The sequence below is a fragment of the Streptomyces sp. NPDC048417 genome (assembly GCF_040651615.1).
Lineage (GTDB): Bacteria > Actinomycetota > Actinomycetes > Streptomycetales > Streptomycetaceae > Streptomyces.
In genome coordinates, this window is the sequence record NZ_JBEZKI010000052.1 from 1 (window position 1) to 48,993 (window position 48,993).

The 48,993-nt window shown below is 68.7% G+C and carries 41 protein-coding genes and 1 pseudogene; 18 read left to right on the plus strand and 24 right to left on the minus strand.

The features are described 5' to 3' along the window. The first annotated feature begins 366 nt into the window (after positions 1-366). Genes AB0D59_RS48120 through AB0D59_RS48130 form a run of 3 tightly spaced genes read left to right on the plus strand, consistent with a single transcriptional unit; the run spans position 367 to position 4,929 of the window. Positions 367-1,767 carry a hypothetical protein gene (locus AB0D59_RS48120; RefSeq protein ID WP_362578560.1) on the plus strand — a complete coding sequence of 467 codons (1,401 nt, stop codon included), beginning with the start codon at positions 367-369 and terminating at the stop codon, positions 1,765-1,767. Beyond that, positions 1,764-2,216, plus strand: a complete 453-nt coding sequence (locus AB0D59_RS48125; protein WP_362578563.1) for a hypothetical protein — start codon at positions 1,764-1,766, stop codon at positions 2,214-2,216. The genes AB0D59_RS48120 and AB0D59_RS48125 overlap by 4 nt, the downstream gene beginning before the upstream one ends. Then, a complete protein-coding gene (locus tag AB0D59_RS48130) occupies positions 2,209-4,929 on the plus strand; it encodes a Helicase associated domain protein (RefSeq protein WP_362578566.1) in 2,721 nt (906 codons plus the stop codon). Before AB0D59_RS48125 ends, AB0D59_RS48130 begins: the two co-directional genes overlap by 8 nt. A gap of 90 nt (positions 4,930-5,019) precedes the next feature. On the opposite strand, the gene AB0D59_RS48135 is transcribed toward AB0D59_RS48130, so the two are convergent. Next, a complete protein-coding gene (locus AB0D59_RS48135; protein WP_362578568.1) occupies positions 5,020-6,996 on the minus strand; it encodes an AAA family ATPase in 1,977 nt (658 codons plus the stop codon). Positions 6,997-7,525: 529 nt separating this feature from the next. On the opposite strand from AB0D59_RS48135, the gene AB0D59_RS48140 reads away from it, so the two are divergent. The 5 genes from AB0D59_RS48140 to AB0D59_RS48160 all read left to right on the plus strand — a co-directional run bounded on the left by AB0D59_RS48140 (position 7,526) and on the right by AB0D59_RS48160 (position 12,349). Then, positions 7,526-8,089 (plus strand): sigma-70 family RNA polymerase sigma factor, encoded by a 564-nt coding sequence (locus AB0D59_RS48140; RefSeq protein ID WP_362578571.1) that lies wholly within the window; start codon positions 7,526-7,528, stop codon positions 8,087-8,089. Continuing rightward, positions 8,082-8,786 (plus strand): hypothetical protein, encoded by a 705-nt coding sequence (locus AB0D59_RS48145; protein WP_362578574.1) that lies wholly within the window; start codon positions 8,082-8,084, stop codon positions 8,784-8,786. The genes AB0D59_RS48140 and AB0D59_RS48145 overlap by 8 nt, the downstream gene beginning before the upstream one ends. A 318-nt stretch (positions 8,787-9,104) precedes the next feature. Next, the gene (locus AB0D59_RS48150) at positions 9,105-9,365 is read left to right on the plus strand and encodes a hypothetical protein (protein ID WP_362578577.1); all 261 of its coding nucleotides are present in this window, start codon (positions 9,105-9,107) and stop codon (positions 9,363-9,365) included. Between the two features lie 311 nt (positions 9,366-9,676). Beyond that, entirely contained in the window at positions 9,677-11,005 is a 1,329-nt protein-coding gene (locus AB0D59_RS48155) for an ATP-binding protein (protein WP_362578580.1), read from the plus strand. A gap of 441 nt (positions 11,006-11,446) precedes the next feature. Then, on the plus strand, positions 11,447-12,349 hold the full coding sequence (locus AB0D59_RS48160) for a replication-relaxation family protein (RefSeq protein ID WP_362578583.1): 903 nt from the start codon (positions 11,447-11,449) through the stop codon (positions 12,347-12,349). Positions 12,350-12,429: 80 nt separating this feature from the next. Here the strand turns inward: AB0D59_RS48160 and AB0D59_RS48165 are convergent, their stop codons facing one another. Beyond that, entirely contained in the window at positions 12,430-13,263 is an 834-nt protein-coding gene (locus tag AB0D59_RS48165; RefSeq protein ID WP_362578586.1) for a hypothetical protein, read from the minus strand. Positions 13,264-13,714: 451 nt separating this feature from the next. Continuing rightward, positions 13,715-14,722 carry a hypothetical protein gene (locus AB0D59_RS48170; protein ID WP_362578589.1) on the minus strand — a complete coding sequence of 336 codons (1,008 nt, stop codon included), beginning with the start codon at positions 14,720-14,722 and terminating at the stop codon, positions 13,715-13,717. 134 nt (positions 14,723-14,856) lie between these two features. On the opposite strand from AB0D59_RS48170, the gene AB0D59_RS48175 reads away from it, so the two are divergent. Together AB0D59_RS48175 and AB0D59_RS48180 are read left to right on the plus strand one after the other, a co-directional pair. Next, on the plus strand, positions 14,857-15,150 hold the full coding sequence (locus AB0D59_RS48175) for a DUF6233 domain-containing protein (RefSeq protein WP_362578592.1): 294 nt from the start codon (positions 14,857-14,859) through the stop codon (positions 15,148-15,150). 195 nt (positions 15,151-15,345) lie between these two features. Beyond that, a complete protein-coding gene (locus AB0D59_RS48180; RefSeq protein WP_362578595.1) occupies positions 15,346-15,555 on the plus strand; it encodes a DUF6207 family protein in 210 nt (69 codons plus the stop codon). An 85-nt stretch (positions 15,556-15,640) separates the two neighbouring features. Here AB0D59_RS48180 and AB0D59_RS48185 read toward each other — a convergent pair whose 3' ends face one another. The 5 genes from AB0D59_RS48185 to AB0D59_RS48205 all read right to left on the minus strand — a co-directional run bounded on the left by AB0D59_RS48185 (position 15,641) and on the right by AB0D59_RS48205 (position 21,951). Further along, a complete protein-coding gene (locus AB0D59_RS48185) occupies positions 15,641-16,555 on the minus strand; it encodes a Ku protein (protein ID WP_362578598.1) in 915 nt (304 codons plus the stop codon). 163 nt (positions 16,556-16,718) lie between these two features. After that, positions 16,719-17,555 (minus strand): hypothetical protein, encoded by an 837-nt coding sequence (locus AB0D59_RS48190; RefSeq protein WP_362578601.1) that lies wholly within the window; start codon positions 17,553-17,555, stop codon positions 16,719-16,721. Between the two features lie 33 nt (positions 17,556-17,588). Beyond that, positions 17,589-19,421: an ABC transporter ATP-binding protein gene (locus tag AB0D59_RS48195; protein ID WP_362578603.1), complete on the minus strand. Its 1,833-nt coding sequence runs from the start codon at positions 19,419-19,421 to the stop codon at positions 17,589-17,591. A 149-nt stretch (positions 19,422-19,570) separates the two neighbouring features. Further along, entirely contained in the window at positions 19,571-20,299 is a 729-nt protein-coding gene (locus AB0D59_RS48200) for a lasso peptide biosynthesis B2 protein (RefSeq protein ID WP_362578606.1), read from the minus strand. Then, positions 20,299-21,951, minus strand: coding sequence for an asparagine synthase-related protein (locus AB0D59_RS48205; RefSeq protein ID WP_362578609.1), 1,653 nt, complete (start codon positions 21,949-21,951; stop codon positions 20,299-20,301). Before AB0D59_RS48205 ends, AB0D59_RS48200 begins: the two co-directional genes overlap by 1 nt. 687 nt (positions 21,952-22,638) lie before the next feature. On the opposite strand from AB0D59_RS48205, the gene AB0D59_RS48210 reads away from it, so the two are divergent. Continuing rightward, positions 22,639-23,955, plus strand: coding sequence for an XRE family transcriptional regulator (locus AB0D59_RS48210; RefSeq protein ID WP_362578612.1), 1,317 nt, complete (start codon positions 22,639-22,641; stop codon positions 23,953-23,955). Positions 23,956-24,129: 174 nt separating this feature from the next. Here AB0D59_RS48210 and AB0D59_RS48215 read toward each other — a convergent pair whose 3' ends face one another. The 9 genes from AB0D59_RS48215 to AB0D59_RS48255 all read right to left on the minus strand — a co-directional run bounded on the left by AB0D59_RS48215 (position 24,130) and on the right by AB0D59_RS48255 (position 34,750). Then, on the minus strand, positions 24,130-24,396 hold the full coding sequence (locus AB0D59_RS48215) for a hypothetical protein (RefSeq protein WP_362578615.1): 267 nt from the start codon (positions 24,394-24,396) through the stop codon (positions 24,130-24,132). 248 nt (positions 24,397-24,644) lie between these two features. Next, positions 24,645-24,893, minus strand: a complete 249-nt coding sequence (locus tag AB0D59_RS48220) for a hypothetical protein (RefSeq protein WP_362578617.1) — start codon at positions 24,891-24,893, stop codon at positions 24,645-24,647. 257 nt (positions 24,894-25,150) lie between these two features. After that, a complete protein-coding gene (locus tag AB0D59_RS48225) occupies positions 25,151-26,596 on the minus strand; it encodes an NF041680 family putative transposase (RefSeq protein ID WP_362578620.1) in 1,446 nt (481 codons plus the stop codon). 222 nt (positions 26,597-26,818) lie between these two features. Further along, positions 26,819-28,006, minus strand: coding sequence for a serine hydrolase domain-containing protein (locus AB0D59_RS48230; RefSeq protein ID WP_362578623.1), 1,188 nt, complete (start codon positions 28,004-28,006; stop codon positions 26,819-26,821). 162 nt (positions 28,007-28,168) lie between these two features. Next, the gene (locus tag AB0D59_RS48235; protein ID WP_362578625.1) at positions 28,169-28,423 is read right to left on the minus strand and encodes a hypothetical protein; all 255 of its coding nucleotides are present in this window, start codon (positions 28,421-28,423) and stop codon (positions 28,169-28,171) included. A 230-nt stretch (positions 28,424-28,653) separates the two neighbouring features. Continuing rightward, complete coding sequence (locus AB0D59_RS48240; protein ID WP_362578628.1) at positions 28,654-29,709, minus strand: replication-relaxation family protein; 1,056 nt, start codon at positions 29,707-29,709, stop codon at positions 28,654-28,656. Positions 29,710-30,851: 1,142 nt separating this feature from the next. Then, positions 30,852-32,378 carry a carboxylesterase family protein gene (locus AB0D59_RS48245; protein WP_362578631.1) on the minus strand — a complete coding sequence of 509 codons (1,527 nt, stop codon included), beginning with the start codon at positions 32,376-32,378 and terminating at the stop codon, positions 30,852-30,854. 328 nt (positions 32,379-32,706) lie between these two features. Next, positions 32,707-33,360: a hypothetical protein gene (locus AB0D59_RS48250; protein WP_362578634.1), complete on the minus strand. Its 654-nt coding sequence runs from the start codon at positions 33,358-33,360 to the stop codon at positions 32,707-32,709. Positions 33,361-34,282: 922 nt separating this feature from the next. Next, positions 34,283-34,750: a hypothetical protein gene (locus tag AB0D59_RS48255; RefSeq protein WP_362578636.1), complete on the minus strand. Its 468-nt coding sequence runs from the start codon at positions 34,748-34,750 to the stop codon at positions 34,283-34,285. A gap of 259 nt (positions 34,751-35,009) precedes the next feature. On the opposite strand from AB0D59_RS48255, the gene AB0D59_RS48260 reads away from it, so the two are divergent. Continuing rightward, on the plus strand, positions 35,010-35,471 hold the full coding sequence (locus AB0D59_RS48260; RefSeq protein ID WP_362578639.1) for a hypothetical protein: 462 nt from the start codon (positions 35,010-35,012) through the stop codon (positions 35,469-35,471). Between the two features lie 468 nt (positions 35,472-35,939). Here the strand turns inward: AB0D59_RS48260 and AB0D59_RS48265 are convergent, their stop codons facing one another. Further along, positions 35,940-36,260: a hypothetical protein gene (locus AB0D59_RS48265; protein WP_362578642.1), complete on the minus strand. Its 321-nt coding sequence runs from the start codon at positions 36,258-36,260 to the stop codon at positions 35,940-35,942. Then, the gene (gene mobF, locus AB0D59_RS48270; protein WP_362578672.1) at positions 36,257-38,032 is read right to left on the minus strand and encodes a MobF family relaxase; all 1,776 of its coding nucleotides are present in this window, start codon (positions 38,030-38,032) and stop codon (positions 36,257-36,259) included. Before mobF ends, AB0D59_RS48265 begins: the two co-directional genes overlap by 4 nt. A gap of 216 nt (positions 38,033-38,248) precedes the next feature. Between mobF and AB0D59_RS48275 the strand changes: the two genes are divergently transcribed. Further along, positions 38,249-38,449 carry a hypothetical protein gene (locus tag AB0D59_RS48275; RefSeq protein ID WP_362578645.1) on the plus strand — a complete coding sequence of 67 codons (201 nt, stop codon included), beginning with the start codon at positions 38,249-38,251 and terminating at the stop codon, positions 38,447-38,449. 88 nt (positions 38,450-38,537) lie between these two features. On the opposite strand, the gene AB0D59_RS48280 is transcribed toward AB0D59_RS48275, so the two are convergent. Both AB0D59_RS48280 and AB0D59_RS48285 read right to left on the minus strand, forming a co-directional pair. Continuing rightward, positions 38,538-39,677 (minus strand): ParB/RepB/Spo0J family partition protein, encoded by a 1,140-nt coding sequence (locus AB0D59_RS48280; protein ID WP_362578648.1) that lies wholly within the window; start codon positions 39,675-39,677, stop codon positions 38,538-38,540. Next, on the minus strand, positions 39,674-40,936 hold the full coding sequence (locus tag AB0D59_RS48285) for a ParA family protein (protein ID WP_362578651.1): 1,263 nt from the start codon (positions 40,934-40,936) through the stop codon (positions 39,674-39,676). The genes AB0D59_RS48280 and AB0D59_RS48285 overlap by 4 nt, the downstream gene beginning before the upstream one ends. Positions 40,937-41,162: 226 nt before the next feature. Between AB0D59_RS48285 and AB0D59_RS48290 the strand changes: the two genes are divergently transcribed. Continuing rightward, entirely contained in the window at positions 41,163-41,336 is a 174-nt protein-coding gene (locus tag AB0D59_RS48290) for a hypothetical protein (protein ID WP_362578654.1), read from the plus strand. Positions 41,337-41,437: 101 nt separating this feature from the next. Continuing rightward, positions 41,438-42,232 (plus strand): hypothetical protein, encoded by a 795-nt coding sequence (locus AB0D59_RS48295; protein WP_362578657.1) that lies wholly within the window; start codon positions 41,438-41,440, stop codon positions 42,230-42,232. A gap of 379 nt (positions 42,233-42,611) precedes the next feature. Here the strand turns inward: AB0D59_RS48295 and AB0D59_RS48300 are convergent. Further along, positions 42,612-42,734: pseudogene (locus tag AB0D59_RS48300) on the minus strand (HNH endonuclease); the annotation flags it as partial. Between the two features lie 395 nt (positions 42,735-43,129). Between AB0D59_RS48300 and AB0D59_RS48305 the strand changes: the two are divergent. The 3 genes from AB0D59_RS48305 (at position 43,130) to AB0D59_RS48315 (ending at position 45,475) form a co-directional block, all read left to right on the plus strand. Further along, entirely contained in the window at positions 43,130-43,645 is a 516-nt protein-coding gene (locus AB0D59_RS48305) for a hypothetical protein (RefSeq protein ID WP_362577905.1), read from the plus strand. Positions 43,646-44,014: 369 nt separating this feature from the next. Then, positions 44,015-44,677, plus strand: coding sequence for a hypothetical protein (locus tag AB0D59_RS48310; RefSeq protein WP_362578660.1), 663 nt, complete (start codon positions 44,015-44,017; stop codon positions 44,675-44,677). 525 nt (positions 44,678-45,202) lie between these two features. Next, positions 45,203-45,475 carry a hypothetical protein gene (locus AB0D59_RS48315; protein WP_362578663.1) on the plus strand — a complete coding sequence of 91 codons (273 nt, stop codon included), beginning with the start codon at positions 45,203-45,205 and terminating at the stop codon, positions 45,473-45,475. Positions 45,476-46,011: 536 nt separating this feature from the next. Here the strand turns inward: AB0D59_RS48315 and AB0D59_RS48320 are convergent. Together AB0D59_RS48320 and AB0D59_RS48325 are read right to left on the minus strand one after the other, a co-directional pair. Then, the gene (locus AB0D59_RS48320; RefSeq protein WP_362578666.1) at positions 46,012-48,006 is read right to left on the minus strand and encodes a peptidoglycan recognition protein; all 1,995 of its coding nucleotides are present in this window, start codon (positions 48,004-48,006) and stop codon (positions 46,012-46,014) included. A 506-nt stretch (positions 48,007-48,512) separates the two neighbouring features. Then, positions 48,513-48,993: RHS repeat-associated core domain-containing protein (locus AB0D59_RS48325; RefSeq protein WP_362578669.1), on the minus strand; the 481-nt coding region annotated here is incomplete at its 5' end.

A 48,993-nucleotide genomic window follows, 5' to 3' on the forward strand; every position in this document is an offset into this window, starting at 1 on the left:
CCCTTCGGGCTGCGCCCGAAGAAAGCGGGCGGGCCGCGTTGCGGCCCGTGCCCGTGCGGTGCACGGGCGGATCCCTCCGCTGCGCTCCAGGATCCTGGTGAAGCCGGCCGCTGCGCGTCCGGCGCAGCGCGCGATGCGCGGCCGCTGGGTTGACGGCGTGTCACGTGCGGCTAGTGGGACTTTTTGTAGGGGAGTTGGGGAGTGCTTCGCACTCCTGGGGGCGGGTCCGCTGCGCTCCCCCGCCTGACGGTCCGTCCGGCTTCGCCTCCCGAACCTTGGGGCCCGCTGTCGCGGGCCGGGCTGGTTGTGAGGGTGGGGGTGTCCCTCGTTCGTGTCGGGTTTCAGGATAGCAGGTGCATCAGGTTGATGCACCATGTACCGTTGGCGGAAACACCAGACACCCCCCAACCACCCGGACGGGACGCGAGAAGCGAGGACTCGTTGAATTCGCTGGGCTTCGAAAAGCGCTTTGAGGCGCGGAAGGAAATTCACCGTGAGGTTACCGGAATGACGGTGGGGCAGATTCACGAGCTCTGGGTGGCTGCTGGCGGCCTGGAGAATCGGGAGGATCAGACCCAGCCGTTCAGCACGGAGGACCGGCTGACAGCGGTCCGGCGCAACGAGCTGAAGCGCATCTGGACCCTCATGACCGAGGACGGATGGCCGTCCTACTCCCCTGACGACGACCCGGACATACAGCGCTGGCTACAGGCGCAGCAGGAACGTGAGGCGCGGGCGAGCGGCGTGGTCCCGGACCCGGGGCTGATTCGCTACCGGATCGTGGCGCAGCGGACCGATCCAGAGCACCCGGGTGCTGTCCGGCTGACGAACTACGCCTACGGGCGGTCGGTGGAGGAGGCCCTCGCGAAGGTGCGGAAGGCGCTGGAGAAGCCGGACGGTCTGTACGGGGACCAGGGCATGTACCGCGTGGTGGAGGTGGTGGAGGAGAGCCCGGAGAGCGAGGTGCGGCAGCAGGAGGAAGCCCGCCGGCGGTACCTGACCACCATCCTGGAGAACGCCACCGCCACCGTGCGCGGCCGTGAGCCGGAGGCCCCGGACGCGGACCTGGTCCGCCGCCTGGACGACTTCTTCACCCGCGCCGTCACCTTCCCCAACCCCCATACCCCCGGCGTACACCCGAGGCCCCACCAGGCCACGTTCGGCTGGACCAGCGAACAGCCCTACATCGAGCACGCCAGCGACCCCGGCCGCGCCCTGGCCCTGTTCCTCCTGGCCTACCTGGATCACTACGGCCTGGAGCTGGTGACGGCAGTCCGCACCGGTGACCGGTCCGTTCCGTCGCCGGTGGGCGAGGGCCGGCCTTCAGCCCGCGGAGCAGAGGGGGGCGAGGCGGCGCCGGAGATTGTCGAGCGCGTCATGGACATCTGCGGACAGCACTACGCGGCCGTGACCGGTACCAGCCCCGAGCAGTGGGACCAGGAGTCGTCCCGGGAGGTCGTGAGCATCGCTCTGCGAACCGTGCGCATTGCGGAGCGGAACGCCTACCCGCAGGCGCTGGAAACGTACCTGAACGAGCGCCGGGCGCGGCTGGAGCGGCTGTGGCAGCGCTACGGGCCGGACGGCATGTTCGCGGGCGAGGTCGTGCTGATCGACCTGCCGGGCTGCTTCGTACTGTGCGAGAGGATCGACAGCAGCCCGCTGTGGCTCGAAGGGCTCTGGACGCAGGAGGGCCAGGAGGAGACCGCGCTGGAGCGGTTCCGTGACAGCTGGCTGTACGACACGAGCGACAAGGACGGCGGGCGATGAGCAGGCAATCCGCCGCATCGGCACCCGAGCTCAGCACCGACCCGCGCCAGCGGATGGGCGACTACCAGACGATGGCGGTCAACGCCCGGATGCGGATCTACGCGATCCTCGCGGCCGCCGGACTGGAACCCGACGACGCCGACGAGCTGGTGTGCTCCGTGGAGGCCGGCGCCGTCGCCGGGGGCCACTGCCGGGTCGAGGAGAAGTTCGCCATGGCCCCCGACTCCAAGGGCGAGGCATACGGCGAGGGCTGGGACGGCGGCGTCAGCGCAGCGACCGCCACGCTCGTCTCCACCGCCGACAGCGCGTACCGGCAGCGCGGACGAGCGCTCACGACAAGCGCGGCGATGAAGCTCGGGGAAATCATCCACAACCGCCTCCAGGCAGCAGAAAAGGCCGGACCGGCGGAAACCACGAATTCGGGGGAAGGGGGGCGGAGCAATGTCTAACATCCCGCTCAAGAAACACCAGGTCGACCAGAAGTCGAGTATCCGTAAGTGGGTCGGATTCCCTGCAAGGTCATCCGTGCCCCCGCAGGGTGCCCGTGGCACGATCGTGTCAGCGACCGGCTCCGGAAAAACGATCATGGCCGCTGCGAGTGCCCTGGAGTGCTTCCCCGAGGGCCGCATCCTCGTGACCGTGCCGACCCTGGACCTGCTCGTGCAGACCGCCCAGGCGTGGTACGCGGTCGGCCACCGCTCCCCCATGGTCGCGGTGTGCTCGCTGGAGAACGACCAGGTGCTGAACGAGCTCGGGGTGCGCACCACCACCAACCCGATCCAGCTCGCCCTGTGGGCCGGGCGCGGCCCGGTCATCGTGTTCGCCACGTACGCCTCCCTCGTGGACCGCGACGACTACGAGGCCCTCCAGGAGCAGGAACGCCCCTACGGGCCCTGGCAGAGCAGCGGAGAGGGTGCGGCGCGCAAGAAGACGCGGGGCCCGCTGGAGGCCGCTCTGGCGGGCGGACAGCGCCTCTACGGCCAGCAAATGAGCGGTTTCGACCTCGCCATCATCGATGAAGCCCACGGAACCGCAGGTGATCTTGGTCGTCCGTGGGCGGCGATCCACGACAACGCCCGCATCCCTGCCGACTTCCGGCTGTACCTGACCGCGACCCCGCGCATCCTCGCCTCGCCCCGCCCGCAGAAGGGCGCGGACGGCCAGGAGTTGGAGATCGCGAGCATGAGCGACGACCCGGACGGCACCTACGGCATGTGGCTCGCCGAACTCGGGCTGAGCGAGGCGATCGAGCGGGAGATCCTCGCCCCGTTCGAGATCGACGTGCTGGAGATCCGCGACCCCTCCTCCGTCCTCGGGATGTCGGAGGAGGCGCTGCGGGGCCGGCGCCTGGCCCTGCTGCAGACCGCGCTCCTGGAGCACGCCGCCGCGTTCAACCTGCGGACCACGATGACTTTTCATCAGAAGGTGGAGGAGGCAGAGGCGTTCGCGGAGGCGCTGCCGAAGACCGCTGCCGAGCTGTACCTCACCGACACCGATGACGAGACCATGGTCACGGCCGAGAAGGCGCTGCCCGCGTCGTCGATCGACGCGGAGTTCTACGGCCTGGAGGCCGGCCGCCACGTACCCCCGGACCGGGTGTGGTCGGCATGGCTGTGCGGCGACCACCTGGTGGCCGAACGCCGCGAGGTCATCCGGCAGTTCGCCAACGGCATCGACGCCAACAACCGGCGCGTACACCGGGCGTTCCTCGCCTCCGTACGGGTCCTCGGGGAAGGCGTCGACATCACCGGCGAGCGCGGGGTAGAGGCGATCTGCTTCGCCGACACCCGCGGCTCCCAGGTCGAGATCGTCCAGAACATCGGCCGCGCGCTCCGGCTCAACCGCGACGGCACCACGAAGATCGCACGCATCATCGTGCCCATCTTCCTGGACCCGAACGAGGACCCGAACGACATGGTCGCCTCCGCCTCGTTCCGCCCCCTTGTAGCGATCCTTCAAGGACTCCGCAGTCATGATGAACGACTCGTCGAGCAGCTCGCCTCCCGCGCCCTGACCCGCGGCAAGCAGCAGCGAAAGACGCACGTCCAGCGCGATGAGGACGGCCAGATCGTCGGCGCCGACGGCTCGGGCGACGGCGAGGACCAGGAGCACGACGACACCCAGGCCGCCGCCGAATCCGCCCTGCTCCACTTCTCCACCCCCCGGGACGCCGCCACGATCGCAGCGTTCCTGCGCACCCGCGTCTACCGGCCGGACAGCCTCGTCTGGCTGGAGGGCTACCAGGCCCTGCTCCGCTGGCGCACCGAGAACGAGATCACCGGCCTCTACGCCGTTCCCTACGACACAGAGACCCAGGTCGGGGTAACGAAAGATTTTCCCCTTGGGAGGTGGGTCCACCAGCAGCGGAAGGCGCTGCGGGCCGGGGAGTTGGAGGAACGGCGCAAGGAACTGCTGGACGCCGAAGAGGCCGGCATGGTGTGGGAGCCCGGCGAGGAGGCGTGGGAGAACAAGCTCGCCGCGCTGCGCTCGTTCCACCGGGCCACCGGGCACCTCGCCCCCCGCCAGGACCAGGTGTGGGGCGAGGGCGAGGCAATGGTGCCTGTCGGGCAGCATGCGGCCAATCTCCGCAGGAAGGGCGGCCTCGGGAAGGACCCCGAGCGCGCCGCGGTGCGGGCAGCACAGCTGGCGGCGATCGACCCGGACTGGGACTGCCCGTGGCCGCTCGACTGGCAACGCCACTACCGCATCCTCGCCGACCTGGTCGACGCCGACGGCGTCCTGCCGGCCATCCAGCCGGGTGTCCTGTTCGAGGGCGATGACCTGGGCAGGTGGCTCGCACGGCAACGCGAGGCGAGCACCTGGGCGCAGCTGTCCACCGAACAGCAGGAGCGCCTGTCCCAGCTGGCTGTACAGCCGCTTGAGGCGCCGTCTCCCGCCCCGGCGGCCACCCGGTCGATGAGGGGCACCGCTAAGGCGCAGCAGGCGTTCCAGCGGGGCGTACAGGCCCTCGCGCAATGGGTGGAGCGGGAAGGCCAGCGGCCGGTGCCGCGCGGGGCCAGCGAACAGATCACGGTCGATGGCGAGGCGGAGCCGGTGACCGTGAAACTGGGCGTATGGGTCTCCAACACCCGCGCGAGGCGGGACAAGCTCACCCAGGACCAGGTCGACGCGCTACGGGAGCTGGGCATGGAGTGGGCGTGACGTCTGCCGTCGGCGGGCGTTGATCCATCTGCATACGCCGAGGCCCCGGGCTGTCACGGTCGCGCCCGGGGTCTCGTGCTGTCTGCAGGTTCAGGCCGTGAGTTTCTTGAAGACCGTCTCGAAGCGGTCGAGGGTGTCGTCGTCGACCTGCGCGAAGAAGGCGTCCTTGTCCTGGGTGAGCTGGTGTGCGGGTCCGACGTGGTCGAAGTCCCGGGTCTTGTGCTGCTTCTCCCGGGCGATCCCGATGCGCTTGAGTATCGGAAGGGGCTTGTCGGGGGTGATCAGGTCTTCCTCTTTGATGGTCACCTCGTTCGCCTTGTTGTAGAGCCAGAGGTAGTCCTTGGTGGAGAACAGATCCTCGATGTCGGCCGTCTCCGGGAGCCCGTCCAGCTGGCCGATGACGGTGATGTGGGACGCGTCGACCTCGGCGGCCTCGGCAGCGCTGAGAACCTTGGCGGTCACCTTGGTGGTCTCGGCTCCGTCGATGAGCGCCCGGACGGACAGCCGGCGTCCCATGACGGCGATGAAGGCCGGCATGTTGCCAATGCCGCCGACCGGGATGATGGCCAGCCGGGGGTCGAGGCCGGTACGGCCCTGGCTGACCAGGTAGTCGGACATGCGCAGGAGGAAGACGAAGTCGCTGCTGCCTTCCACGGCCAGGAGCGGGCCGGCTCCGAGGAACAGGTGCTGCGCCACGGAGTATCCGAGCGCCGCTTCCACCGGCAGGATCGTCTTGGGGTCTGCGGAGAGGCTGACCGGGGTGATGACTACGCCCAGTTTCGGGTCGTCGCGGGTCGCCTGGTCGTGGATGGCGCGCATGGTCTCGTACCGCGTGGGGTCGATCATGTGCTGGGAGTGGGTGGTGTAGAGAACCTGCTGCTTGGGTCCGAGCTCGCTGTAGACGTACCGGAGGAAGTCGCCTTGGGCCTCGCCGTGCAGGCTGGTGCCGGGTTCGTCAAGCAGGACGACGACGCGCTCATCGGTGTCACGGTAGGCGCTGAACGCGGCGAGGAAGGAGAAGAACCACTGGAAGCCGGTGGAGCGGGTGGAGAAGTTGGTTTCCACGCCGCCGTGCCGGTCGTCGCGCAGCTCGATCTTGAGCAGCCGGTGGTGGGGCTGCGGCTGGCCGTTGGCGTCCGGGGGCATGGGGATCAGGTCGGTGTCGAAGACGACGGTGAGGTCCTCGTTCTGCTTCCAGTACTCGAAGACCTGAGCGCTCAGGTCCAGGCTGGCGGCCTGGAGCTCGGCCTTGCGGCTGGCGTAATCCTCGTCCAGGAAGTCGTCCGGCCCCTCACCAGCGAGACGGAGCAGGGACATCATGGTCTCGTCTCCGCGCTCCCACTGCTTGGCCTTCGCGCGTTCGGCGAGCGCGTGGAGGTCACAGTCACCGGGGAGCATCTCGTAGGTGGAGAAGTAGAAGAATTTCGGGAGCAGCTCGATCAACTGCTCGTGCTCCTCGTCGTCGAGGCCCGCTTCGACGTACTGCTTGCGCAGGTCCAGCTCGGTCGGGACCTTCTCGATCGCCTTGACCCGGGCCGTCTTCTTGCCGCCGCCCACTTCCTTCGCCCGGGCCTTCGCCGCGGCGCTCACGGCCTCGATGGTCGTATGATCCGCGGCGATGGCCTTCTGGTCGTCTTCATCGTCGACGCCAGCTTCTTCGAAAACATCCGCCAGGACATCCTCGAGGGCGCAGTACACCTCTGCTCGGAGACTGCCGTCGTAGAGGCGTGACGCCTTGACGTACGCCCCCGCCGGCGGCCGTACGCCGACCACTTCCTCGATCGCGTCGAAATCCGCGTCCTCCAGATCGAAGACAGCCGTCACGGGGGCGAATGTGTCGAGATCCTTCGTGCGCCGGTCCCTGGCCAAGTTCCGCCGCGGATAGTCGGTGGTGAGATGGAAGTCGTCGGCGTTGTTGGCCGGGTTCAGCCGATGCAGAGCCTCGAGGATCGTCGTCTTGCCCGACTCGTTCTTGCCGATCAAGCATGTGACCTGAGGGTCGACCGCCATGGTCTGCTTGTTCGTGATGTTGCGGAACGACTCGATCTCCACTGTCGTCACCAGCATGGCACTCCCTTCCAAGGGCCCCGTTGCCCTTGTCTGTTCCGTTGCAGCGCGCAACCCGTGCCAGATGGGGCAGATGCGACCGCGCGTTATGGCTTAATCCGCCAGTATGAATCCCGACACTGACAGCGGTGTCCCGATTTCTATCGACGGACGTGCCGGCAGGCGCATGCCCCGGAACGGAGGCCGGCCACAGCGCTGGCTGACGAGTCCGTGAGGCGTAGGTCACGGACGGCGAGGTCACAAAAGGCGGGGGTGCGTGCACTACATAGTGTCGGCAGGTGAAAGGGTCACCGCCGGGGAAGGCGGACTGCGATGGATCCGGTGCTCGGGGGAGGGCTGCTGACATTGTGTGGCTGGCTGTGTCGGTTGCTGCACATATGGGTGGCGAGCCGTACCGAACTACGCAGAACCGAGCTGCAGCAGCAAGGCCTCAGCGAGCGGGTTCGGCACCTTCCGCCCGGCAGCCATTTGCTGGAACGGCCCGGCCGTGTCGAGGTTGTGACAGGAACTCAGCCGGCGGAACTCCACCGTGGCTGAGTCGGCCTCGCCCGTGGCGAGGAAGACGGTCCAGGCACCTCCACACACCGACGGTGCCTCGCACGCGTTAACGACCAGCAGCCTCGAAGACCTCTACCGCGTCGAGATGCCGCAGCTGACACGGTTCTTGGTCCGTGTCGGCGCGACCCCTTACGAGGCTGCCGATGCCGCTCACGAGGCGTTCACCGTAGCCATCGAGAAATGGGACAGCATCCGGGAACCGCGGGCGTGGCTGCGCAAGGTCGCCCACCGCTGCTATCTGCGTCAGACAGGCCAACGGGACACCCCGTACGACCCGTTGCCCGATCGCCCGGGCGGTACCTGTCCCATCGCCCACGTGACCCTCAAAGAGGGAAATCAGCGGGTTCTGTACGCACTCGCCCAGCTGCCGCCACTGCAGCGACACGTCATGGCGTGGGCCCAGGACGGCTTCACGGACCGGGAGATCGCCCAAGCGCTTGATATACGGGAAGACGCCGTGCGGAAGAACCGGAGCCGGGCCCGGCGTCGACTGCAGCAGACTCTCGTTGAGGAGATGGGGGGCCACGATGAGTGAACACACCGCATCCCGGGAGAAAACGGTCTCGGAGGCTGACACCGTCGTGGGAGAGAACCGCCCCACAGACGCTGATACGCGTCTGGATCAGCTCCTTGCGGCTGCTGACGAAGAACTGTCCCAGTACCTCGACGAAGCCCTCGATCTCACGGGCGGTCTTCAGCAACTCGCTTCCCTTCCTGCCTGTCCCGCTCCGTCTCGGCTGGCAGACGGCCTGGACGTGGATGCCTTGCACCGTTCGAGCCTGCACGTCACCGGGCGTCTTGGCGAACGCACCCACGTCGACGGCAACCAGCAGCTACAGGAAGCCCTCGATCTCCTGCAGCACACCAGCGACCAGTTCCACCGCCTTGTGAGCATGACGGACGACGGCCCGTCTTCCCTGGAGACCGCACGGTCCAAGCTGACCCACGCTCAGCTGGTCATCTCGCGACTCATCACCAAAGCACAAGGCAGGACACTCACGAGGACGCAGAACACCGCGGCATTCAACGAAATCCACGACTGCGTCAAAACGGCCTGGACCACCGTCGCTCAAACACTGGAGAGCCCCGCCGCCGACCTACACGCCGTGCTCCTCGACGACGCCCTCGACGCCCTCGACAGCGCCACGCAACGCCTCACCCAGGCACACCACATCATCAATCACCTCCTCGACCAGATCGGAGAAGACCTCGACCAGCCCCTCCCTGCCTGAGCCGCCCCCACCCTGATCGAGGAGCCGACGAAATGCGGCGCCGAAGGTGACAGACAATCGGTCGGTGCCGCGCAGCCACGCAGAGGAGATCGTGGTCGACGGCGAGACGGAGCCGGTGGTAGTGAAACTGGGCGTATGGATCTCGAACACCCGATCGAGGCAGGATAAGTTCAGCGCCGAACAACTCGCCGTCCTGGCCGAGCTCGGTGTCGACTGGGCGGGTTCAGCACCGAAGCAGGCCGACCCGGCTCCGACGGACGGCGGCCACGGCCCGTGCCGCCGGAGGCGCCGGCGCACCATATCCCCCACGCCGACACGTTGACGGCCGAAGAGCGCGAAGCCGAGGCGGCGCGGGGCAGGGCGCGGGTGCAGCGCATGAACGAGTTAATGCGCAACCACACCAAGGCCGAACTGCTGCGCGTGGCCTACACGGGCAGCCTGGTGAACCACAACTCCCCCGAGAAGTGGCGCAAGAACGAAATCGCCTCCGCCGTCGTGGACATCGAGTCCCGGACCGCCGACCGGCCCGCCCCGGCGAAGCCGCCAGGTCCGGGTTCCGGACCCGAACGCGGCAGCTGATGGACGGCAGCGCCGTCGCCGTCTGCGCGCCCTCGCCCGTACGGCGGGCTACGGCATCCTCCGTGGCGCCGCAGGCGTGAGCGGGACCGGGTGGATCATCTTGTGGATCCAGCAGCGCTGATACGGCGCACCCGCTGATCCCGTCGTACACCGCCGCTGGCGGTCCCGGACTCGGCACCGGGGCCGCCAGCGGCACGGCGGCGAGCACCAGGCGCCGGAGTGCGGGCCGCCACACAACAGGAGACGTCGCACGTCGGCGCGCCCCGATACTCCGTGCAGGCGATGCCCGTGTGCGCGTAGGCTCCGGCGGCATGGCCGCCGACAGCATGGTTCAGCTCGTCTCCTATCTCACCGCGCAGCAGCCGTACGAGATCGTGGGCACGCCGGAGAGCGAGTGGGTGGATTTCAAGAGCGCCGCGCCCAACGGGCCGTACGACCTGAGCACCGACAAGGGCAAGTTCGAACTCGCCAAGGACGTCGCCGCGTTCGCGAACGCCGGCGGCGGTCTGATCGTGTGCGGCTTCAAGGCGAAGAAGCGTCCGCACGAGCTCTACGAGGTCGTGGAGAAGGTGACGCCCTTCGACAAGAAGCTGGTGAACACCGACTCCTACAAGGACATCATCAAGGAGTACGTCCGCCCGCTGCTCAAGGTGAAGTTCTTCTGGTTCGACCACCCCGAGGACGACCCGGAGGTGTCGGGGCACTACTTCGTGATCGAGGTCCCCGCGCTGCCCGAGTCCGAGCGGTGGGCGCTCGTCACCCGCGGGGCCAACGACAACGGTCAGTTCATCAAGGGCAGCTGGACGGTCCCGATCCGCAACGGCGACGACACGGCCCACGTCCCACCGGACGATGTGTACCGGCTGATGAACGACGGCCTGCGTACGCGGCGCAGCCCCGGTGCGGCTGCGCCTGCCGCACCGGTCGTGGATCGTGTGAAGGCCCGGGACGACTTGCGCGCCGTCCTGGGGATGGAGGAGACACCGGTGCTCTTCTTCCAGAGCGTCCCCGATCATCCGCGCGGGCTCGTTCCCGGCATGTACGCCGACGGCGGCCTGCGGGACCTCCTGGGCAACCAGGACACGCTCCGGGGCATCCACGCCTTCAACTGGTCCTCGGTCTACAAGCGGCCGGAACCGCGCGAGGGCGGTCTGCTGCTGGCCGACGCTCCCCGTCGCGGGCTGCTGATCGAGTCGGACGGCACGGTCACCGGGGCCGCCGCGGCGACCTCGGAGATGCTCGGCTGGGCCATGGAGCGCAACAACGGCGGCGGGCCGCGCAGGATCAGCGTGTTCGTCCTGACCGAGATGACGCTGGAGTACTTCCGTCTGGTCGACCAGCACGTCCTCCCCCTGGTCGAGGGCCCCTGGACACACCGGATCGTCGCCTCGGACTTCACCAAGGACTCCGGTTGCACGCTCGCCCCCGGTGACGATCCCGCCTTCCCGTTCCTGGGCGCCCCCCAGCTGGCCACGAGCAACGACTGGAACTACAGCTGGAAGACCCTGGGTGACCCGGAACGCGACGCCTACGAGGCGCTGCGCCACGTCTACGCCCTCTTCGGCCTCGATGCCACCGCCAACCCGTTCGTCGACACAGACCGCGTGAGCGCAACCAAGCTGCTGGCCAAGAAGGAGTAGAGGATCTCGGCCCGAAGCGCACTGCCCGACCGGCGATCATCTGCCCGGCCTCGCGCGCGGCCCCGCGTCGCGCACGAGGAACACCAGCGGCGACCGGTCCCCTCGCCCGCCGCCCGGAGCCTGTCCCACCCACCCACTTCTCCTTTCTTCCTGCTGTGGGGCGTGGACTCGGGGGCGTAGAGGGGATGTCGGCCTCCCGACCACGGCCGGACCCGCGTGGTGACCTGCGGGTTCGCAGACAGCAGCGGCAGAGGGCACGGGCAGTTGCCGGACGGGTTGTCGGCGGGGATGCAGGCCTGGTCCACGGAGGTGTTGTCGCTTCGCGACCGTGGTCGGGTCTTCGCGGTCGGGGTTCCGGTCGGGGCCGACTGCTGCTGTGACCAGTACGCGCGACTCCGGGCAGGACGGCGTCGCACCGGACGGGAAGCGAGCGGATCCGTGATGATCGGCGTGGACGCGGGCAGCGGGGACCGGCTGGCGCTGGGCGTGCTGGCGCAGTATCGGATGGCCACCACCGAGCAGATGCACCGGGTGATCGCACCCGGGGTGCGCATCGAGCAGACCCGGCGGCGGCTGGCACGGCTGCGAGCCGAGGGGCTGGTCGACCGGATCACGCTTCCGCAGGCCGGGCGGACCCGGGTGTGGTTCCCCACCGCGTACGGCGTCCAGCTCGCCTGCGAGTGGCCCGAGCTGCGCGGGCGCCGGCCCTCCCGGACCGTGTCCGATCCGACCGCCGTGCGGCTTAAGGCCGGCCACACGCTGACCGTGACCGAGACCGCGTTCGTCTTCCTCGAGGACGCCCGCCGCCGCGGCGATGTGTGCCAGCCGCTCGACTGGATCCCCGAGGTCCACCACCCCATCGGCAGCGGCGAGGCCGTCATCCCCGACGCTCTCCTGTACTACCAGCACGGCCCCGCCGACCGCGACAGCGGGCCGATGCTGCGGGCGTTCGTGGAAGTCGACCGGGCCACCATGGGGCCCGAACGCCTGGCCGCCAAGCTGACCGCGTACGAGCGCCTCTACCACTACGTGCCCACGGTCCCGGGGCGCCGGCCGACCCTCCGGGAACCGGCACCTGAGGAGTGGCGGCGGCGCTACCCGCTCTTCCCCCGCGTCCTGTTCGTCCTGGACGGCACTGGCCCCGCCGGTGTCGACAACCGGATCAGCGCCCTACGCGCCGGGGCCCGGCTGCTGGCGCCCTCCCGCTTCCTCTACGACGTCCCCGTGCTCGCCACACCACTGGCCGACCTGCTCCACCACGGCCCCTCCGCACCCGTATGGCGCCCCGTCCACGACCCCGACCAGCGAGTCCCCTGGACCGTTCACGCGGACCAGCAGGCATAAGGCGCTGACCAGCCATGGTCGGGGTGAACACGCCCCAGCCGCACCCTTGGTCGGGCCTGGGTCATGGGGCGAGTGGTCGCCTAGACGTTGCTGATCAGTTGTGCGCTGCTGGAGCCGAGTTCGAGAGTCCCGGAACAAGACGTCTTCTCTCGGTAGCGGGCTCCTGGGATGCGGGCTTCGGAGCGAACCAGCAACTCGACTACTCGGTCGTGGTCGGTTTCGGAGTGAGCGTCCCAGACGAGCCGGTCCGGGCGTGTGGGGTGGCCCGTGACCCAGGCAGGTACGAGGTCGAAGCGGTACCACAGCGGCATGGAACGCATCAGCAATGCGCTGCGCAACGGCGTGCTGGTGGTGTACGCCCAGCACGCGTGGTGCGCCGCTTCCTCATCGGTGAGGACGGAGCGAGGCCACAGCGGAGATCGTCCGTTGCTCTTGTGCCAATCGGTCTCCTGCCTGAAGACCATGCGTGCGATGTCCATGCCGTGCCAGCGCTGTGAGTCCACGAGGTCGAGGCGCGCCCCAGTCGGGAGGTGGATCAGGCGCACCCGCCGACAGGTGAAGTCGATCAGTCGCAAGCCTGGGATGCCGCACACACCGTGGTCCTCGTGTTGAAAGGGCAGGAGGCGGCTGGTGACCCGGTAGGCCGTGTTGGTGTGGATCTCCAGATGGCCGGGCTGGTGGCAGATGGCGTTCAGGTAGCCGCTGATGCTGGCCATCGCGCTCTTTTGCGGCTGTTCCAGGGGGTGCGGGTACTCACGGTTGCTCATCAGGCACTCGAAGAGGAGTGCCTGGAAGGCGAGTTGCCCGCGGTCGGTGGGATCCAGGGTGGGACGGTCGCCCGTCGGGTGGAGCCGTCCCAGGTAGAGAAGGCGCCCGACTTCCTTGCTGACCCGCTTGTCGGTCGTGTGCGGCATGGGGTTCCTGCTCGAGCTGCCCCCGGGCGGCAGCCGTGGAGGAGGAAGCATGCACGGACACCGAGAAACGCTTTTGATGGGACTGGGCATCCCACCCTTGAGACATCTGCGCCTCCGCCCGGGCGGATCGCTCGCCTCCAGACCGTCCCTGGCCTGTCAGGCTGAAACGCTACGGGATCACACCACGACAGGCCGCGCGACACGCGAGGAACCGTTGATTCAGACGGCAGGGTTGTGAGCTGCCCCAGAGCGAGGTGTGGGAACGGCTGTCGGGTGGCGCAGCTGGTCAGGGATGAGGTCGCCGTGGCGTTGCCGGAGGGCGCGGTGCGGCCCACCAGTTTCGACCGCACGGAGGCCTTCGGAGCACGACGTGGGCGGGCCCTGTTCGCTGAACGGACAAGCCTCCGGGGCCGGTTCGGCCCCGAAGGCTTCGTCGTCCCCTCGCGGGTGGTCAGGAGGCGCGCCGGGTCGCGCCGGCCGGGCCGATCGTCTGGGATCCGAACTTGGCGCGGACCCGATCAGCTGCCTCTTCCATGACCAGCCGGGCTTCGCGCCGGGGATCGAGGCTGAGCTGCTCAGCGGCGGTGTCCGCGGCGACCGCGTCGTCGCCTTTCAGCACGATCCCCCTCAGGCGCCCGCGCTGGAGACCTGCCGCGTCCATCAGCTGGTAGACCGCCGTGCGCAGGTCGTCCTCGTGCGCGGACGGCTCCGGCAGACGGCGGCTCTTCTCCCATCGCGCGCCATCGGCGAAGTGCAGGGTGAGCGTGACGGCCCGGGCGGCCTGGCCCCGGCCGCGCAGCGTGACGCCGAGCCGTACGACCAGCTCCAGCAGCCGGGCCCGTACCTCCGCCCCGTCCAGCAGGTCCCGCTCGAAACGGGCCCTGACGCTCACGGACACCGGCAGGGAGGTGGGGGTGACGGGGCGGGGATCCCAGCCGCGGGCGCGCTCCGAGGCGGTCCGCCCGGCACGTGCTCCCAGGATCTGCTGCACCGTCCCCGTCGGCAGCGCGGCCAGCCGCGCCACCGTGTCAATGCCGTACCGGCGCAGCACTGCTGCGTGCCGGGGACCGATCCCGTGCAGCGCCTCCACCTCAAGCGCGCCCAGCCACTGCACGGTGTCCCCCGGGGCCACCGCCACGATGCCGCCCGACGCCGGCGCCTGCGCCGAAGCCGTCGCCGCGACCGTCCAGGAGCTTCCGACCCCGATCTGCAGATCCACCCCCAGTCGCGCCACCGCCCGCAACCGGGCCACCTCCGCCAGCCGGCGCCCACCGGCCCCGTGATAGCGCAGTGCCCCCTTCAGTTCCGCCAGGGCCGCGGAGGGCGGCAGGGCCTGCACGACTGCGGACAGGTCCGCGAGCAGCTCCAGGACCTGCCGGTACGTCTCCTCCGGCACGCCCTGCGGGCAGCGCACATGCATCACTGTCGCCACCTCACCAGCACGACCGTCCGCGCTCACGGCACCCACCTCCCACACCCGACATTACCGAACACTTATTCGAACACGCGAGAAGCGCGGCGCGGTCCGAGCGCATAGAATCGCAAACGTGTTCGATGATCTTCCGCCTGACCTGGAGCGACTGCAGACCTTGCGTGATCTGGACGGCCCGGTGCCTCGATCAGATCGACCGCAAGATCGCCCTGCTCCGGCAGCGGCAGGCGGAAGAGGAGTACGGACGGCGCAACCGGCCCCGGCCCCCGGACTGGATCGTCGAACTCACCAACGACAAGGGCGAGCCGTTCCAGGTCCACGACGGCGAGTGCGGCATGACGGGCAGACGGCACCGCGCGATCGGCCGCGACGAAGCCCGTCGGCTCCTCACCGAGCATGGAGTACCGGCGTGCCCGATCTGCCACCCCGACACCCAGCTGCACATCATCGACTGATTCCCGGAACGACATCACCGTCGGAGCGAAGCCAGTCGTGCTGCCTTTCGCCGAGGCTGCACCCCTCTGGCAGTGGTGCACGGGAGCGGTGGAGCCCGCACCTGCGCCACGCCGGCACCCGCGTGTATCCGGCCCGAAAGGGTGACAGTCTCCGGCCGGCTGAACTTCTGACCACTCTGGTGCGTCGTCCCGGGCATGAGGGAGATCATCGACGCGCACGTGGCGGAGCCTGGACTGGCAGTGGTGGAGGTCGCGGCCCTGGACGACAAGACAGCGTTCACGGTCCAGGAACTGCTCGCGGCACAGTGCGCGCTCGCGTCGGCGTCCCACACGACCCGGGAGCCGGGCGAGCCCGGCGTACGGCTGCGGTTCTTCCTGGACCTGCGCCAGCAACCCGGCCAGTAGTCCCGATCCCGATCCGGGCAGGCCGCCCGGAGCCATGCCGCTCGCGCCTCGCGCCGAGGCGCGGTGAATCTGCCGTGTACGACGGCTACGCGCTGTGGCGGGGTTTACGGGTGGCCGCCTTCTTGGCCGTCGTCTTCTTCGCGGCCGCCTTCTTCGCCGAAGCCTTCGCCGCCTTCTTCTTGGGCAGCTCGTGGACCTGAGCGTCGGTGTCCTCACCGCGCGAGGTTTTTGCCTTGTCCACGGACTCCTGCAGGGCCGCCATCAGATCGAGCACCTTGCCCGGTGCCTTCTCCGGCTCCGGCACGTCGGGCAACTGGCGGTCCTCCCGCTTCGCGTCGATCACCTTCTCCAGCGCCTCGGTGTAGTGGTCGACGAAGTCGGGGCCCTCCAGGCGGTCAGTGGTCATCCGCTCGATCAGCTCCATGGCCTCGTCGACTTCCGCGTCCGAGACGTCCGTCGCCGGCGGGTACAACTCGGCAGGGTCGCGGACCTCGTCCGGCCAGCGCATCGCGTGCAAAACGATCGTGCTCTCCCGTACCCGCAGCAGCCCAAGGCGTTCCCGGCCGCTCCACGTGAACTTGGTGACGGCGACCCGCGAGGACCTCTCCAGCGCCTGCCTCAACAGTTCGTACGGCTTCACGGCCACCTGCCCGTCGGGCTGCAGGTAGTAGCCCTCGCCGATGCGAAGGACATCGATGGACTCCCACGGTACGAACCCGTGGATCTCCAGGGCTTTCGCCGCCGGCAGCGGCAGGTTGCGCAGTTCCTCGTCAGTGACCGGGACGATCTGCGTCTTCGTCAGCTCGTACCCCTTGCCGATCTCATCCGCGCGGACCTCGCGGTCTTCGACCTCGCAGAACTTACGCACCCGCACCCGGCCCATGTCCTCCACGTGGTACTGATGGAAGCGCACCGAGTGGTCCTCCGTCGCACTGACCACGTGAACCGGCACCGTGACCAGGCCAAAGCTGATCGCGCCTGACCAGATACTCCGGGGCATCGCAGACCTCCATCGCAGGCCCCGAGCTTCCTCAGCCTACGGTCTTCCCTGCTGCCGGGCATGCCCTGACCTGCCGTGGCCGGCGACAGCCACGCCGCGGCCGCGCTCATTCGAAGATGCTGAGGCGGCACCCTGCCCGGACCGCACGCGGGGTATGGCGGACTCAGCGGCGGCGGAGTTCCTCAGCCCACTTGCGGAGCGGGGCTTCGAGGACCAGGTTGTCGCCGCGGGCCACGGTCTGGAGCAGTTGGGCGCACACGGTCGCTTCGGCGGCGAGTCCGGCCGGGCTGCCGAGGACAGGGAAGGCTGTGCGGACGCGGGCGGCGGTGTCCAGCTGGAGCAGCGTGTAGGCGTGAAGGGTGGCGGCATCGAAGCCCTCGGGAGCGCGGCCCCAGCCCTCCCAGTCCAAAAGCCGCAGGGGCGAGGCGATGAGGTTCGCCCAGTGCACGTCGGAGTGGGCGGTGCTCCAACGGGCCACGGCGGGCGCCGGGATGCCGACGAACTCGGGGATGGCCCGGTCCATGTACTGCTGCCGTACGGCGACGCGGTCGGTGTCGACGGCCGCCACCTTCTCCAGTGTTCCGGCGAGGTCGTTCCACCAGGAGTCCGGCAGCAGGAGGTCGTGCTGGAGGATCGGGTCGTCGGACAAGACGGGCTGGTTGACGCGCACCGACAGTTCCGCCCGGTAGGCGGTGCCGTCGTCGACGGCGTCGTGGACGGCCAGGAGCGCGGGCCGGTGCCCGTCAAGGTCGCCGTAGGCGTGCTGTGCGTCGAGGGCGCCGTCCCACAACTTCCCCGAGGCTTTGTCCTCCGGTGCGGACACCAGCCGCAGCCACACGGGCGCGCCCGTGGCGGTGCGGGCCGGGGCACCCAGGGTGCGCCCTGCCCAGCCCCAGAACTCCGCCCCCGGCTCCACCTGGACGTCCAGGGCCTTCGCGGCGTGCGTGTGGTGGGCGCGCATGCGCTGTTCGGTGTCCGGGTCCGAGGGTGGCGAGTACATCAGTGGTCTCCTGCACGTGGCGGCACTTTGCGGTTACTCGGTTCCTTCTTGGAGGCGGTGGAGTTCGGTGAACAGTCCTCCGCTCAGGAGTAGTTCCTGATAGCTGCCCGTCTCCGCGACCTTCCCGTCGCGCATGACGATGATCCGGTCAGCGATCCGGGCGTTGGCGAGCCGGTGAGTGATCACCAAGGCCGTGCGTCCAGCGGCGAGTTCGTGAAAGGCGTCGAAGACCTGGTGTTCGGCGCGGGCATCGAGTGCGGCGGTGGGTTCGTCGAGGATGTGCACGCCGGCGTCGGCGTGGAAGGAGCGAGCGAGGGCGATGCGCTGCCACTGCCCGCCGGAGAGGTCGTGTCCGCCCCACCAGGAGCGAGCGAGGGAGGTGTCCAGGCCGTCGGGGAGGCGGTTGAGGATCTGGTCTGCGCCGCTGGCGCGTGCTGCAGTCCGGACGGCGTCGTCGCCGTCGGGGCTGGGTGTGCCGAGGTGGATGTTCTCCCGGGCGGTCATCGGCCAGCGGGTGTACTCCTGCGGGGTCATGGCGACCTGGCGCCAGACGTCGGCCGGGGCGATGTCGGTGACGCTCACGCCGTCCCACGTCACGTCACCGGAGTCGGGGAGGTACAGGCCGGTCAGGAGGTGGATCAGGGTGGTCTTGCCAGACCCGTTCTCACCGACAAGGGCGACGGTCTCCCCGCGCTTGAGGTCAAGGTCGACGTGGTCGACGGCGGGCCGGTCGCTGCCGGGGTAGGTGAAGGTGAGGGCGCGCGCACTGATGACGGCCGGCCCGCCGCTGGGCAGGGGGGTGGTGCCGCGGCGGGTGTGGTGCCGGGCGGCGTCGCCGAGGAAGCGGTCCCAGTCGTCGACGAACAGCGCGGTACGCAGGACGCGGGCGGCGGTGCGCGTGAGGGTGGTCAGGGCGGCTGCGGCAGTGCGCAGCGCGAACACGGCGGTGCCGGCCGCAGCGGGGCTGAGGCGTCCAGTGGTGACGAGCGCGGCGAGGGCGGCGAACGCCCCGCACAGGACGAGCGCGGAGACGGCGTCCCCAGTGAGCTGGACGCGAAGCCCCCGCACGGCGGCGGTGAGGGCTTCGGCCTCGAGGCGGTCGGAGACCTGCCGGTAGCGGATGCGCAGGAAGCGGGCCATGCCGGCGATGCGGATCTCGGCGGCGGTGTGGCGGTCGCAGCTGTAGGCGCGCAGGGTCGATCGCAGGCGGCTGTCGGAGCGGGCCGCGGTGGCGGCCGCGTGTTCCAGCCGCGAGGCGCGCAGCGAGGCGTAGGCACGGGGCGCCGCGGTGAGCAGGACCAGCACCGTCAGGAGGGGGTTGAGGACGGCGACGACCGTGGTCACCGCGGCGAGTTGGGCGATGATGGCGATGGCGCTCTGAAGGTCCTCCACCAGGTCCCGGGCGGCTTCGGCGCCCTTCCCGGCCGCGTCCAGCTGGTCCTCGAAGCCGGGGTGCTCGTAGGCGACCAGTTCGACGGCGGCGGCTGCGTCCAGGACCGCCAGGTCGGCGTCGCGGGCGACCTGGGGGCCGAGACGCGCGGCGGCCGCGCGGGCCACCGTGTCGCCGAGCGCGGCGGCCGCGAGCGCGACGGTGACCGTGGCGGCGGGGATGAGTGCGGGGTGCAGGATGGGGGCGACGGGCTCGTGCCGGCCGTAGGCGGTGGTGGCCGCGATGACGGCCGTCAGGACGGTCGTGGTGGTGGCCAGCGCGACGGCGGAGGCGACGGCGGAGGCCGTCCGGGCCGCAAGGAGTGTGATCACGGCCGGACGGTCGGCGTGCCAGGCCAGGCGCCCGATGCGGGCGAGGACGGCGGGCAGCCGGCGCAGGACCGGGCGGGTGTCGGTGGAGTCGTCGATGAGCCGCATCAAGGGCGCTGGCCCGACGGCTGGCTGGGCGGGTGCTGTCACCCGTCTGGTGTAGAGGTGTCGGTGGCTGACCGGCACGCCGGTTTCCCTGCCCGGTGCAGAACTCGGGCAGGTAGACCGGCCTGCGCGTCAACTTTGCCCCACTCGGTTCACTCGTTCGGGCGTAGGGGTGGGGTGGTGGCGACGGCGGTCCAGGGGCGCCTGGGGTCGTCGGCGTCCCGTCCGGACAGGCCCACCGCGCCGTCGGGAGTCCACACCCAGGCGTGTGCCTCGGAGGGACGGTGCCGGGCGCCGAGCACCCAGTGCGCGCGGCGGCCGCCCAGGGCGAGGGCGATGACCGTGGCCAGGGAGACCTCCATGCAGGCGATGCGCCCAGGCCACCAGACGGGCCGTATCCGCAGAACGGCCGTATGGGTAGCGGCAGTCCGCTGCCCGGAGGCGACGGGCAGGATCCCGACCTGGCCCACGAGAGCCATCCGGATGCGCAGGGGCAGGCGCATCAGGCAGAGTGCCAGGAAGAGCGCTGCGCCAGACAGCAGCCGCAGCCGAAGCGTTGGAGCGGCCGGGACGACGTCGGGGACGGGGCGGTTCAGCGGCGGGGGCTGCGGTGGGAGTGTCCTGCGACCGGGGCCGCAGTCGGTGAGCAGCCCGGCCCGGGTCAGGGACGTGACGATCTGGGTAGTGAGCGTGTCGATGGGGCGGGTCATGCCCTCGGCCCGTAACTGGTCGGCGAGCACGGGCACCGAATCGTGGAGTGCGGCGGACCACACGCGTTCGGTGGTGTCGTTCATCCAGTGCCACTGGCCGGTGCGGACGCTCAGCACGGCCAGATCACCGTCACCGAGCCGGGCGCGGTGCACGCCGGCTGGGACCCGCATCACCGTGCACCTCCCGCAGCTGCCGTGACGGCGGCGCGCGACAGCCACCACGACGTCGTCAGGAAGGTCTCCAGCGCGGGCAGCGGCTGGCGTCCGGCCCCCGAGACGATGCCGGTGAGCGTGGCATGCACCGGAGCGGGATCAACCAGGCCGGCGGCGACCAGTTCGCTCGCGTCGATCAGCTCGTGCAGCTGCTGCTGGCGCGCCCGCAGCCCTTCATAGAGCAGCGGCCCGAAGTGGCCCTTCGAGTTACGGTCGACCAGCCAGGCGGGCAGGTGGGGCAGGGCCAGGGCGAGCAGCGGCTTGTAGACGCCGGGGCGGCGCCGCTCGCCCGCGCCGATGCTCAGGCAGGCCCGGACCGTCTCGTTGTCCAGGAACGGGGAGACCTGCTCTACGCCGTGCTCGGCGAAGACCGGGGCACTGTCGCGCAGCACGGACCCGTTATGGGTCAGCGCGCTCCAGTCGTCCCACTCCCCCGCATCCACGTCGCCCACCGCGCGCCCGGACTCCTCGAGCATCCGGGAGACGATCTCGCGGCCCTGCGGGGTCAGCCAGCCGGCGGCCGCCCCGATAGGGCACCACGTCCACACGCCGAGTCCGTCGCCGAGCAGCCGGTTGTCTGCGACGGCTTCGGCGGCCCGGGCCATCGCGTACGGGCGGCCGCGGGCTGCGTCTTGGACGGCTTTCCATAGCGGGCCTGGCGCTTCGTTGACGCGGCGGGCGAGCGTGGTCACAGCGGCCCGGGCCCGCCTGCGCTGTCCGGCCTGCACCAGGGCGGTCCACGCGACCGTGGAGGACTCCAGGACCACGTCGCCGCCGTGACCGGTTAGGTGCAGGGGCGAGATGCCGCGCGCCGGCCGCAGGTAGTCGGCGTCCAGCGCGTACGACGACACGGGCATCGCTGGCGCAGGCAGAAGGGCATTCGGCCAGCGCAGGAAGTGCGCCGTGGCCGGTCCTCCGGGGCTGATGTGGTGCTCGACGCCGGCGTACTGCGCGACCCGCACGGCCAGCTCCGTGTCCACACCGTCGGCGAGCGGCCCGCCGTAGGTGACCGCCACGACCCGGGCCACCCCGGCGGCGGCTATGACGGCGGTGGAGGAGTCGAGCCCGCCGGACAGGTCGGCGCTGACCTGATCGCCCGCCTCACACGCGTACGCCTGCGCGGCCGTCCACAGGGCGGAGCCGACCCCCTCGGCGCCTTCTTCCATGGTCCGGCCGTCCGGGCGGGGCCGGACGTCGACCGTGCGGGTGCCGCCGTGCTCCAGGACCAGCGCGTGGCCGCCGGGCACCCGCTCGATGCCCTCCCACACCGACCGGTGCGGCCAGTGCCCAGTCGCCCCCACGGCGACCTGCGCCGTCAGCAGCTCGAGGTCCGGGCCCCGGCCGAGCTGTCCGGCCAGCAGCGCCGCGTCTGTTGCCCACACCGGCCCGCGCTCGGTGGCCGCCGTGTATACCGCGTGGGTCTCGGCGAGGTCTCCCGCCACCACCGTCCGGCGTCGTCCGGGGGCGGCAACGACCATCCAGTACGAGCCGCCCAAGGTGGTGATCGCAGCGGTACGGCCCTGGGCGACCAGGCTCGCGACGCGGCCGATCTCGGTGTCACTGGCCCGGCAGGTCCCGGCTACCAGTGCACTAACCTCACTGTCGACCACGACGCGAACCCTGGCGCCGGCGGGATGCCAGATTCTGCTCGTGCGTTCGGTGTTCGCCGGGGCCTCGAACGCGCCCCCGGCAAGCCACATCCTTGCGTCCATGCCGTCCTTGCCTCTCGTGTCTGTGGATGCGCCGGGGCGGCGCGGCTTGATGCCGCGCCGCCCCGGGTCGAGCAGGTGGATCACTCGAAGTAGTTCGCCTTGTCGGCGTCGTTGAAGTTCTGCCGGCCGAGGGTGACCTCGTCGGCGTCGGCCGACACCAGGACCGGGAGCTGGGGGGCCGTGGCGATCTCGTTCATGATCGTTGTGTCCTCTCGTCTGTTGTGCCGACGGCCGCCGGGTGGCGGCGCCGCTCGTGTATCCGCGCTCCTGCGCACCGGGAGCGCAGGGGGTTCAGGAGGGCGGGGTCAGTAGCGTTCCCAGCCGACTTCCTCGCGGTAGCCCTCGGTGGAGTTGCCGAGGGTGACGGCGTCGGCGTCGTCGCTGTGCAGAGCCGGTGCCAGGGGTGCCGTGCTCTCTTCCATAGGTCCTCCGTTGCATGCAGGCCGGTCGGTCCGGCGGCAGTGCTTGCGCATCCGAGATTGGCTCAACCGTTCGAGTCCGTCGATGAGTTGAAGGAGGTCCCGGGGAGGTCCCGCACGTCCGAAGCAGTCACCAGGCAGGTGCGCTCAGTGATTGCATGGAGGGGTGGAAGACACCCGCCAGCACCCGCTCGCCACAGCGCGTTGCGCCTGCGGCCTGTCGGAGAAGGAACTCGCCGCCGGTGTCCGCGCCGCGGCCCGCCGACGCGGTCTGCGCTCCGGCACGGACGAGTCGCGGGTACGCAAGTGGCAGCGCGGCGTCACGCCCAGCGAGGAATCCCAGATCTACATCGCCGAAGCACTCGGCTGGCCCGCAGACATCGTCCGCGCCGACGACTGGCCGAACTGGCTGCCACTCACCGCCAACGGCGTGGTCCCCCTCGGCCCTCACAGCTCCGTGCCCGCACTCAGAGAGGCCCTGCGAACAGCGATGGAACGCCGCACCTTCCTGACGATCTGCGGCACCGCCCTGTCCGCCCTGGCTGCGGACTGGGCCGGCAGTTCTCCCGACGCGCTCGCCCAGACAGAGGGCGACAAACCAGTCAGCGAGGACTTCGTCTCCTTCCTGGAGAACTCCACCCAGCACCTGGCCGGCCTGCCCACCGAACAGCGTCAGCACACGCCCACGCTGCTGGACGCGCACCTGACCACCGTGACCGAACTCCTCGAACACGGCCGCTGCACACCCGCCCTCAGACTGCGGCTGCACACCCTGGCGGCCTCCCTGTCCCAGACCGTCGCCTGGCATCAATTCGATTTGGGACGCCACACCCACGCCGGCCAGCACTGGATCGCCGGACTGCACAACGCCCACGCCGTCGGCGACCGCGACATGGGCGCCGGCCTCCTGGGCGACCTCGCCTACCAGGCCGCCTGGCGCGGCGACCACACCACCGCGGCCCGCATCCTTCAGCACGCCCTCACCCGAGCCGAGAACCCCGCCGCCCGCAGCTTGCTCCAGCTACGCCTGGCCCGTACCCTCGCCGCACGCCACAACCCGAGCGAACGAAGCGCCGTGCTCCGCGCCCTGGCCGCCGCCGAACAACACCTGAACGACGCAGGCACCGACCGGCCCGCCTGGTGCGCCTGGATGTCCGAAGCCGACCTCGCCGTCGACACCGGACAGACCCTCCTAGACCTCGGCGACACCCGCCGCGCCCACCAGCTCATCACCGAGGGCGAGCACCTGCTGCCCGCCTCCCGGGACAAAACCCGCGGCGTATTCCTCACCTACCGGGCTGCCAGCTACCTCGATCAGAAGGATCCCGAACCTGCGGCAGCCGCCGCCACCGAAGCCCTCCAGCTGGCCCGCCGCATCGGAGCACCCCGCTGCGTCACGCTCGTCAACGACCTCCTCCCCCGCTTCGGGCCCTACACCCAGACCCAGGGCGTCCCCGAACTGCTCCATCTCGCTGCCGCCTGACTCGCAGTGATTGTGTCGGCGGTCGCAGACAATGCGCAGGGTCTCACTCATCACGCTTCAAGGGCTGCGGCCGCCCTCGCCGAGTAGGCCGTGCCGTCGTGGGGGCGCCGCCGCGCCCTGGACCTGTACGAGGCGATCCCCGCACAGCACCACCGCGAGCGCGCCGTACGGGAACTACGCGACGTCGTCGCCAGCTGACCTCGATCGCTCCCACAGCGGGCGGGCACGCCCGGTTCCCTCGCAGTGGAAGCACTGGCCGCCCCCTGGTGTGCTGTGGGAACCGAGGGTGCCGATGGAGTCCCGCAGGAGCTGGGTGAGGCCTGCGATGTGGCCGGTGTGCAGCGGCAGTTCCTGCCGCTTGCCGACCATGACCTCCAGCACGACGTCGGGTACGAGAGCGAAGTCGCCGATCCGACTGCCCCCGGGGAGGCCGCGCGTCACCGTATCGATCAGTGCCTGTTTCTGAACCCGATACCAGCACGTCAACGGCCAGCAGCCCGGAATGGGAGCTTTGTGTAAACGTTCGGGGAACGGTCACTGCGACCGCTCCCCGAACGGAAACCGGTGGGGCTCACGTGACAACACGTGACAGATGCGGCGTACGTGCTGGGGCAGCTCATCAGAAGGGTCATTCAGGGACCGGAAAACCGGCAGCTTTGCGACGGCTGGCCCCCGCTCCGCCGCTGGCCTCACCTTTTCTGAAGCGAGTTGATGGTGTCGATGACGTCCTGGAGAGTGACCCACTTCCCGACAGCGTCGTCGAGAACGTCGACGCCGAACTGCTCCTCCAACCTCACAGCCAGCTTCCCCCTGCTAGCCGTGTCCGTGATGTCGTCAAGCGGCAGGCGGTTGTTCAACGCCTGCCCGAGGTAATCGAGATCGAGGGCCAGTTCCTCGATAATGAGGTCCCTCATGTCGTCGTCGATGCCTTCCAGCATGTGAGCCTCTCCTTACTGAATCCGGACGTCGATCAAGTGATCGCTCTGAGTGATCATTGCGGACCACGCCCGAGGCGGAGGGGCGACGCACGGAAGACCCCCTGAAGGAGCACACATGCGCCACGTGGGTCTTTTGCCACAGCCTCAGCAAGGCGCAGAGGGCTCCGAAGACCAGCATGGCGAGGTGAGAGGGGCCGCAGCGGCCCCGGGGTAGAGGCACCAGGGGCAGGTTCAGAAACAGGCACTCAGCTTGTTCTTTATGGTCTGACCTGGTCACGTTCGGCGAGGCTCTCAGGTCGCCTGGCCGTTTTGCCCACGTTGTAGCGGGTAGCGGGACGCCGGTTCTTCGAGCCGAGGGGTCTGCCGGGGCCTGCACGGTTGGGTTTCGGCGCACGGGCCGGACAGGGCAGGTCCGGACGCAAGTTTCTGAACCCCCGGCGGACCCGCGCGGAGGTGAGGCGGCCGGGCTCGACCGGCTTCTCCCAGGGACGGCGTAGATCCGCGACCAGCGGCCGGGCGAGACGGAGTTGGGTATGGGCCGCAATGATCAGCCAGGTCCACCGGTCAGCCGCCTGGGGTGTGCGGAGTTTCGGGCGGGTCCAGCCGAGGGTCTGTTTGATCATCCGGAAGGCGTGTTCAAGGTCGAATCTGCGCAGGAACGCCTGCCAGCGTAGATCGACGTTCTCACCGGTCAGGCTGGTGGCCGACGTCCACAGCCAGACGGGGAGTGGATCGTGGCCGCCGGGCAGTCGGTCGACCTCCAGGCGGATCAACGTGCCCTCGATTAAGGGGAGTTCGCCGGTGTGGTCGATCCATGCGGAGCGGGTGGTCAGACGAGGATGGATACGGTCGCAGGCCATCGCGCGCGCGGTGCCGTAGCGGTCGGTGACAGCTGCGGTCGCAGCATCGGGCTCGCCCCAGGTGTCGGGCTTGGCGAAGCGGAACTCCTTGCCGTGCTTCGGCGGGCGCCCGCCCTGTGGCGGCGAGATCCAGGGAACCGGGACCGGCTTGCGCATCACGCGGTCGGTGCGCATCCGCCCCAGGACCTCAACCGGCAGCCCCTCCAGCAGATAGGCCATGCGCGGAGCGTCGTAGCCGGCGTCGAAGACAATGAGGATGTCGCGGTCACCCGGGTGCCAGCGGCCCATCTCGATGAGGTCGGTGACGACCCGGCGGACCTGGGCCGCGGTGACCTCGGCGACGTCGTCGGCCGGTCCCAGCCGCAGCGCGTCCAGGATCTGGCACCACGAGGTCCGACCCGACTCCAGCGCGGCGACGAACGAGTACGGCCAGCCGGGCACGAACTGGTCCGAGGAGCGTCCGCTGCGGCCGTAGACGTGACAGAACAGGCGGTCCGGGCTGGTTGGCGCGTCCGGACGGAGCCAGTGGGTGATGTCCACCGCCAGGACCAGGCGTCCGTCAGCGGCCTCGGGCTGCGGCAGCCCGGCCAGCACCTGCCGCAGTCGCGGCACCTCGACGTTCCCGCAGTTGAGCGCCTCGTACATCGCGCCGTGCCCACGCCGGTGTTCTGCCGTCAGCGTGAGGTCCACCGGCGTGGTCACCGGCCCATCCGCACACAACAGTGCATCGGTCAGCTCGAACAACGTGTCCCCGCGCGCGGTCAGGCAGTCGAAGAAATCGTCCCGGAAGCGTGACGCCACCGCGAACGGCTCCCGGACGGCATCGTGATGCAGCAGACTCATTCCCCCACGGCCTTCGTACTGGTCAAGTGCCTCTTTGGTCGGAGCACAGGATCAGACGGAGGCCGTGTTCACGTCCCCGGAATCCTCCTACGAGCGGTCACGTTCGGGGCATCGTTCGAAGTGCGGCTGTTCGGCTTGGCCAGCGGACAGGGCGCTGTGCGGTTCGTCGCAGCGCCTTCATTCAGCGTGGTTGGCGAGTGCTGCTCATGTAGACGTCAGCGATCAACGAGCGGAGCACAGTGCGCGGTCGACGAGAGCCGTAACGTCTTGGATCTGCCGAGTGGCGCTGCTTTCATCGCCCGGTCGGCTGTGCAAGGAGACCGTGACGATGGTCCGGCCGTCCGGAGTCGTGGCAGGCCACACCAGGTATCCGAATCCGTCGCCGCTGTGCCCCCAGTACCCGCCGCCGCAGGACAGTGGTGCCCAGAACAGGCCGAGCCCGTCGCGCGTACCCGGTGGAAAGCCGCGGTCTGCGGGGACTTCGACGGTGCGCTGCATCTCAGCCTGCTGGGTGGGGGGCAGAAGCCTGCCTTGCACCAGTGCCGTGAAGAACCTGCTGGTGTCCGCAGCTGTACTGATCATCGACCCGTCGGCATCGGCGTCGAAGGGCAGGTAGGCGACCGTGGTGTCGGTCATGGCACCACCCGGCTCGAACTGCTGGTAGTCCCGGGCATGAGGGCCGGGCAGGAACGGCCAGTTGCTGGGTGTGAGAGTGCGGGTGAGCCGCAGCGGATGAAGAATTCTGGCCCGGACCTCGTACTCCCATGAATGGCCGGTGACGGCCTTGATGACCATGCCAAGGAGTACATAGTTGGTGTTGGAGTACTCCCAGCCGGCACCGGGTGCGAAGGACGGCTGGTGCTTCATCGCGAGGGCCACACGTTGTCGGGAGGTGTAGGTGGTCCAGCGGTTCGCAAGATACCCGGCCGCGCTGAGATCAGGAACGACGTCTCCGATGTAGTCGGGCAGCCCGCTGGTGTGCTGGAGCAACTGGCGCAGCGTGACCCGGTGCCCGTCATTGCCGTGGCCGTGGCCGCGGACCAGGCCGGGCAGCCACGTGTCCACCGTGTCGTCCAGCGACAGGCGGCCTTTGCCGGCGAGCTGGAGCAGTACGGCCGCGACGAACGTCTTCGTGGTGCTGCCGATCCTCACGTAGCCGTCCGTGGCCACAGGCTGCCCGGTGCTGAGATCACCGACCCCGCTACGGACGGTCCACACTCCGTGAGGCGTCTCCAGTCTCACCGATACGCCTGTGATGCCGTCGTCCCGCAGGGCGTCGGCATCACGCTGCAGTTGGGAGAGGCGATCGGGGGCCGCCGCTCTGGATTCTGCCGGAACGAATAACGCCAGAAGGGCGACAGCGAGCACGATCACTGTCCGATGACTGATCCGACTCCGCATGATCGACATGAGGCAACGCTAAGAACGACATGCCTGGCTAACCATCCGGCCAACCAGAGGCCCCATGGTCGGGTTCTCCCCAGTGTGCTACGTAACTGATGTCGTCCGGACCGTCCTCAACCTGCCACGGCTCATGAATATCCACCAGCTACACCGGCCTGTCACACGAAGTCAGACCATAAAGAACAAGCTCAGGTCGTGAAGGTGGCCCATCGTCTCTTTCCCGGAAAGCCCCACCCGCGCCGCGAGGACGAGATCGTCCGGCTCCGCGATCGACAGCAGCGCCGACGGCCGCTCGAACGGCACGCTGTGGCCGACCGGCTCGGGGTGGGCTGCGTGGAGACGGGCCATCGCGTACCAGAGGTCTCCCGGGTAGCCATAGTTCGCTGGCGTCGCTTCCTTCTTCTGCTGCTCGCTGAGGCTCATGGCTGCCTTCCGGTTGATGACGTCGGAATACCTGAGTACGCCGTGGCCAGGGCGCAGTGCGCGCCTTGGCCCTCGTCATCCCGCCGGGCAGCGCGGCAACTTCGGGAGCCGTCCCGCCGGGCGGGCGGTCACGACCGGCGGGTCGTCCTTCGCCTCCTCGAGGAAGCGGGCAGCGAGAGTGCGCGGCTGGTCGGGCAAGCCACCGTTGCGGGGCGGCTTGCCCAGCTCTGTCAGCGGCCTGCCGGTTCGGGGTATCGCTCGCGGCGCCGGTACGGGTCATCGACGCCGATCTCGTACCAGGGCTCGCCACGCTGAAGCCGGGTCAGGGTGTTCACCCACACTGCGATGGCGATGCCTTTCACGTCGTCGGCGAGCGCCTGGAGGCGGTTGTCGAGCAGGTGCTCCTCCTTGCCTGCCAGGACGACGTGCAGCCGCGGGAAGGTCTGGGAGCGGGTGTAGCGGTGGCGCTGCCAGAAGGGGAGGGTGTGGCCGTTGGTGCCGCGGGCGCCTTCCCAGACGCGGTGCCCGGCGTAGCGCTCGTAGTCCCAGACCTCCTTGGCGAGCCGGGCCTGGGACATGGTGCCGTTGTCGAGCTCGAAGAGGCGCACCTCGCTGGTCTTCGTCGGCAGCGCGAGGACGGCGTCGGTGTTGAAGCTCAGGCCGGTCTCCTTGATGGCGTGGTTGACCTCCACCTGCCAGTCGGTCAGGTGCTTGCGGCCGCCGAAGGCGAGGATCATGTCCGTCACCGCGACGCCGTGCGGACCCAACCCGGCCTTCACCGCCTTCGCCCCGGTGCCGGCCTTCGGTCGGGGAGGCAGCTCGTTGCCGTCGGCCAGAGCCCTCTGTCCCGCCGGGGTCAGGTTCCAGATCGGGTGCCTTCCGTCCTTGCCGTTCGTCTCCGCCAGCCCGAGCTCCGCCAGCTTCTTCATCGCCCTGCGCACGTACGACCGGCCGTCCGACTCATCCTTCGTGATCACCTCAGCCATCTGCCGGACCGTGGCTATCCGCACGCATCCCAGCATCCGCAGCGCATCGGCCCGTACCTTCCTGGCCGGAGTGGACTTCTTCCCCTTCGCTGACGTCTCAGGGGAAGGGAGAGAGGTGTCAGCGTGCCGGGAGACCCCTTGTAGGGGGGTGTGAGCTGCGGTGATGGGAACGACGTTGGAGTCGTTCGCGGCACCGTTCACGGCACTAGATTCCGGGCCGCCCGGAGGCCGCTCGGCACCCCCTGACCAGGTTGGGCGCGGCTCCGGCTCGGGCTGCCGGGCGCTGCTGGTGTACGTCATGACAAGTCTCCTCACGCAGGTGGCGCGGGACTCCGGACAGAATCCCGCCGTCACCTGGTAGAGGTGTGGTCAAAGTCGACGGTGTGACACACCGCTGAGTGCCGTTACCGAGCCGTGATCGTCAGGCAGGTGCGGTTGTCCTCTGACACTGAACATGGACCGATTGCCAGGGAAGTTGGACAACCGCTACGTTCCTGCCATCGATGTTGGACCGCGAGCGCTGGGGGCAGGATGGGGGCTCCGGCTCTTTCGCACGGGGATGCTGCATTATCTGCCTTTGAGCTGGACTTTCTTGAGCGTGGGCGTCGACGTTCCTACCTGCGCGACTCCGACTCCCGGAAGGCAGCCCCGGCCTGGGAGCGCCTGGCGGGGGTCACCGGCCGAGACCCAGTCCTCTTACGGGAGGTCCCCGAACGGAAGCAGTGCGTAGAGTGCGGCAGACCCCTGCCGATCGGGGAGACTCTCACGTCGCGTCGGCGATGTTCCCAGGCTTGCCGCCAGAAGAGCTACCGCAAGCGCCATCCCAAGCCGCTGAAAACCATACGGATCACCAACTGTCAGGGATGCGGCAAGGGGCTCTCCTACCACCGGCAGCCACGTCAGTACTGTTCACAGGCTTGTCGGCAAGCCACCTACCGCACACGGATGAAAGCGGCCTTCCCTCCGCAGATCCGGGCCAAGAGCTGCCAGGCCTGCGAGGCTCCTCTCGTCGCGGGCCCCACCAACAAGATCTACTGCTCGAAGCGCTGCAGCCGCTGGGCCTACATCAACCGACGCATTGACCGCGGCCTCCCACCTTTGCCCCAGCCCGCCGCGGACATCCCTCGGGGCCTCCAACCCGACTGCTGCGTCGTCTGCGGAACGTCACTCACCTGGGGCACCACCGGACAGGTCCGGTTGACCTGCTCAGGCTCCTGCCGATCAAAGCGCGCCTACTGGCGCAAGAAGGAGAAGCTCACCAGCTGTGACCGGTCGGGATAGTTGTCACCAGCTTGGACGTGCGATCTGGACGTCATCCCAGTTCTGAGCGGGGTAGTTGTCATCGCTTGGTCGTTCTTGTTGTCACTACCTCGTGATTTCCATGCTTGCTGTCACCGGCCCGGGATTTTGTGGCCGCTGGCTGGGCTCGGGTACTTCCTTGCCTATCGATGCCCGGTCGCCGCTCGCCCGGGGTGCAACAGGTCGAACCTGATGTTCCGCCATAGGGTGCGGAAGGGGGACGTATCGTCATCGGCCAGGTGGTCGTGGGGGAGCGCCCAAGACTTGACCGGCGTGGTTGCGGCGGTGACGGCCGGCCAGCCCGGGTCGCCGGTGGCGGCGAAGTCGGCCCAGGAGCAGAGCATGCGCTGGGAGAGGGCGCGGTCGAGCTCATCGGGCGGGCCGCCGATGAGGAACTCGGCGCCGAGAGCGTCCAGGTTGCCGAACGCGAAGGGGATATCCGCGTTGTGCCAGGGCCGGGCGTCTGCGCGCCTGCGGGCGAAGCGGGCCAGATAGGACCGGCCGCCAGCCTTCGCGTGCTGCTCGGCGAGGCGGGTGGTGTACTCGCCGAACTTCGCGTCGCCGAACATCGAGAGGTAGCGGTCGAGCACCGGTGCGTCGGGCATGGACGTCCGGTAGTCGTTGACCAAGTGGGCCGGCAGGCGCAGGGCTTCGGCGAATTCTTCCAGTTCTGCCTCGCTCGTGACCTCCCGGACGGCTCCGACCGCGTGGAGGAACCAGCATTCCTCCAACGTGTGGCATGCGAGTAGGTCCACGTCCCGTGCCGCCCCGGAGGCGATCAGGATGAGCGGGTCCGCGGGCAGAACCTCGCCGTCGACGACGGGTTGAAAGATCACCGGGTCATAGGCATGGATCGTCGCCACGGGGACGGTCCCGCACTGGGCGGCGACCTTGTCGGAGGCGGCCATCAGAGCCTTGGGCGGTACGGACAGCAGCCCCTCCGCCGTCGGTGCGACCCCGGCCTCCGCGGCGATCCGCTCAGCGACCGCCGCTGCGAGTTCGACCGTGTAGAAGGCATTGGGCACGCTGTGGGCAATGGCCCGCCGGAACAGCCCCTTGATCTGCTGCATCGCCATCAGGCAGGCGACCGAGCCTGCCCCGGAGGAGTGCCCGGCGACGGTGACGTTACCTGGGTCGCCGCCAAAGGCCTCGATGTTCTCCTGAACCCAGCGCAGGGCGGCGGCCTGGTCCAGAAGACCGCGGTTGTCGGAGAAGCCGGGCACGTGGCCGAAGCCCTCGAAGCCCACCCGGTAGTTGCAGCTGACCACTACCAGCCCGGCGCGGGCCAGGGCCGCGCCGTCGAAGTCGGGCTGAGCCGAGGAGCCGAAGGTGTAGGCGCCGCCGTGGATCCAGAAGAACACCGGCAGCGCGCCGTCATGCGTGTGCTCCGGCAGCCACACGTTGACGGTGAGAACATTTTCGTCCCCGGGGCGCCACACGGGCGCCCCGGGCAGCTCAGCTGACTGCGGCGAGATGGGTCCGAAGGCCGTGCAGTCCCGAATCCCACCCCAGGCCGGCGCTGGCTGCGGCTCCCTGAATCGACGGGCGCCGAACGGCGCGGCTGCGTACGGGATGCCGAGCACCGCAGTGACGCCGTTAGTGGGCCCTCTGCCCTGCACACGGCCCCTCGCTGTCCAAAAGACCACCTCAGCACCCGATTGCTTATTCATTGCGCGCCAGTCTCACCCGTCAACAGGCTGCCACGCGAGTGAGTTTGAATCCGCCGGCAAGGGATCGACAGGCCCTCGGAGGCATCTCGACCAGTCACACCAGCAGCGACTGACCGGTCCAACTTCGATGGCAAATGTCCCGTCTCGATTGATCTGGTTCGGAGTCAGGGCTGGGACCTGCGAGGACCAGATCGCTTGAGACGATGAGCTCCCTCGAATCTCATGTGATCTGGTCCGCTGCCCGCAGATGGTGTCCGTCGTCTCAATCGTTGTGGTCCGCCGGCGGCGTTCGAAGTGGCTGCAAGACTGCATGTCGAGCCAGGTCTGGCTACCCGCCCGCGAAACGTGCTGCCAGGTCCATGGCCTCCTGGGTGAGTTTGATGTGCAGGCCGGCGTCGTCCTGGGTGGCGACCTGGGTAAGGCTGCCCTCGTGCCACCAGAACACCGAGGGGCTCAGCGCGCCCGGTGACTGCTCGAAGCCCATGGCGGCGAACCGGGCCATGGCGTGCAGCGAGGAGGCCACGTTCCTGTCGCGGACGACGTGGAAGGCGAGTTGGTGCCGGTGCGGCAGCGCGACCAGGATTCCGTCCGGCGCCGGTGCGTCCTTGGTATAGCGGAGGACGACCTCGTCCAGGACCAGGGCGAGGCTCGCGATGAAGTACGAGCCGCCCATCAGCACGTCGAAGTGGGAGCCGTCCTTGTCCCTGACCACCTTGTGCTTGTCAACGCGGACGGCTCGTAGGTTCTGGAACGCACGGTCCCGAAGCGCCGTGATGTCACCCAGGTTGGAGAGGGAGTCCGCGGTCAGCATGTCGACGGTTTCCGGGAGGTCGAGCGCCAGCACCTCCAACAGCCCCGGGACCGATTGGGGACCGTACCCGAAAGCCTTCAGGAGCGTGGGATCGCTGGGAATGAAGCGGGGGTAGAGCTGGGCCAGGAGCTGTTCGTGCAGTAGGGCCTTGAGAGCCTGAGGTCCATCCATCGATCGGATGACCCGGTCGACATGTTCGTCTACGAGCGCCCGCCAGCACCGGGGGCCGCGGCTGTCGTTGTGGCACACGGCCGCAAGATTGGAGAGGCCGAAGCGCCAACCCGAGTCCGTGGTCACGCGACCCGGTTCGACCGTTACCTCGATGCCGCGCTCCGCGAATGCCTCGCGGACGAAGGTACGCAACCGGGCAGCCTCCGCCTCGGACAGGAACGCGAACTCCCCGTCGCGCGGCAGGTCCACCCCATCACGACGCTCTCCGCGCCGAAATATCCCCACCAGGTCCCCAATCGCTCGAAGATGCGGATCATAGCCTCGACCGGCCCAGGCGCCTTCTTCAGGTGTTCACGCCCGGCGGAAGGTCGGACGCCGACGGCCCCTCGACTTCCCCCGGTGACCTTTTTCCACGCCTGGAACCAGATCACCTGAGGCAACGAGCGAACCAGACCAGATCATCTGAGATTCGGACCAGGCCGACTGAGACGGGACAGCAAACAATCCAACTCCGATGTCAGAGGACAGGCTGTCCTCTGACGCTGAACCTTGACCGATTGCCACTGAAGTTTGACCTCTGTGTGAGCCACAGCCCTCGTCTGCTCCCCTTCAGGCCCGCGGATATGCTCGCGCCATGCGACGACAGGGACGAATGGTCAAGGCGGCTCGATGGCTGGCGGTTTGGGCCGTGTTCACCGTCGCCATGCGCTTTGTCACCGGCCTCGCGGACATCTACAGGGGCTGGTTGTCCACTGCGGTGACGTCCGCGTTGGTGGTGGCCTCCTGGTGCGTGGTCCCGTGGCTGCGGTCCCGCAGGGAGTACAAAGCCACAGCGCAGTAGCCAGACGACGAGATGGGAACGTCGTATCCCCGGATGAAACTCGCCGGTCAAACTTCAGTGGCAATCGGTCAAGGTTCAGCGTCAGAGGACAGCGGCGCAGAGTTCGGCGACGATCGCGAACGACGTCGTCACCATCGGCACCGCCATGGCCGGCGGCATCACCGCGTGCGTGGTCTGGCCGTGCGCCATGCCGTTGCGGATCTGCCGACCGTAGTCGAGGTACTCCGCCTGCCGGGCCGTCAGGATCCCGTCGGCGGCGCCCTGCTTGATGAGCTGGTGCAGCGGCTTCTTGCCCGCGTCCGGGATCCGGTCGCGCAGCACGATCTCCACCGCGATCAGGGAGTGCATGACCGCCACGGTGGAGAACTCGTAGCAGTAGTACGACTGGCGCAGCAGCTCGCGGGCCGTCCGCAGGACGGTCGCCGCGGCCTCGGGAACGCCGGCGGGCACGACCAGGTCCTCAACGAGGTCGTGCATGTCGGCGTAGCTGCCGACGAAGAGGTGGGCGCGTTCGTCCGGGACCGGGAACGGCGGCCGCTGCGTGGTCATCACCGAAGTCTCCCAGGGGCAAGCCCCGGGCGGCAGCGGCTTTTCCCCGGGGTATCGCGCAGCGTGCCGGGACGGAGATTTCTCCTCACCGGAATGGGCGGAATGTCGCAGGTAGCGGAACTGGACAAGGGGCAACGCAGGCGCCGGCCAGGCGAGGCAGCTCACCGTCGGTGCGCAGACTCTGTCCACAGGCATCCGCTCTGAAGATCACGTACGGGCCGCCGCGATCGGCGCGGCGGCCCGTACGTGAGGAGCCTTCATGCCCACCATCACCCTGCTCGCCCCGATGACCCCGGACGCAGCGATCAGCGCGTTCAGCTACCTCCGCGCCGTCCAGGCCAACGACGTCGAAGCCGCCCGCGAGTTCGCTGGCACCGAACCGCGGATGCCCGAGCTGCTCGTCGACGTCGCCGAACGGATCGTCGTGCCCGTCACCGCGCTGCCCGGCCCGGAAGCGGGCGAGCCGTGCGCGGACACCTTCGCCCTGGAGGCCCTCGGACGCGTCTTCGTGACCTCGCTGCGGACCTGGACACAGACCGAGCCGGACGCAGCGGATGGCATCGCCCGCTCCGTCATCGACTTCGCCGCGCAGTTCCTCACCGAGGACCACGAGGACGTCGCGGACACCCTCCGTCAGCTGGAGGCCGTCGGAGTAGGCCAGGCCCTCGATGCGCATCCCGCAACGGCCGGTGGCCAGCCGGTGCGCCTGTCCATCGTGTAGTGCGCATCGGCGACGGTGGTGGTGCGTACGCGGCAATCAGGCACGCACCACCGCCGCACACCGCACCGCACCACCCATCGTGGTGCGCTCCATCGGCATCGCCGCACCGCACCGGGCGCGCGCCACGGCCGGGCGGGTTCCTCTATCACACACCCCCTTGACCGCGACCCGATCGGCGAGCTGCGGCGAGAGCTGTCTGCCGAATAGCGAGGCTGGTCAAGGGAAAACGTTCGCTGGCCCGAGGCGACAGGGGGTCGGCTGGGCGCTCTGCGCACTCGGATTCCGTGCGGTGCGAGCCGGGTTCGGTGCGGTGCGCAGGACGATGCCGGGCATCGCGCAGGTGCGCATCGAGTGCCGTGGGAGAGTGCCCGGCATCGCCGGTGCGCACTGGTGCGGTTCAACGTCCGTACCGGGTGCGCATCGGATGTCAGGCACTCGATGCCGGGCATCGTCCGGTCCGCTGCATCGTCACCACAGCCACGCGTGGGAGTGTCGCAGCCGGGACAGGGCGCGCGCGTCGCGTCGCACGGCCGCGCTGCCGATGCGGTTGCGCCGGGGGCGGGGCTGGCGGGACTGCCCGGCGCAGACGCGCCGCTGTCCCGCCTGTTGGAGCCGCTGGCGCTGCAGGAGCAGCCGCTTCTTCCTCTCAGCCTTGGTCAGCGGCTTCCGGGGCCTCTTCCAGATCGGCTGCCAGGGCGGCGGCCCAAGCACGTCGGCACGTTCCTGGGCTCCTTGTCGCACGCGGGCGAGGGCAGCCTCGATCCTCGGGTCGTTGGGCGGTGTGGTCATCTGACTCCTCCAGTGGGTGTGCTCGGGCCGGGCTGGATTCCGGGCTGCTGGGTGCGGGGCGGTGGGGAGGGCTGCGGCCGGGGGCCGTGTACGGCAGCGCGTTCCCTGATGCCGTCCTGGAGCTTGGCGGCCATCTTGGCGACGGCAGCCTCGATCACCCGGCGGCTCTCCTCCACCGCGGCGACATCGGTCATCTGCTCCTGGTCCCGGCCCGCCACTCGGACCGCGTGCCCGGCCCGGGGCTCGGCCCTCTCTCGCATCGAGCGCGGCGGCGATGCGGCGGGCACGGAGACGGAGTGCGGCAGGGAGCGGGAGCCGAGCCGGTGCGAGCGGCGCACCGCGTGGACGCGGGCGGTCAGGGCGCCGGCGGCGAGGCGGGCCTTCTCGTAGCGGGACGCCGACCGGGCGCGGGTCAGCGGGCGGATCACCGACTGGTCCTCGAGGTCGTGCGGGTACAGGGCGCGCAGATCGGCGGTCATCATCCGGCCGCGTCCGACGGGACGGACGTAGTCGTCGACGACCGCCTGCACGATCTGGTCGTCCAGGCCCGGCTCGTGGGGTCGGCCGCGCAGGACGTAGGCGAGGTGGCGGCGGGCTTCGGCGAGCAGATGGTGGCGCTTGAACGCGCCGCGCAGCACGTACACCACGGCGCTGATGTCGACGGCCGCCAACACGATGTCGACGACCGGCCGCACCCGCGCCCACACCGCCGCGGCCGCCGCCCGCGCCCGCGCCCGCTCCGCCAGCCGGTACACCGTGCAGGCGCCGAACGCCCGGATCGCCGACTTCCGCCAGCCCTCGCGCAGCTCGGACAGCGACCGCGCCACCTTGCGCTTCGGCGGGCGGGTCCGGTCAGCGGCCTGCCGGTCCAACGCCTTGGCGGCCCGCTCCCCCGGCGCGTGGCCGTGGGCCTCTTCGTAGTCGGCCATGAAGATGGGCAGCGCGTCCGCGATCTGCTGACGGCGGGTCGACTGCCAGCCGATGAGCCGCTGGTCGATCCCCGCGATTTCAAGGACCGGCCTCCGGCCGGGAGTCACCTCACGCGGCTCCCACGCCCACCCGAGCCGGGCAGACACCTCCTCCATGAAGTAGAGGGTGAACAGGGTGTCGGCCACGACGATGTGCTCCAGCATCGAGTCCGCGGACCAGTTGCCCCACGTCCCTTTGCCATCCGGCCGCCGGGCACGGATGGAAATCACTGCATGATCGTGAAGCAGCGGTTTTCCGGCTCTGGACTCGTAGTGCCGGAACACCGCGACGATCAGCCCGTCCTTCACCGGCTTGCGGTGCTTGCCGCCGCTCCCCCAGCGGATCTCCACGACCGAATCCTCAAGCCATCCCAGCGCCTTGTCCCGGGCGATGTCCTGGCACAGCTCCAGCACACTGCGAATCACGTCGTCCAGCAGCGCCCACGCGATGTGAACGGTCGACGGCGCCCGGAACGTCAAATCCATGGCCAGCCAGGGCGACCGCTCCTTCGCCTTCTCGGTCTTGGGCGACTTGTTGTGCTCGATCGGCCTGCCCAGCACCGTCGCCCGCCGCGCCTTCGCCGGGCTCTTGCCCCCCTGAAGATGCTCGCGCTCGATCCGGTCAGCGTCCGGGTGCCGGCCTTCACCCAGAAGCAGTTCGGCCTGCCGCTCGGTCACCACATCGCCGACGGCCAGACCGACCGCAGCCAGGCCTCGGCCCGTCCAGAACCCCGGCGGGACACCCGCTTCGTCCTGGGCATCGCTCAACGGCTTGCCCGCCGGGCGGTGGCCGTCGCCGACCATCACGCCGTTGCAGTAATACGGCCACCCTCCCGGGCCGATCTTCGCTTCGCTGATCACACACCCATGGAAACCCGTCCGTGACCTGCGTAAAAGCGTGATCCAGGGTTCATCCCGCCGGGCGGGAGGCCATCACCACATCTTTACCGCCGAGCCCGCCAGGCGGGCCGTGCCGCTAGCCCACGACGGTAAGCCGCCGCCGTGTGCACCCTCCCGCCCATGAGCAACGGACCCCTCTACGGAGGCCCCTACCCGCTGTGCCGTCGACCGCTCCGGATCGAGTACGGCCGCACCCGCCACTCCGCTCAGCTAGACCACCCGGCCCGCGTGTGGATCACCGGGTACCGCTGCGCCAGCTGTGAGGCCACCCGGCCCGAGCAGTGGACGGTGGCGATGCGGGACCGCTACGAGGACGACTGACGACGCCGTGCGAATGCTGCGGTGCGACGGAGAAGGGCCGGTTTCCCAAACTTGGGAAACCGGCCCTTCTCCGTCGCACCGCAGAGGCTCACCTCGCAGCGGCGGTCTGGCTGTCCCGATGCTTGATCAGCAGGTCCACCATCTTATTGAACTCGTCAGGCGGCATCTTGTGGATCAGGTACACCGCCGCAGATGCACCGTCGTTGTAGGGGAACAACTTCGGCTGTTGTCCTGCGGCCTGATCCTCATCGGCTGGTTCGTCGTTGTGGGATCGCGGTTCGGGAACAGACTGCTCTGTGCCGTCTTCCTGGTGTCGTTCGTCCGCGTCCGATGCCGCCGTACCAGGATCATCACGACGTGATGGTTGAGCGTCGTCCTTGACTACCGAGGCGCCGGAGGACGATGCCGTCGTCGCGTCGTCCTGTATTACGCGGTAATGGCTGCCCGGCTTCTCGGAGTCCTGACCGGCTGACGCGGCACCCTTCGCTGCCCCCTTCTGGCTGCGTTCCTGCTTCTCCGCGTCCTTGCGAGCCCGTTCTTTCTTGAGCTCCTTGAGAGCCGCTTCCTGCTCGGCAGCGGGCTTGTTGCCCACCGCTCGCAGCAGGTTGATGGGCTCCTCGCGGATCTTTGCCTGGAGTTCGGGAGTGAGGTTGAGCAGAGCCAGGCGTTGCGACACCCACCCTTGGGTCCGGTGCAGCCGTTTGGCCAGTGCGGTCTGGCTGCCGTGGATCTTCAGGAGCCGGTCGAGGGCGCGTGCTTCGTCGAGCTCTTCGAGGTCTTGGCGGTGGATGTTGGCGACGAGTGCGGACTCGAGGAGTTCCTCGGAGGTACTGCCCTGGTCGTCACTGACCATGATCTTGATGCTGGTCAGTTCTGCTTCGCGGGCGGCGGCGAGGCGGCTACTTCCGTCGATGACGACGTGGGTGGTGTCGGCTTCGAGGTCGGCTTCGCGCTCGGGGTTGGCGGCGATGTAGGCGTCGCGGTTCATCACCGTGATTGCCTGCTTCTGGCCGTGGGTCTTAAGGCTTCCGGTGAGGTCTGTGAGGTCACCGAGGCTGGAACGGGGGTTGTCGGGGTTGAGGCTGATGCGGTGCGGGGGGAGTTCGGTGGGCGGGGCGATCCCCTCAGTGGGGACGCCTGTGGCGGCGGCTACGGCTTGCCGGCGTGCGCTGACGCCGCGTACTCCCCCGCCGAAGCGGCCTGCGCCCAGCTGGTCGGCCTTGCTCATGCGATCTCCCGGGCCAGTGCGCGCATCCCGATCGCCTGCTGTGACTTGGGCGCGTATGACAGCAGGGGCTGCTTCATTCGGACTGCTTCCTTCTGTTCCTTGAGGTCGCCGATGAGGCCGACGACGCGTGGATCCTTTATGTCGACCCATCCCTGCAGTGAGGATGTGGCGATGAAGCCGCGTCGGGAGTCGTAGAGGTTTACGACGATGCCGAGGTAGTCGATGTCGATCTGCAGGTCGCCGCGCAGGTCGTCGATCTGGGTGGTGAGCAGTTCGTAGGCGTCTGCGGAGCTGTCTTCGGCCTGGACGACGATCAGGGCGCCGGACTGGCCGGGCTTTTCTCCGTCACGGCGGCGGCCGTAGTAGGCGGCGGCGTCCATGCTGAGGCCGAGGCTCGGCGGGCAGTCGACAAGGATCACGTCGTAGTCCGCTTCGAGCGGGGCGAGCGCGCGTTCGAGGGCGGCTTCCCGGGCTCGTACGGCGGACAGACGCACGTCAAGGAGGAAGGCGTCGTTGCAGGCGGGCAGAAGATGGAGCCGACCGCTGAAGGCGTCGTCGTCGATCGCGACGATGAGGTCGCGGAGGTCGCCCTTGGGGTCGCCCGCCATGTGGTTGGTGAGGCTGTCGCCGTTCATCGGCAGTGGGGTGGCGCCGAGTTGGTTGGTGAGGTGGCACTGCGGGTCGAAGTCGACGAGCAGGACGCGCAGACCGAGGCCGGGCAGGTTCTCGATGTCGAGGGGATCGTTCGCAGGTTCGTTGCCGGCTTGTTCGTCGCTGGCGCGGAGCGCTTTCGCCAAGGCTTTGGCGACACGGACGGAGTGCAGGGTGTTGGGGTCTTCGGCGAGTGCTTCGCCGAGTCCGGCTGTGATGGCTGTCTTGCCGACGCCGCCCTTCTGGTTGCAGACGACGATGCGTCGGGTGACTTCGGGGCGTTCGACTTCGGGGGCAGGGTTGGAGTCGAGCCATAGCTGGACGGACTGGGCGAGGCCCTGGATGAGGGAGAATCGGCGGTCCGTGACGACTTGACGCAGCTCTTCCCACTGTCCGGGGGGCAGGAAGGTGGAGAAGGTGTCGGCGCCGGCGGTGTCGATGGTTGCCGTCGCGGAGGCCAGGCTGCACCAGTCACTGATGCCCTGTTCTACGGCGGCCTGGATCTCGATACCGTGCTGGGCCGCTCTGATCTTGAGGTTCTGCCGGAGCCATCCCGGCAGCTTGGAGACGACCTTCTCGCGGTCGCTGGAGGTGGCTGGCGAACTCATGCGGGACACCTTACTAACGTCCTTGATCGATTGCGCTATCGGCACGTTAGTTTGCAAGACATGTTGGGTCGTCAGCGAACCACCCAGGCCATCGCTGTCCTTCTCGGCCTCAGACTCCTCGTGGACGGCGCGCTGTCCGCGTCTGAGCCCCAGGCTGCCGCCGACATGCCTTGACCAGCGGGTTCGTGGCCGACAATGGCCATGCTGATCGACTGGGTTGGGAAGCATGACGCACGACGAATACGCCGAACGCTGCGAGGAGTTCTTCGCGGTGGGCGGATTCACGCAGGTCCGGAAGCTCACCGCATCCGGACTGGTGGAACTCGGGCCCGCCCCGGTGCTCTATCGATGGCTCGGTCAGGCCGGGCGCGGGCCCGGCCGCCTGTGGTGGTCGACATAGCGCTGCTTAACGGTGGCGGCAGGGTGACTTCTGCGGCTGTCTGACCGCCCGGCCGGGGTTTCGCGCTGACAGCAGGGGATCCAGTCGACCAGAGTCCGGGCATGGTGCAGAACCTAATTGCCGCGTTTAGCCTGCTCATCGGCATGGCAGGTTTGACACTGAGTTATGCAGCTCACCGGCAGAAGGTCCGGCAGGAGAGCCAGGAGTACGCACTCCACACGGAGGAACTGGAGAAGTTCCAGCGCGATCGGGAGCGGGAGCGGCAGCTACGCGAGCAAGAACAAAGCGCCCGGCGACAGCGGGAACAGCTTCAGGCATCCATGATCAGAACGAATGTCGTGCGACTCGTGTCCCCTCTGAACAGCAACTGGGTCGTCCCGAGGGTCGTGGTTCAGAATCGGTCAAACCAATTGGTGAGGGACGTGCGCGTGTCCTTCGGCGACGAGGTGATCGGCGAGTTGATCTATCTCGACACCGGCGAGGAGACCTTCCCGCTGCCGCCCACAGAGTCCAGTGAGGCTGGCTACCAGGAGCGCATCATCCTCGAGTTCACAGACATCGCCGGGATCCGTTGGCGCCGCGAGCGCTTCGGCACCCTGCGACGCGCCCGCCCGGGTACCAACGGCTGGGAGGACCCAGAGCCGCCCGTTATCGAGCAGGGTGCCACGGGCCCGAGGTGGTGCCCCGCCCCGGATACGCCTGTGCGTGGGCTCCCAGCGCCGCCTCCGCCAGGGCCTCTACAGGAGGACGAGTCCAGGGGCTGGGCCCCACCCGGGGCGGCGCAGAGGGGGACAAAGGTGCCAGTATGGCGACGTAGCGTCATCCATTGGCCATCGGTCGTGCTCGTTTCAGTGGGGTTGATCGCAGGAGGTCTTTGGTGGTTCCTCCACCACTAGGTCCGCCGGCCAGGCAGACGCAATGACTGCGTTCGCAGGCAGCACGCCCCCATCAGCGGGCCACGGACTATTACCCGGTAATAGCTCCGGCTGCCGGAGCCGGTCAGGTCGCACGCTATTACCGGGTAATAGGCGATCGCTGCAGCCTCAGAGGCAGGCGCTGCACTCGGCAGAGCGGGGCCGCTGTCCGGGCACTGCGCCGAACACGAAACACAAGAGGCCCGTACGCCCCGCAGGCTCACGGGACATACGGGCCTTTGCCGTGCGGGTGTTGATGGTCAGATCGCCCCGCTCTTCAGCTTCTCGGCGAGGTCCCGGCCGGAGAGGTGGATGTACTGCAAGGTCGTGTCGGTGTGGCGGTGACCGGCGAACTGAAGGCCGCGGACACCGCGATCAGCGCCCGCTCGTCGTCCAGGTCGTTGGCGTAGGCCTCGCGTTCCTTGGCCGTCCAGGCGGAGGCGCCGGAGTCCCAGGCCTCGGCGAGAGGGACCAGGTGGTCGACGAGGACGATCTACCCGAGAGCGCGGACGCACGGCTGGACGGCGCCGGACAGCGGGACGGGAGCACGGGACGTCCCGATAGATGTCGGACGACCACCCTGGCCGCGGGTCCTGGCAGCGTGAACACGAGCGCCAGCCCCGTCGATTGGCCGATGGGCTGGCGGGGGTGGTGTACGCGCTCGTGCCGGGTCGCGGGCGTTGATCCAGGCGGGAAGCGGCCCGAGGCTGCGGCGAAACAGGGAGCTTGGGAAAGGCTTGGTCAGGGTGAGGTAACGATTGTGCAGGTCGCCTCTTGTTCATCCCGCGGCTCTACTCGCATAGACGTGGGCGGTGGTGTCATGCCGTCAGCCGCCCGGCGCCCCCACTGTCCGGGCCGATCCCGCAGGAGTTCCCCCTTATGCGTCGCTTCACCGCCACTACCTGTGCCCTTGCCCTGGCGGCCGCCGGCATGATCGCCGCTTCGGCCGGCACCGCCCAGGCGTCGACCTGCTCCCACTCCTACCTGCCGCTGCCCGACTCCTCGTGTACGCCCGGCGCCTACAACTCGGATGTCACGCAGTCGAACATTCACAGCACGATCTGCGTCTCCGGCTGGACTGCCACCGTCCGCCCGCCGACGTCCTACACCAACCCCCTCAAGGCCCAGGGCATCATCGACTACGGCTACTCCGACACCAACATGGCCGACTACGAGGAAGACCACCTGGTCCCCCTCGAACTCGGCGGCTCGCCCCGCAGCACCAGCAACCTGTGGCCCGAGCCCTACTCCGGCACGAAGACCGCCACCACCAAGGACGGCGTGGAGACAAAGCTGAAGAACGCCGTCTGCGCCGGCACCATCACCCTGTCCGCAGCCCGCAGCGCCATCAAGACCAACTGGACCACGGCCCTGCAGGTCACCGGAATCGGCTGACCCTGCCAACCACCGGGACATCCAGGCCGAATGTACTGGATGTCCCGGCACCAAGCGTCAAGTTCACGTCCGGGCCGGTCAACGCGGCTCTCGCCGGGACCGGCGCTGCTCGAGGTGTTCCGAGCCGCACGGCGACGTCCAGGCCGGTGCCGGGGGCTGGGTTGAGGTGATGGTGCCGCCGAAGGCGTCAACGAGGTGGCGGACGATGGGCAGGCCGAGGCCGGTGCCGTCGTGGGGGAGCCGGAGGCACCTGAGCTCTTCGGGCGGGTGTACGCCGGGTATGCGTCCGCGCGCCCCACCCCGCGCGCTACGGCGCCGGCCGGGTAGGGCAGCATCTGGGCAGCCGTCGCCTGACCATGAGGGGCTGTCATGCCATTCACCCGCCGCGCCACGATGACCGTGGTGCTGTCCTGCCTGCTGCTCGCGGGCTGCAAGTCCGCCTCGCTGGGCGGCTCGTCGCCGTCCGGGACCACGAGCGCGCCGGGGGCGGTCTCGGGGGCGAACGGAGCGGGCCGGGCGATCGCGGTGGGGGCCGGCCCGCAGAAGAAGTACGCGGTCCAGCAGCAGCCGGCAGCGGGCTCGTGCCACTACCGGTACGAGAAGAGCGAGCCCCTGGAGGACCCGGCGTGCACGCCGGGCGCGGTCTCCCCGGCCGTCACCCAGGCGAACCTAGCGTCGACGATCTGCCGCAAGGGCGGCTACACCTCCGCGGTGCGCCCTTCCACCTACGTGACGGGCAAGGAGAAGAAGCTGAACGCGGCCTCCTACGGGTTCACAGGGAGCATGCGGGACGCCGAGTACGACCACCTGATCAGCCTGCAGCTCGGCGGCGACCCCAACGACTACCGCAATCTGTGGGTGGAGCCGACCGACCCCGGCCACAAGAAGGGCTCCGGGGTGAACAACCTCAAGGACCCGGTGGAGACGAAGCTGCACACTGCGGTCTGCTCCGGCAAGGTCACCCTCGCCGCCGCGCAGCAGGCCATCGTCACCGACTGGACAACCGCGCTTGGCCGCCTCGGCCTCAGCTGACCGGGCGGCCCTACGAACGTGGTGCGTGCCGCGCGGCGGTGTGGGACCGTGGTGGCGCCCGGCTCCGCCGCTTTCCCCCGTAGCGGCGGGCCCGGCTCCGCCGCTCAGCAGATGCCTTTCAACCGCAACGCCTCAGGCCGGGGCGCCCGTGTTGCCTATGGGGCAGTGGTTGCCGTTTCGCGGCGACGTTTCTCCAACGGCGGTACGTCCGCTGAGGGGTGGCTATGCAGGAACACCACCACGGGCTGACCGCGCATCCGGTGTCGTAGGGCTTAGTGCAATTGGGCAGACAGCCCTTGCGTCATTCACTTTGACGGACGCGAGGGGGAGAGCGACATGGTGCGCAGCGGCCGGCAACGGGCTAGGGGGGTACGACTGGCCGCGCGGAGGCCGGGTCCCGGCTGGGTCCCGGCCCTGGCCCGCAGTCCGGCAGGGCTGCGGCAGTGGTGGCGCCGCATCGACTGGGGCAGGGCCGGCACCATCACAGCGGTCGTCGCCGCTCTCGCGGGACTGCTGCTCACGGGCGTGTCCACGCTCTACGACGCGCTCGTCTCGGGCGGCGTCCTCGTGATCAACCCGTTCGTTCGCGCCGCCTGCCAGGATGCCGAGCAGAAGGGCCTTCCCGTAGAGGCTCGCGAGGTTGTGGAAGAGGCTCCGGACAATGCGGTCAGCCGGGGCAGCTGGTCGCAGTACCGCGAATGCGGCGGCGGGAACCTGCGGCGGATCGTGCCCGGAGGACAGGTGGCGGCCCGGATGCCTGCGCCGCGCCTGACCAGCCAGGCGCGCCGGGGGCGTTGATCGTTTCTGCGGTGAAACCTGTCGCCCACCTGGGGGAGAGTCCCGGCGGGCGGCGGCGGCGCCGAGGGCTTTTGCCGGTAGACCGGCGTGATCAAGAACGTGCTGCGCGCTCTGCCTGGGGGGCGGTCAGGCGGGTCTGTCTCGTTCGGTGGTCTCCTGGCCGCGCATCATCTTCCACGTCTCATGCAGGCCTACCCCGACTCCCGCGAGGCCTGCCGGAATCAGGAAGATCCTGAACGGCAACCACCATTCCTCTCGCGAGTACGCGAACGCCAGCATGATCACTCCGATCAACAGCTGCCCGCCGGCTCTACGTATCCACAGTTCAACCCGATCCTGCATCACTCACTCCACCCTCCTTCGATCGAGATTTCCCCAACGCTGCGCCACGAACACATTCCGGAATAGCGCTTCATGAGCGAGTATCTGACCGCCTTCATCGCCCGGCCCGATACCAAAGGGGGCTCGTGCCCCACCTAGGGTGGGCACGAGCCCCATGGCATTGCCAGGGTAGTTGTGGCGCTGTTTCCCGGCTTCTATCGCAGGTAGGCGATGCCGTCGGTGGTGACGGTGGGGCGCCCGCCAGTCCCAGTGACGACGATCTTGATGGTGTGCTTGCTGGCCGAAGCCCAGTTCTTGGTCCAGATGGCGTTGCGGTAGGCCGTGGTGGTCGACTTCAGGTCGACGGTTGCGGTCTTGGTTCCGTCGATGTAGATGACGGCTTGCCCTGAGGTGGAGGCGCGCGAGACGACCCAGGCCACTGAGCGGCCAGTGAACGTCCAGCTCAGCGAGGCATTCTTCGTGGCGCTACTCAGGGAGGCGCCGCCGAGGTAGTTGGTGGATGTCTTCTTGGTCCAGGTACCTGTCTTGGTGGCGGACGTCTCCTGCACGATCACCGGGGTAGCCGATGCCGTCGCGACGGAGGTGTTGCCCGCCAGGTCCTGGGCGGTCAGGCTGAAGACTGTGGCCGCACCAGACGTGGCGGTCAACTGGGCACTGGTCGTGGTGGGTCCGTAGGTCTTCGCCGTTGGGGCGGTCAGGCGAACTTCCTTCAGACCCGCACTGTCGGTGGCCTTCCAGGCGAGTGTGACCGGGACGGCGGTGGTCGCGACACTTCCCGCGCGCAGAGACGGCGCCGGCTTGGTGCTGAACACGGGCGGAGTGGTCTCCGCTGTGACCGCTACGCTCGACGAGGTGCTGGTCTTGCCTGACTGATGGGTCGCGCGGACCTGCACCGTGTGGCTGCCGGGAACAAGGGTGACAGCTGCGGAGGTCGCGGCGCCGGACTTGGCGGCGACGCTCTTTCCGTCAACTAGAACCTCGTACTTCGTGATGAGGGAAGCCGGTGTCGTGGCTGTCCAGTTGACGGTGACCGTGCCCTTGGTCAGGTAGGTGTTCCCCGACAGGCTCGCGCCGGTGACGGACTTGATCGCGAGTCCGGCAACAGGACCAGCGGCCCAGGTGCGCAGGGTTGGCAGCTGGTTGTACAGGGCCGTGCCCGGGCATTCTGTGGCGTAGGCGTCACGGTGGCCCGATATCCGGTTGAAGACGGCGGACTGCCCGAGTGCGAACTTGCCGTTGGCCTTGCCGGCCGTCAGGGTCACTTTCCCCAGCGGGTCCACCTTGTACTGCCCGAGCTTCCAGGCCGCGAGGCGGGCTATGGAAGCCTTTGCGGCAACCGGGGCGTCTTCGCTTGTGTAGGTGCCGATGACGGCGATGCCCGTGGTGTTCGTGTTGAACCCTTCGGCCTGTGCACCGATCACCGGCCGGTCGATGCCGCCCTTGCGTCCTTCGAAGATCGTGCCGCACTTGTCGACGACAAAGTTGTAGCCAATGTCCTTCCAGCCCTGGTTCAGGTGCAGGGCGCGCAGACCACGCATGATGGCCGGAGAGTCGGCGCAGGAATATGCGTTGGTCTGGGCGGTGTGGTGGACGAAGACGGCGTTGATGGTCGTGCCGTACTCGGGCGCCTCGTTGTTGAGAGACTCGTCCGCTCCCCAGGCCGCCCGGCTTACGACAGGGGGCTGTGGCACGGTGGAACTCGGTCCGGATGTCGCACTCGCCGACGCCGTGGGCGTTGCCGAAGTCGGGGGAGCCGAACTGGCCGGGGGAGAAGATTCCGTGGCCGTAGCAGTGGGTGCGGGAGTCGTCGGCGTTTCGCTCGCAGGCGTGGACGGAGCCGTGGCGGACTCGGACGTTTCGACGGTGGGTGTCGGTGAATCGGCAGGGGCGGTGGATGTGTCACCGGGCTCGGGTGTGTCGCCCTCCATGACGTAGGCTGCTGCCTCCATTCCCGCCTGGGTGGAAGTACCGGGATCGACCATGTCCAGGCGCAGGCCAGCGGGCAGCGTGCCGTCAGCGGCGACCTTTATCTCCACGCCGTCCGACGGGCCGAACCAGGCGGCGCCGGTGGCCCCCCGCATCCCCTTGCGTGGAGAGTCCTCGCCGCTTCCGCCGTCGGCTTCCAATGTGACCCAGGAGGACCACTTCTGCGTCCCAACGGTACGAACCCGGGCCTGGACTGCACCCAAGACGTGTGCCTGGGGGTTTTCCCACGAAAGCCTCAGCATGCTGAACCGTTGGACGTCACGCCGGCTCAGCGAGGCACGGCCGGCGTCATCCGCGTGCAAGACGGTCGACCGCACATGGGTAGCAACTGGCCCCCCGAGCCCTTTCGCATCTGAGTCCGAGCCGGGATCCTCCCATGGCTGGCCTACAAGAACGCCCGCTGACACAGCGGCCGCCACAGCAACCGCGCCCCACACCACATGCCGCCTCACGCAGCCCACCCCATGCACTTTCGGATCGAGACATGACAAACCCACAGAAAGGACAGCACGCCTCGGCTGTCTGGGTCTGGAGAGAGGGAATCTACACGGTCAACACGCCCTGTCCGCATAGGTAGTTGATGTTGACCGTCACCTCTCTGATGCGTACCCGTACCCCGGCCCCGAAGAGCCTGGGCTATGGGTGTGGATCCCGTCCACTGGACGGGATCCACACCCGGGCCGAGCAGGTCAATCGCTGCAGAGGACGATTACGCGCACTGCCCGCGACCGCGGTAGTGGGTGTACTGGCGGCAGATTCGTTGCCGCGACGAATAGGTGAGAGCCTGGTTGTAGGCCCTGAGGTACCGGTAGTTCCGCGAGTACTGATGCACCGAGTAGATCAAGTCCGCAATGCCGAGTGCGTGGCCGCCGCAGGACGCGAAGCCTCTCCATCGGGTCCAGCAACTGCGAGCACGGAACTTCTTGAGCGCCTTGATCCGGCGGAAGGACACCACTGAAGTCGCAATGTTGGCGCCCCAGTAGTAGTGCCGCCAGTTCGGATTGCGGCCCCAGCGGTCGGCCGTCGAGCACCAGCGCCAGCACCAGCGCCGTCCGTCAAGGTCAAATTTGTCCAGCGGGTCAGCGGTGACGTATTCGTAGGCGTTTGCGTTGCCGCCGGGGATGGGGTCGATGGAGAGGAAGCGTCCGGTGGTGGGGTTGTAGAGGCGGGCGCCCATGAGGGTGATGCCG

What these genes read in the sequence shown, in the direction of transcription:
- AB0D59_RS48120 (WP_362578560.1), top strand. Translation starts at nt 367, where the DNA reads ATGCACCATGTACCGTTGGCGGAAACACCAGACACCCCCCAACCACCC.
- AB0D59_RS48125 (WP_362578563.1), top strand. Translation starts at nt 1,764, where the DNA reads ATGAGCAGGCAATCCGCCGCATCGGCACCCGAGCTCAGCACCGACCCG.
- AB0D59_RS48130 (WP_362578566.1), top strand. Translation starts at nt 2,209, where the DNA reads ATGTCTAACATCCCGCTCAAGAAACACCAGGTCGACCAGAAGTCGAGT.
- AB0D59_RS48135 (WP_362578568.1), bottom strand. Translation starts at nt 6,996, where the DNA reads ATGCTGGTGACGACAGTGGAGATCGAGTCGTTCCGCAACATCACGAAC.
- AB0D59_RS48145 (WP_362578574.1), top strand. Translation starts at nt 8,082, where the DNA reads ATGAGTGAACACACCGCATCCCGGGAGAAAACGGTCTCGGAGGCTGAC.
- AB0D59_RS48155 (WP_362578580.1), top strand. Translation starts at nt 9,677, where the DNA reads ATGGCCGCCGACAGCATGGTTCAGCTCGTCTCCTATCTCACCGCGCAG.
- AB0D59_RS48160 (WP_362578583.1), top strand. Translation starts at nt 11,447, where the DNA reads ATGATCGGCGTGGACGCGGGCAGCGGGGACCGGCTGGCGCTGGGCGTG.
- AB0D59_RS48165 (WP_362578586.1), bottom strand. Translation starts at nt 13,263, where the DNA reads ATGCCGCACACGACCGACAAGCGGGTCAGCAAGGAAGTCGGGCGCCTT.
- AB0D59_RS48180 (WP_362578595.1), top strand. Translation starts at nt 15,346, where the DNA reads ATGAGGGAGATCATCGACGCGCACGTGGCGGAGCCTGGACTGGCAGTG.
- AB0D59_RS48185 (WP_362578598.1), bottom strand. Translation starts at nt 16,555, where the DNA reads ATGCCCCGGAGTATCTGGTCAGGCGCGATCAGCTTTGGCCTGGTCACG.
- AB0D59_RS48190 (WP_362578601.1), bottom strand. Translation starts at nt 17,555, where the DNA reads ATGTACTCGCCACCCTCGGACCCGGACACCGAACAGCGCATGCGCGCC.
- AB0D59_RS48195 (WP_362578603.1), bottom strand. Translation starts at nt 19,421, where the DNA reads ATGCGGCTCATCGACGACTCCACCGACACCCGCCCGGTCCTGCGCCGG.
- AB0D59_RS48200 (WP_362578606.1), bottom strand. Translation starts at nt 20,299, where the DNA reads ATGCGGGTCCCAGCCGGCGTGCACCGCGCCCGGCTCGGTGACGGTGAT.
- AB0D59_RS48220 (WP_362578617.1), bottom strand. Translation starts at nt 24,893, where the DNA reads ATGCTGGAAGGCATCGACGACGACATGAGGGACCTCATTATCGAGGAA.
- AB0D59_RS48225 (WP_362578620.1), bottom strand. Translation starts at nt 26,596, where the DNA reads ATGAGTCTGCTGCATCACGATGCCGTCCGGGAGCCGTTCGCGGTGGCG.
- AB0D59_RS48230 (WP_362578623.1), bottom strand. Translation starts at nt 28,006, where the DNA reads ATGTCGATCATGCGGAGTCGGATCAGTCATCGGACAGTGATCGTGCTC.
- AB0D59_RS48235 (WP_362578625.1), bottom strand. Translation starts at nt 28,423, where the DNA reads ATGAGCCTCAGCGAGCAGCAGAAGAAGGAAGCGACGCCAGCGAACTAT.
- AB0D59_RS48240 (WP_362578628.1), bottom strand. Translation starts at nt 29,709, where the DNA reads ATGACGTACACCAGCAGCGCCCGGCAGCCCGAGCCGGAGCCGCGCCCA.
- AB0D59_RS48245 (WP_362578631.1), bottom strand. Translation starts at nt 32,378, where the DNA reads ATGAATAAGCAATCGGGTGCTGAGGTGGTCTTTTGGACAGCGAGGGGC.
- AB0D59_RS48250 (WP_362578634.1), bottom strand. Translation starts at nt 33,360, where the DNA reads ATGGATGGACCTCAGGCTCTCAAGGCCCTACTGCACGAACAGCTCCTG.
- AB0D59_RS48255 (WP_362578636.1), bottom strand. Translation starts at nt 34,750, where the DNA reads ATGACCACGCAGCGGCCGCCGTTCCCGGTCCCGGACGAACGCGCCCAC.
- AB0D59_RS48260 (WP_362578639.1), top strand. Translation starts at nt 35,010, where the DNA reads ATGCCCACCATCACCCTGCTCGCCCCGATGACCCCGGACGCAGCGATC.
- AB0D59_RS48265 (WP_362578642.1), bottom strand. Translation starts at nt 36,260, where the DNA reads ATGACCACACCGCCCAACGACCCGAGGATCGAGGCTGCCCTCGCCCGC.
- mobF (WP_362578672.1), bottom strand. Translation starts at nt 38,032, where the DNA reads ATGGTCGGCGACGGCCACCGCCCGGCGGGCAAGCCGTTGAGCGATGCC.
- AB0D59_RS48275 (WP_362578645.1), top strand. Translation starts at nt 38,249, where the DNA reads ATGAGCAACGGACCCCTCTACGGAGGCCCCTACCCGCTGTGCCGTCGA.
- AB0D59_RS48280 (WP_362578648.1), bottom strand. Translation starts at nt 39,677, where the DNA reads ATGAGCAAGGCCGACCAGCTGGGCGCAGGCCGCTTCGGCGGGGGAGTA.
- AB0D59_RS48285 (WP_362578651.1), bottom strand. Translation starts at nt 40,936, where the DNA reads ATGAGTTCGCCAGCCACCTCCAGCGACCGCGAGAAGGTCGTCTCCAAG.
- AB0D59_RS48290 (WP_362578654.1), top strand. Translation starts at nt 41,163, where the DNA reads ATGACGCACGACGAATACGCCGAACGCTGCGAGGAGTTCTTCGCGGTG.
- AB0D59_RS48295 (WP_362578657.1), top strand. Translation starts at nt 41,438, where the DNA reads ATGGTGCAGAACCTAATTGCCGCGTTTAGCCTGCTCATCGGCATGGCA.
- AB0D59_RS48305 (WP_362577905.1), top strand. Translation starts at nt 43,130, where the DNA reads ATGCGTCGCTTCACCGCCACTACCTGTGCCCTTGCCCTGGCGGCCGCC.
- AB0D59_RS48310 (WP_362578660.1), top strand. Translation starts at nt 44,015, where the DNA reads ATGCCATTCACCCGCCGCGCCACGATGACCGTGGTGCTGTCCTGCCTG.